This window comes from Paenibacillus sp. 01T442, from assembly GCF_056398345.1.
Map to the genome: position 1 here is coordinate 114,250 of NZ_JBFTPF010000009.1, position 56,173 is coordinate 170,422.

65 protein-coding genes and 1 riboswitch (2 of these 66 running past the window's edge) are annotated in these 56,173 nt (G+C 44.9%); of the genes, 57 read left to right on the top strand and 8 right to left on the bottom strand.

Features of this window, described 5'->3' with window-relative positions; translation table 11 throughout:
* The 7 genes from dxs to spo0A all read left to right on the top strand — a co-directional run.
* Positions 1 to 1,849, top strand: partial view of a 1-deoxy-D-xylulose-5-phosphate synthase gene (dxs, locus tag AC1DLM_RS10825; RefSeq protein WP_441986852.1) — the 3' portion only. Its footprint begins 44 nt before the window's first position; the window shows 1,849 of its 1,893 coding nt (coding positions 45-1,893); its start codon lies beyond the left edge, outside the window; the stop codon is at positions 1,847 to 1,849.
* Positions 1,850 to 1,882: 33 nt separating this feature from the next.
* Positions 1,883 to 2,713, top strand: coding sequence for a TlyA family RNA methyltransferase (locus AC1DLM_RS10830; RefSeq protein WP_441986851.1), 831 nt, complete (start codon positions 1,883 to 1,885; stop codon positions 2,711 to 2,713).
* A gap of 127 nt (positions 2,714 to 2,840) precedes the next feature.
* On the top strand, positions 2,841 to 3,293 hold the full coding sequence (locus AC1DLM_RS10835) for a hypothetical protein (protein WP_441986850.1): 453 nt from the start codon (positions 2,841 to 2,843) through the stop codon (positions 3,291 to 3,293).
* 2 nt (positions 3,294 to 3,295) lie between these two features.
* A complete protein-coding gene (gene ahrC, locus AC1DLM_RS10840) occupies positions 3,296 to 3,745 on the top strand; it encodes a transcriptional regulator AhrC/ArgR (protein ID WP_477569926.1) in 450 nt (149 codons plus the stop codon).
* A 15-nt stretch (positions 3,746 to 3,760) separates the two neighbouring features.
* Positions 3,761 to 5,488 carry a DNA repair protein RecN gene (recN, locus tag AC1DLM_RS10845; RefSeq protein WP_477569927.1) on the top strand — a complete coding sequence of 576 codons (1,728 nt, stop codon included), beginning with the start codon at positions 3,761 to 3,763 and terminating at the stop codon, positions 5,486 to 5,488.
* Positions 5,489 to 5,606: 118 nt separating this feature from the next.
* Positions 5,607 to 6,947, top strand: coding sequence for a SpoIVB peptidase (spoIVB, locus tag AC1DLM_RS10850; RefSeq protein WP_441986847.1), 1,341 nt, complete (start codon positions 5,607 to 5,609; stop codon positions 6,945 to 6,947).
* A 234-nt stretch (positions 6,948 to 7,181) separates the two neighbouring features.
* Positions 7,182 to 7,979 carry a sporulation transcription factor Spo0A gene (gene spo0A, locus AC1DLM_RS10855; protein ID WP_056614643.1) on the top strand — a complete coding sequence of 266 codons (798 nt, stop codon included), beginning with the start codon at positions 7,182 to 7,184 and terminating at the stop codon, positions 7,977 to 7,979.
* A 135-nt stretch (positions 7,980 to 8,114) separates the two neighbouring features.
* Here spo0A and AC1DLM_RS10860 read toward each other — a convergent pair whose 3' ends face one another.
* Positions 8,115 to 8,207, bottom strand: coding sequence for a YjcZ family sporulation protein (locus tag AC1DLM_RS10860; RefSeq protein ID WP_082595420.1), 93 nt, complete (start codon positions 8,205 to 8,207; stop codon positions 8,115 to 8,117).
* A gap of 240 nt (positions 8,208 to 8,447) precedes the next feature.
* Between AC1DLM_RS10860 and AC1DLM_RS10865 the strand changes: the two genes are divergently transcribed.
* The 3 genes from AC1DLM_RS10865 to AC1DLM_RS10875 all read left to right on the top strand — a co-directional run bounded on the left by AC1DLM_RS10865 (position 8,448) and on the right by AC1DLM_RS10875 (position 10,362).
* Positions 8,448 to 9,548, top strand: a complete 1,101-nt coding sequence (locus AC1DLM_RS10865) for an MBL fold metallo-hydrolase (RefSeq protein ID WP_441986845.1) — start codon at positions 8,448 to 8,450, stop codon at positions 9,546 to 9,548.
* 85 nt (positions 9,549 to 9,633) lie between these two features.
* The gene (locus AC1DLM_RS10870) at positions 9,634 to 10,059 is read left to right on the top strand and encodes a hypothetical protein (RefSeq protein WP_441986844.1); all 426 of its coding nucleotides are present in this window, start codon (positions 9,634 to 9,636) and stop codon (positions 10,057 to 10,059) included.
* 72 nt (positions 10,060 to 10,131) lie between these two features.
* The gene (locus AC1DLM_RS10875; protein ID WP_056614631.1) at positions 10,132 to 10,362 is read left to right on the top strand and encodes a hypothetical protein; all 231 of its coding nucleotides are present in this window, start codon (positions 10,132 to 10,134) and stop codon (positions 10,360 to 10,362) included.
* 54 nt (positions 10,363 to 10,416) lie between these two features.
* Here AC1DLM_RS10875 and AC1DLM_RS10880 read toward each other — a convergent pair whose 3' ends face one another.
* Complete coding sequence (locus tag AC1DLM_RS10880) at positions 10,417 to 10,683, bottom strand: hypothetical protein (protein WP_028554204.1); 267 nt, start codon at positions 10,681 to 10,683, stop codon at positions 10,417 to 10,419.
* A 144-nt stretch (positions 10,684 to 10,827) separates the two neighbouring features.
* Between AC1DLM_RS10880 and AC1DLM_RS10885 the strand changes: the two genes are divergently transcribed.
* Together AC1DLM_RS10885 and AC1DLM_RS10890 are read left to right on the top strand one after the other, a co-directional pair.
* Positions 10,828 to 11,085 carry a hypothetical protein gene (locus tag AC1DLM_RS10885; RefSeq protein WP_441986843.1) on the top strand — a complete coding sequence of 86 codons (258 nt, stop codon included), beginning with the start codon at positions 10,828 to 10,830 and terminating at the stop codon, positions 11,083 to 11,085.
* Between the two features lie 309 nt (positions 11,086 to 11,394).
* Entirely contained in the window at positions 11,395 to 11,574 is a 180-nt protein-coding gene (locus tag AC1DLM_RS10890) for a hypothetical protein (protein ID WP_441986842.1), read from the top strand.
* Positions 11,575 to 11,634: 60 nt separating this feature from the next.
* Here AC1DLM_RS10890 and AC1DLM_RS10895 read toward each other — a convergent pair whose 3' ends face one another.
* Positions 11,635 to 11,820, bottom strand: a complete 186-nt coding sequence (locus tag AC1DLM_RS10895) for a hypothetical protein (RefSeq protein WP_145655418.1) — start codon at positions 11,818 to 11,820, stop codon at positions 11,635 to 11,637.
* A 133-nt stretch (positions 11,821 to 11,953) separates the two neighbouring features.
* Here AC1DLM_RS10895 and steA point away from each other — a divergent pair, with 133 nt between their 5' ends.
* On the top strand, positions 11,954 to 13,111 hold the full coding sequence (steA, locus tag AC1DLM_RS10900) for a putative cytokinetic ring protein SteA (RefSeq protein WP_441986841.1): 1,158 nt from the start codon (positions 11,954 to 11,956) through the stop codon (positions 13,109 to 13,111).
* A gap of 39 nt (positions 13,112 to 13,150) precedes the next feature.
* Here steA and AC1DLM_RS10905 read toward each other — a convergent pair whose 3' ends face one another.
* Positions 13,151 to 13,414: a DUF2627 domain-containing protein gene (locus tag AC1DLM_RS10905; RefSeq protein ID WP_056614619.1), complete on the bottom strand. Its 264-nt coding sequence runs from the start codon at positions 13,412 to 13,414 to the stop codon at positions 13,151 to 13,153.
* 286 nt (positions 13,415 to 13,700) lie between these two features.
* Between AC1DLM_RS10905 and lpdA the strand changes: the two genes are divergently transcribed.
* The 4 genes from lpdA to AC1DLM_RS10925 all read left to right on the top strand — a co-directional run bounded on the left by lpdA (position 13,701) and on the right by AC1DLM_RS10925 (position 18,610).
* Positions 13,701 to 15,125: a dihydrolipoyl dehydrogenase gene (lpdA, locus tag AC1DLM_RS10910; protein WP_441986840.1), complete on the top strand. Its 1,425-nt coding sequence runs from the start codon at positions 13,701 to 13,703 to the stop codon at positions 15,123 to 15,125.
* Between the two features lie 108 nt (positions 15,126 to 15,233).
* Entirely contained in the window at positions 15,234 to 16,244 is a 1,011-nt protein-coding gene (locus AC1DLM_RS10915; RefSeq protein WP_441986839.1) for a thiamine pyrophosphate-dependent dehydrogenase E1 component subunit alpha, read from the top strand.
* Positions 16,245 to 16,246: 2 nt separating this feature from the next.
* Entirely contained in the window at positions 16,247 to 17,227 is a 981-nt protein-coding gene (locus AC1DLM_RS10920; protein ID WP_441986838.1) for an alpha-ketoacid dehydrogenase subunit beta, read from the top strand.
* A gap of 48 nt (positions 17,228 to 17,275) precedes the next feature.
* On the top strand, positions 17,276 to 18,610 hold the full coding sequence (locus AC1DLM_RS10925; RefSeq protein WP_441986837.1) for a dihydrolipoamide acetyltransferase family protein: 1,335 nt from the start codon (positions 17,276 to 17,278) through the stop codon (positions 18,608 to 18,610).
* Positions 18,611 to 18,614: 4 nt separating this feature from the next.
* Here AC1DLM_RS10925 and prli42 read toward each other — a convergent pair whose 3' ends face one another.
* A complete protein-coding gene (gene prli42 / locus AC1DLM_RS10930; protein ID WP_157276701.1) occupies positions 18,615 to 18,719 on the bottom strand; it encodes a stressosome-associated protein Prli42 in 105 nt (34 codons plus the stop codon).
* A gap of 72 nt (positions 18,720 to 18,791) precedes the next feature.
* Between prli42 and AC1DLM_RS10935 the strand changes: the two genes are divergently transcribed.
* Positions 18,792 to 19,922: a M20/M25/M40 family metallo-hydrolase gene (locus tag AC1DLM_RS10935; RefSeq protein WP_441986836.1), complete on the top strand. Its 1,131-nt coding sequence runs from the start codon at positions 18,792 to 18,794 to the stop codon at positions 19,920 to 19,922.
* 66 nt (positions 19,923 to 19,988) lie between these two features.
* Here the strand turns inward: AC1DLM_RS10935 and mciZ are convergent, their stop codons facing one another.
* Positions 19,989 to 20,180, bottom strand: a complete 192-nt coding sequence (gene mciZ, locus AC1DLM_RS10940; protein ID WP_477569928.1) for a Z-ring formation inhibitor MciZ — start codon at positions 20,178 to 20,180, stop codon at positions 19,989 to 19,991.
* A 94-nt stretch (positions 20,181 to 20,274) separates the two neighbouring features.
* On the opposite strand from mciZ, the gene AC1DLM_RS10945 reads away from it, so the two are divergent.
* The 17 genes from AC1DLM_RS10945 to sigF all read left to right on the top strand — a co-directional run bounded on the left by AC1DLM_RS10945 (position 20,275) and on the right by sigF (position 34,665).
* Entirely contained in the window at positions 20,275 to 20,829 is a 555-nt protein-coding gene (locus tag AC1DLM_RS10945) for an NUDIX hydrolase (protein ID WP_441986834.1), read from the top strand.
* On the top strand, positions 20,830 to 22,011 hold the full coding sequence (locus AC1DLM_RS10950) for an endonuclease Q family protein (RefSeq protein ID WP_441986833.1): 1,182 nt from the start codon (positions 20,830 to 20,832) through the stop codon (positions 22,009 to 22,011). It begins immediately after the preceding gene.
* 61 nt (positions 22,012 to 22,072) lie between these two features.
* Positions 22,073 to 22,714 carry a stage II sporulation protein M gene (gene spoIIM / locus AC1DLM_RS10955; protein WP_312886239.1) on the top strand — a complete coding sequence of 214 codons (642 nt, stop codon included), beginning with the start codon at positions 22,073 to 22,075 and terminating at the stop codon, positions 22,712 to 22,714.
* A gap of 105 nt (positions 22,715 to 22,819) precedes the next feature.
* Positions 22,820 to 23,290 (top strand): ferric iron uptake transcriptional regulator, encoded by a 471-nt coding sequence (fur, locus tag AC1DLM_RS10960; RefSeq protein WP_441986832.1) that lies wholly within the window; start codon positions 22,820 to 22,822, stop codon positions 23,288 to 23,290.
* A 276-nt stretch (positions 23,291 to 23,566) separates the two neighbouring features.
* Entirely contained in the window at positions 23,567 to 24,697 is a 1,131-nt protein-coding gene (gene ald, locus AC1DLM_RS10965) for an alanine dehydrogenase (RefSeq protein ID WP_441986831.1), read from the top strand.
* Between the two features lie 59 nt (positions 24,698 to 24,756).
* Positions 24,757 to 24,993 carry a DUF4227 family protein gene (locus tag AC1DLM_RS10970; protein ID WP_441986830.1) on the top strand — a complete coding sequence of 79 codons (237 nt, stop codon included), beginning with the start codon at positions 24,757 to 24,759 and terminating at the stop codon, positions 24,991 to 24,993.
* 88 nt (positions 24,994 to 25,081) lie between these two features.
* The gene (gene xerD, locus AC1DLM_RS10975) at positions 25,082 to 25,978 is read left to right on the top strand and encodes a site-specific tyrosine recombinase XerD (protein WP_441986829.1); all 897 of its coding nucleotides are present in this window, start codon (positions 25,082 to 25,084) and stop codon (positions 25,976 to 25,978) included.
* A 123-nt stretch (positions 25,979 to 26,101) separates the two neighbouring features.
* Positions 26,102 to 27,277, top strand: coding sequence for a phosphopentomutase (gene deoB / locus AC1DLM_RS10980; protein ID WP_441986828.1), 1,176 nt, complete (start codon positions 26,102 to 26,104; stop codon positions 27,275 to 27,277).
* Positions 27,278 to 27,318: 41 nt separating this feature from the next.
* Positions 27,319 to 28,146, top strand: coding sequence for a purine-nucleoside phosphorylase (locus AC1DLM_RS10985; RefSeq protein WP_441986827.1), 828 nt, complete (start codon positions 27,319 to 27,321; stop codon positions 28,144 to 28,146).
* Positions 28,147 to 28,189: 43 nt separating this feature from the next.
* Entirely contained in the window at positions 28,190 to 29,044 is an 855-nt protein-coding gene (locus AC1DLM_RS10990; protein ID WP_477569929.1) for a purine-nucleoside phosphorylase, read from the top strand.
* Between the two features lie 156 nt (positions 29,045 to 29,200).
* The gene (locus AC1DLM_RS10995) at positions 29,201 to 29,647 is read left to right on the top strand and encodes a flagellar protein (protein WP_441986825.1); all 447 of its coding nucleotides are present in this window, start codon (positions 29,201 to 29,203) and stop codon (positions 29,645 to 29,647) included.
* A gap of 147 nt (positions 29,648 to 29,794) precedes the next feature.
* The gene (locus AC1DLM_RS11000; RefSeq protein WP_441986824.1) at positions 29,795 to 30,178 is read left to right on the top strand and encodes a cupredoxin domain-containing protein; all 384 of its coding nucleotides are present in this window, start codon (positions 29,795 to 29,797) and stop codon (positions 30,176 to 30,178) included.
* Between the two features lie 134 nt (positions 30,179 to 30,312).
* Positions 30,313 to 31,614, top strand: coding sequence for a pyrimidine-nucleoside phosphorylase (locus tag AC1DLM_RS11005; RefSeq protein WP_441986823.1), 1,302 nt, complete (start codon positions 30,313 to 30,315; stop codon positions 31,612 to 31,614).
* Between the two features lie 171 nt (positions 31,615 to 31,785).
* Complete coding sequence (locus tag AC1DLM_RS11010) at positions 31,786 to 32,961, top strand: D-alanyl-D-alanine carboxypeptidase family protein (RefSeq protein ID WP_441986822.1); 1,176 nt, start codon at positions 31,786 to 31,788, stop codon at positions 32,959 to 32,961.
* A gap of 140 nt (positions 32,962 to 33,101) precedes the next feature.
* Complete coding sequence (gene spoIIAA, locus AC1DLM_RS11015) at positions 33,102 to 33,455, top strand: anti-sigma F factor antagonist (RefSeq protein ID WP_082595419.1); 354 nt, start codon at positions 33,102 to 33,104, stop codon at positions 33,453 to 33,455.
* Positions 33,452 to 33,898 carry an anti-sigma F factor gene (gene spoIIAB, locus AC1DLM_RS11020; protein WP_057312135.1) on the top strand — a complete coding sequence of 149 codons (447 nt, stop codon included), beginning with the start codon at positions 33,452 to 33,454 and terminating at the stop codon, positions 33,896 to 33,898. Before spoIIAA ends, spoIIAB begins: the two co-directional genes overlap by 4 nt.
* Positions 33,899 to 33,909: 11 nt before the next feature.
* Positions 33,910 to 34,665 carry an RNA polymerase sporulation sigma factor SigF gene (sigF, locus tag AC1DLM_RS11025; RefSeq protein WP_028554229.1) on the top strand — a complete coding sequence of 252 codons (756 nt, stop codon included), beginning with the start codon at positions 33,910 to 33,912 and terminating at the stop codon, positions 34,663 to 34,665.
* Between the two features lie 154 nt (positions 34,666 to 34,819).
* Here sigF and AC1DLM_RS11030 read toward each other — a convergent pair whose 3' ends face one another.
* Positions 34,820 to 35,029, bottom strand: coding sequence for a DUF378 domain-containing protein (locus AC1DLM_RS11030; protein WP_441986820.1), 210 nt, complete (start codon positions 35,027 to 35,029; stop codon positions 34,820 to 34,822).
* Positions 35,030 to 35,220: 191 nt separating this feature from the next.
* Between AC1DLM_RS11030 and AC1DLM_RS11035 the strand changes: the two genes are divergently transcribed.
* From AC1DLM_RS11035 to ytfJ, 15 genes are all read left to right on the top strand, one after another.
* On the top strand, positions 35,221 to 35,853 hold the full coding sequence (locus tag AC1DLM_RS11035) for a stage V sporulation protein AA (protein WP_441986819.1): 633 nt from the start codon (positions 35,221 to 35,223) through the stop codon (positions 35,851 to 35,853).
* Positions 35,854 to 35,858: 5 nt separating this feature from the next.
* The gene (locus AC1DLM_RS11040) at positions 35,859 to 36,272 is read left to right on the top strand and encodes a stage V sporulation protein AB (RefSeq protein ID WP_441987049.1); all 414 of its coding nucleotides are present in this window, start codon (positions 35,859 to 35,861) and stop codon (positions 36,270 to 36,272) included.
* A 24-nt stretch (positions 36,273 to 36,296) separates the two neighbouring features.
* Complete coding sequence (locus tag AC1DLM_RS11045; RefSeq protein ID WP_477569930.1) at positions 36,297 to 37,946, top strand: spore germination protein; 1,650 nt, start codon at positions 36,297 to 36,299, stop codon at positions 37,944 to 37,946.
* A gap of 159 nt (positions 37,947 to 38,105) precedes the next feature.
* A complete protein-coding gene (lysA, locus tag AC1DLM_RS11050) occupies positions 38,106 to 39,437 on the top strand; it encodes a diaminopimelate decarboxylase (RefSeq protein WP_477569931.1) in 1,332 nt (443 codons plus the stop codon).
* A 116-nt stretch (positions 39,438 to 39,553) separates the two neighbouring features.
* The gene (locus AC1DLM_RS11055) at positions 39,554 to 39,985 is read left to right on the top strand and encodes a peptidylprolyl isomerase (protein WP_056614545.1); all 432 of its coding nucleotides are present in this window, start codon (positions 39,554 to 39,556) and stop codon (positions 39,983 to 39,985) included.
* Between the two features lie 675 nt (positions 39,986 to 40,660).
* Positions 40,661 to 41,845 (top strand): hypothetical protein, encoded by a 1,185-nt coding sequence (locus AC1DLM_RS11060; RefSeq protein WP_441986816.1) that lies wholly within the window; start codon positions 40,661 to 40,663, stop codon positions 41,843 to 41,845.
* Positions 41,846 to 42,011: 166 nt separating this feature from the next.
* Positions 42,012 to 42,192, top strand: a riboswitch (FMN riboswitch).
* Between the two features lie 232 nt (positions 42,193 to 42,424).
* Positions 42,425 to 43,534, top strand: coding sequence for a bifunctional diaminohydroxyphosphoribosylaminopyrimidine deaminase/5-amino-6-(5-phosphoribosylamino)uracil reductase RibD (gene ribD, locus AC1DLM_RS11065; RefSeq protein ID WP_441986815.1), 1,110 nt, complete (start codon positions 42,425 to 42,427; stop codon positions 43,532 to 43,534).
* 16 nt (positions 43,535 to 43,550) lie between these two features.
* Positions 43,551 to 44,228 (top strand): riboflavin synthase, encoded by a 678-nt coding sequence (gene ribE / locus AC1DLM_RS11070; RefSeq protein ID WP_441986814.1) that lies wholly within the window; start codon positions 43,551 to 43,553, stop codon positions 44,226 to 44,228.
* 16 nt (positions 44,229 to 44,244) lie between these two features.
* Entirely contained in the window at positions 44,245 to 45,474 is a 1,230-nt protein-coding gene (locus tag AC1DLM_RS11075; protein WP_441986813.1) for a bifunctional 3,4-dihydroxy-2-butanone-4-phosphate synthase/GTP cyclohydrolase II, read from the top strand.
* A 61-nt stretch (positions 45,475 to 45,535) separates the two neighbouring features.
* The gene (ribH, locus tag AC1DLM_RS11080) at positions 45,536 to 46,006 is read left to right on the top strand and encodes a 6,7-dimethyl-8-ribityllumazine synthase (protein ID WP_057312121.1); all 471 of its coding nucleotides are present in this window, start codon (positions 45,536 to 45,538) and stop codon (positions 46,004 to 46,006) included.
* Positions 46,006 to 46,647 carry a site-2 protease family protein gene (locus tag AC1DLM_RS11085; protein WP_441986812.1) on the top strand — a complete coding sequence of 214 codons (642 nt, stop codon included), beginning with the start codon at positions 46,006 to 46,008 and terminating at the stop codon, positions 46,645 to 46,647. The genes ribH and AC1DLM_RS11085 overlap by 1 nt, the downstream gene beginning before the upstream one ends.
* A 16-nt stretch (positions 46,648 to 46,663) precedes the next feature.
* Entirely contained in the window at positions 46,664 to 47,455 is a 792-nt protein-coding gene (locus AC1DLM_RS11090) for a segregation and condensation protein A (protein WP_441986811.1), read from the top strand.
* Positions 47,439 to 48,044: an SMC-Scp complex subunit ScpB gene (gene scpB, locus AC1DLM_RS11095; protein WP_056614519.1), complete on the top strand. Its 606-nt coding sequence runs from the start codon at positions 47,439 to 47,441 to the stop codon at positions 48,042 to 48,044. Before AC1DLM_RS11090 ends, scpB begins: the two co-directional genes overlap by 17 nt.
* Before the next feature lie 126 nt (positions 48,045 to 48,170).
* Positions 48,171 to 48,875 carry a DUF2953 domain-containing protein gene (locus tag AC1DLM_RS11100; protein WP_441986810.1) on the top strand — a complete coding sequence of 235 codons (705 nt, stop codon included), beginning with the start codon at positions 48,171 to 48,173 and terminating at the stop codon, positions 48,873 to 48,875.
* Positions 48,876 to 49,003: 128 nt separating this feature from the next.
* Positions 49,004 to 49,489 carry a GerW family sporulation protein gene (gene ytfJ / locus AC1DLM_RS11105; RefSeq protein WP_441986809.1) on the top strand — a complete coding sequence of 162 codons (486 nt, stop codon included), beginning with the start codon at positions 49,004 to 49,006 and terminating at the stop codon, positions 49,487 to 49,489.
* 52 nt (positions 49,490 to 49,541) lie between these two features.
* On the opposite strand, the gene AC1DLM_RS11110 is transcribed toward ytfJ, so the two are convergent.
* Complete coding sequence (locus AC1DLM_RS11110) at positions 49,542 to 50,153, bottom strand: TetR/AcrR family transcriptional regulator (RefSeq protein WP_441986808.1); 612 nt, start codon at positions 50,151 to 50,153, stop codon at positions 49,542 to 49,544.
* A gap of 187 nt (positions 50,154 to 50,340) precedes the next feature.
* Between AC1DLM_RS11110 and AC1DLM_RS11115 the strand changes: the two genes are divergently transcribed.
* The 7 genes from AC1DLM_RS11115 to resB all read left to right on the top strand — a co-directional run.
* Positions 50,341 to 51,099, top strand: a complete 759-nt coding sequence (locus AC1DLM_RS11115) for an SDR family oxidoreductase (protein ID WP_477569932.1) — start codon at positions 50,341 to 50,343, stop codon at positions 51,097 to 51,099.
* Between the two features lie 212 nt (positions 51,100 to 51,311).
* Positions 51,312 to 52,505, top strand: coding sequence for a D-alanyl-D-alanine carboxypeptidase family protein (locus tag AC1DLM_RS11120; RefSeq protein ID WP_441986806.1), 1,194 nt, complete (start codon positions 51,312 to 51,314; stop codon positions 52,503 to 52,505).
* 39 nt (positions 52,506 to 52,544) lie between these two features.
* Complete coding sequence (locus AC1DLM_RS11125; protein ID WP_477569933.1) at positions 52,545 to 53,144, top strand: nucleoside recognition domain-containing protein; 600 nt, start codon at positions 52,545 to 52,547, stop codon at positions 53,142 to 53,144.
* A gap of 6 nt (positions 53,145 to 53,150) precedes the next feature.
* Positions 53,151 to 53,684 carry a spore maturation protein gene (locus tag AC1DLM_RS11130; RefSeq protein WP_171628854.1) on the top strand — a complete coding sequence of 178 codons (534 nt, stop codon included), beginning with the start codon at positions 53,151 to 53,153 and terminating at the stop codon, positions 53,682 to 53,684.
* Positions 53,685 to 53,806: 122 nt separating this feature from the next.
* Positions 53,807 to 54,553: a pseudouridine synthase gene (locus AC1DLM_RS11135; protein WP_056614495.1), complete on the top strand. Its 747-nt coding sequence runs from the start codon at positions 53,807 to 53,809 to the stop codon at positions 54,551 to 54,553.
* Between the two features lie 83 nt (positions 54,554 to 54,636).
* Entirely contained in the window at positions 54,637 to 55,170 is a 534-nt protein-coding gene (locus AC1DLM_RS11140) for a redoxin domain-containing protein (protein WP_171628853.1), read from the top strand.
* Between the two features lie 42 nt (positions 55,171 to 55,212).
* Positions 55,213 to 56,173 carry the 5' portion of a cytochrome c biogenesis protein ResB gene (resB, locus tag AC1DLM_RS11145; RefSeq protein WP_441986804.1) on the top strand. The gene runs 701 nt beyond the window's last position, so only the first 961 of its 1,662 coding nucleotides appear in the window; its start codon is at positions 55,213 to 55,215; the stop codon falls past the right edge of the window.

Genomic DNA, 56,173 nt, shown 5'->3' on the forward strand with positions numbered 1-56,173 from the left:
ATCCTTGACGGAGCTCGAAGAATTGGCAGGAGAAATCCGTCAATTTCTTATTGAGAAGCTTTCCGTTACTGGTGGACATCTAGCCCCGAACTTAGGCGTGGTTGAACTCACGATAGCTTTACACACCATGTTTCACAGCCCGTATGATAAACTGATTTTTGATGTTGGTCACCAGGCGTATGTACACAAAATTTTGACTGGTCGTAAAGACAAGTTCGATACGTTACGCAAATATAAAGGGCTCTGCGGGTTTATTAAACGTTCCGAGAGCGAGCATGATGTCTGGGAAGCCGGACATAGCAGTACTTCCCTGTCAGCTGCCATGGGTATGGCAATGGCACGTGATCTCAAGGGCGAACATAATAAGGTTGTTGCCATTATTGGTGATGGTGCGCTTACAGGCGGCATGGCATTAGAAGCCATGAATCATATTGGTCACGAGAAGAAGAATATTACGGTCATTCTGAATGACAATGAAATGTCGATTGCGCCCAACGTAGGGGCTCTTCATAATTATTTAAGCAAAATTCGTTCGGACCGTCATTATTTGAAAGCTAAAGAGGAAGTCGAATATTTACTGAAGAAAATTCCTGCCATCGGCGGAACGCTAGCTAAAACAGCGGAGAAGCTGAAGGATAGTCTTAAATATTTTGTTTTAAATGGCGTGTGGTTTGAAGAACTAGGCTTTACTTATATTGGTCCTGTAGATGGACATAACCTCCAAGTACTCATGGATACGTTGAAACAGGCAGAGAAAGTTGCAGGTCCTGTGCTCATTCATATCGTTACGACGAAAGGAAAAGGGTATAAACCTGCAGAGAACGATTCCCATACTTGGCACGGCTTAGGGCCTTACAAAATGGAGTCTGGTCAAGTTCTTAAGTCTTCCGGACCGCCAATGTATACGCAAGTTTTCGGAGACACATTAATTGAGCTTGGCGAGAAGGACTCTCGTGTGGTTGCAGTTACACCTGCGATGCCAGGTGGATCCGGATTATTGAAGTTTGCAAAGCAATTTCCAAATCGGATGATTGATGTTGGTATTGCGGAGCAGCATGCGGCTACGTTATGTGCAGGACTCGCGAGTGAAGGCTTGAAGCCGGTATTCGCTGTATATTCTACGTTCTTGCAGCGTGCGTATGATCAAGTTGTTCACGATATTTGTCGTCCTAAATTAAATGTAACCTTCGCCATTGACCGTTCCGGCTTCGTTGGTCCGGATGGTGAAACGCATCAAGGGGTTTATGATATTTCATTTTTGCGAACAATTCCTAACATGGTCTTAATGATGCCGAAGGATGAGAAGGAATTGCGTGATATGATGCAAACGGCGCTTGAATATAATGATGGTCCGATTGCATATCGTTATCCGCGTATTAATGGCACTGGCGCTCCTATTGATGAAGCTCCAAAGGCAATTCCGCTCGGTACTTGGGAAACTGTACGTGAGGGTGATTATGCAGCAGTTCTCGCAGTTGGACCTATGGTTCAAGTAGCAGAGGAAGCAGCGGCTCAGCTAGCGCAAGAAGGTATTGAACTTCGTGTCGTCAATGCAAGATTTATTAAACCATTGGATGAAGCTTATTTGCTACAGTTAGCTAAGGAATCGATGCCGATGATCACGATGGAAGAAGGTTCAATCCAAGGTGGTTTCGGAAGTGCGGTATTGGAGTTCTATGCAGAGAAGCGAATTGTTGGTTTGCAGGTTGAATTGATGGGGATTCAAGATTACTTCGTAGAGCATGGCAGCGTGCCAGAACAACGCGAAGAGGTTGGGTTAACTGCCCACCACTTGATTTCCGAAGTGAAGAAGCTAGTCCCGCGCAAGGTCTTAAGGGCGAAGGTCTAGTAACCGATTTTGAATAGGAGCAACACATTATATATGTCCTCGGATAAAGAACGATTAGACTTATTGCTACTTGAGCAAGGATATTTTGAAAGCAGAGAAAAGGCAAAGGCCGCCATTATGGCAGGCCTTGTTTTTGCAGATGAAGAACCAGCTGACAAAGCGGGGATGAAGATCAGTCGCAAAGCCGTACTGAAAGTAAAAGGTGCGCTGCATCCTTACGTGAGTCGTGGCGGATTAAAGCTGGAGAAAGCGTTAAAGCATTTCGCAATCGACTTACATGATGCGGTCATGCTCGACATTGGAGCTTCTACGGGCGGATTCACAGATTGTGCGCTGCAAAATGGTGCGGCCTCCGTCTACGCTGTGGATGTTGGCTACAATCAATTGGATTGGTCGCTGCGCAATGATGAGCGTGTTCATGTCATGGAGAGAACGAATTTCCGTTACACGAAATTGGAGGATTTGAACGGTCCAAGACCTAGTTTTGCCAGTATTGACGTTTCGTTCATTTCGCTTCGTATTATCCTGCCACCACTGAAGGAAATCTTAGGGGATCAGGGTCATGTTGTTGCTTTAATTAAGCCGCAATTCGAAGCTGGTCGAGAGAAGGTTGGGAAGTCGGGCGTTGTTCGCGACACGGATGTACATATTGATGTTTTGACAACGGTGCTTTCATTTGCTGAGGAGCTCGGCTTTCGCTTGAAGGGACTCACATACTCGCCAATAACGGGTGGTGAAGGGAACATTGAATTCCTTGCGTACTGGTCGAGCAACGAGACGGAAGCGTCACTTGCAGCGCCAACTTCGATCAAAGCTCTTATTGCCGAGACGGTTAAAGAGTCTCAGAAATTACACGGAAAATAAACTCATCTTTGAGAACGCCTTTTGCGGCCCTGAGATGGGTTTTTTCAAATTATAAGCTTGTATATGTTTCACTTCACTTAAAGGATTTCCCTTCTGGTTTCGCGAATACTATGGCGAGGTGAAGGACATGGAACAAGGCGATGTAAGAGTCATTTTGTTAATCCTGATCGTTGTTGTTTGTATCGTCTTTTGGCGATTTCAGAAGTGGTCAGCGGGTTCAAGTCGAAGAAGAGGACGTATTCCAAGGCAGGCGAATATCCCCGAGGACGATGTTGTTGATCTGCTTGAGGCTGCTGGATTCGAAGTGCTTGCTGGTAAAACCAAAATTCCAATTACCATGACCGTTGGAGAGAGAGAGCAGCTGGAAAGCCGCTTATTTATCGATTATTTTGTGCAAAAGGAAGATGATGTTTATCTCGTGAAAGTGGCAAGAGAACGCAAGCCACTTGAGATGACTGGGAGCGCTGTGCGTGACATGCTGCTACCCTACAACCTCATTTATCCGGAGGCACAGGGTATCCTTTACGTTGATATGACCGTTAGCAAAATCAAAAAAATCACTTTTCACATAGAGGTGTAAGGATGAAGGGTCAAAGGCATGTAAAAATCAGAGAAATTATAACTAATCATGAGATTGAAACGCAGGATGAATTGGTCGAGGCGCTGCGCGCGGCAGGATTTCATGTCACACAGGCGACAGTTTCGAGGGACATCAAGGAACTCCATCTCATTAAAGTTCCGCTAGATGATGGCAGATATAAGTATTCCATGCCGGCTGATCAACGATTTAATCCTATGCAGCGACTTCGTCGGGCATTAAGTGACCATTTTGTCAGCATCGACTATACGGATAATTTGGTCGTTATGAAATGCTTGCCAGGCACGGCGAATACGATTTGTGCTTTAATTGATAATTTGGAGTGGAATGGCGTTATGGGAACTATCTGTGGAGATGATACGATTCTTGTTATTTGCCGCGGGAAAGAGAATAGTGCAACTTTTGTAAATGAAGTCATGTCCTTATTATCTTAAAATCAGGAGGCATTCATGCTTACAGAGCTTTCAATTCGTAATTTAGCTGTCATTGAACATGTACATATTCGGTTTAAAGCAGGTTTTCACGTCCTGACAGGGGAAACTGGCGCTGGGAAATCGATCATCATAGATGCATTAACACTAATTGTCGGCGGTAGAGGTTCATCGGAATTAGTTCGTTATGGAGCTGATAAAGCAGAAATTGAAGCCATGTTTGACTTACCTGCTTCTCATCCGGTTTGGCATACGCTTACAGAGTTCGGGATAGAATCCGATGCTTCCGAGCATCTCATTATCCGTCGTGAAATTACGGCGACTGGCAAAAGCTCAAGTCGAATAAATGGTCAGCTTGTGAATATGACGATGTTGCGCAAGACGGGAGAGTGGCTCGTTAATATTCATGGTCAACATGAGCATCAATCCCTGCTTCATGTGGACGAGCATATTCATTCCCTGGATTTGTTCGGAGATGCTGAGATTGCGTCAGCGAAGAAGACGTACCAAGCTAGCTTTGATCAGTATATGAAGCTTCAAAAAGAGCTGAACGATCTTCAAGAAACGAGCAAGCAGGCGCTGCAAATGTTAGACTTGTATCGATTCCAGATTGAAGAGATATCATCAGCCAAGCTGAAATTAGGCGAAGATGAGACTTTAGCTGAGGAGAAGCGCAAGTTGGCTAATGCAGAGAAGCTTTATCAAAGCTCCTCCGAAGCTTATGATTTTCTCTATGCCACGAATCGAGGTCTCGATGCTGCAGGCAAAGCAGTCTCACGCCTGCAGGATATCGTGCAGCTAGATCCAACGAATTTAAGCCCAATACTTGAACAGGCGCAATCCGCCTTTTACCAGCTGGAAGATGCAGCTTATCAAATCAGAGATTATCGCGACAGCATTGAGTTCAATTCGTCTCGATTAGATTATATCGAACAAAGATTAGATACCATCACGTCTCTTCGCCGAAAATATGGAGAGAATATTAAAGAGATTCTGAGCTATTTAGAGAAGATCAAAAACGAAGTCGATACGATTGAAAATAAAGATGAAATTATTCGTAAATTAGAAGACAAGCTTGTGCTTGCTGAGAAACAGGTTGGCGTGCATGCACTAGACCTGTCTAACCTGCGTAAAGGTATTGCAAGTGATCTCTCTGCTCAGATTGAACATGAATTGCGTGATCTTCAAATGGAACGAACACAGTTTCGAGTGCAGATCGCTCATATTATCGATGACCGCGGCGTTGAGGTTGACGGCAATAAGGTTCGGTTCTCCAGACAAGGCATTGATCAGGTTGAGTTCCTAATGGCTCCTAACCCAGGGGAACCGTTGCGCGGATTAAGTAAAATTGCCTCAGGTGGCGAGCTCTCCCGTATTATGCTCGCAATGAAGGCAATTTTTGCACGGATTGACCAAATCCCAGTGCTTGTATTCGATGAGGTTGATACGGGGGTTAGCGGACGAGCGGCACAAGCAATTGCTGAGAAAATGTCCGTTCTATCACAAAGCTGTCAAGTCTTCTCCATTACTCATTTGCCGCAGGTTGCAAGCTTTGCAGATGTTCATTTCTATATTCGGAAAGAAGTGGATCATGAGCGAACATTCACGCGTGTTCAAGATATGCCAGATGCTGGCCGAATTGAAGAGCTTGCGAGGATGCTTGGCGGTGTAGAAGTGACAGAAACAACGCTTCATCATGCGGGAGAAATGCTTACCATGGCAAAAAATAAGAAAGCAAAGGTATGAAAGTATAGATAGTCATCATTTACAGTTATAAAAGAAGGGGACTGGGGTTAACTTATAGGTACGCAATTGACGAGGTTATTCGTCAGGGCTCAAGGAATTTTGAAGGAGCGTGTTGATAGTGCAATCCAACAAAAGAAAAAGATTGTTCGGACTCTTGCTCGTCTTCTTCGTTTGCTTGGTCAGTATGTCCCCGCCTTTTCAGAGCTTTGCCTCCTTTCCACAAGAACTCCGCTTGTTTAGCGGCCAAGGGAAGCAGCTTCAGTTAACGATGCCGGTCAGTGCCCAGGTCACGGTCAAGGATACGGATATTGTAAAGGTAAACGGCAACGCCGAGCACTCATTTCAAGTTAATTTGAACGAACCTATCTCTTTGCAATCCGACCATTCTGGGCAAACAGAAATGAAGCTCAAGCTGTTCGGAGCCATTCCAATCAAGACTGTCAAAGTGAATGTCGTACCTGATTTAAAAGTAATCCCAGGGGGCCAGACGATCGGTGTGAAAATTAAGTCTGCCGGTATCTTGGTAGTAGGTCACCATCTAGTGACTGTTGCCTCTGAACAAAAAGTTTCACCTGGGGAAGAAGCAAAAATTCAAGTTGGAGATTTAATTACCAAAATTAACGGCAAGGATTCTAAGGATGTTAGTAAGGTCGCAGAGTTAGTGGCCAAATCAGGCGAAAGCAAGAATCCTCTTGTTCTGCAAATTTTAAGAAACAATCAAGAACTTGTTGTGAAGCTGCAGCCCGTTTATGATGTCGTAGATAAGTCTTATCGCTTGGGTCTGTACATTCGAGACTCCGCGGCAGGGGTAGGGACGCTAACCTTCTACGCACCAGATCAAGGCGTCTATGGGGCTCTTGGACATGTCATCACGGATATGGATACTCAGACACCCATTATTGTAGGCGATGGTGACATTGTCTATTCGAATGTGACGTCGATTTCCAAAAGCCATAATGGGGATCCTGGTGAAAAGCATGCAACGCTTTACAAGGACAGCAAGGTGATTGGTAATATTGAACGGAATACGGCTTTCGGGATTTTTGGGAAAATGTATGGACCTCCTGATCACAGCTTAGATAAAGAGGCGATTCCCGTTGCCTTCGCAGAAGAAGTTAAAGAAGGACCAGCACAGATCTATACGGTGTTAGAAGGTCAAAAGGTTGAAAAATTCGATATCCAAGTGGTTCATGTTTCCAAACAAGATGTTCCTGGTACGAAAGGCATGGTTATCAAAATTACGGACCCACGCTTATTGGATAAAACAGGTGGCATTGTGCAGGGTATGAGCGGTTCTCCCATTATTCAAAATGGAAAATTGATTGGAGCAGTCACGCATGTTTTCGTGAATGATCCGACTAGCGGCTATGGCTGCTTCATCGAATGGATGCTTCAGGACTCTGGAATCATTCTTAGGCCGACCTCGGGGAACACAGACAAAGAACTAAAGGTGAGTTAGTAGCCTTTAGTTCTTTATTTCTTTTTAACCTCATTTTACGAGAGAATAGCGAGTTTAGTGACTTCATGTCGAATAATGTTGGAATTAGAAGTTAAATATTATAGTATATAAGAAACTCTAACAAAAGAAAAGAAAAATAATATTCGACAGAAGGATTTTAAAAAGAGCTGTCGAATAGTTTACATAAGAGAGATAAATACCAACTTGTTTCAGTAGCTAAAGGAGGAAATTCAGTTGCAAAAAATTCAGGTATTACTTGCAGACGATAACCGAGAATTCACCCATCTATTGTCAGAGTTCATTGGTGAACAAGAGGATATGGAAATTATGGGCGTTGCGTACAATGGTAACGAGGTTCTTCGGTTTTTGGAGCAACAGCGTGAGCTGCCCGATGTTCTCATTTTAGATATTATTATGCCTCATCTGGATGGACTAGGTGTTCTGGAAAAAATGCGAGAGATGAATCTTCCTTCTCAGCCCAAAATCATTATGCTTACGGCATTTGGTCAAGAAAATATTACACAAAAAGCCGTGCAGCTTGGAGCTTCCTATTACATATTAAAGCCATTTGATATGGAAACTCTTACGAATCGTATTCGTCAGCTTGCAGGCAATTCATCAACAACGACTACGACTTCGTCAACGCCTCGTGCGAATGTCGTACATATGCCTAAAGGCAAAAATTTGGATGCTAATATTACGAGCATTATTCATGAAATCGGCGTGCCTGCGCATATTAAAGGCTATCAATATTTACGTGAAGCCATTACGATGGTTTACAACAATATTGAAATTCTTGGTGCCATCACCAAAACACTTTACCCGGCTATTGCTGAAAAATACAAAACGACGCCGAGCCGCGTCGAACGTGCCATCCGTCACGCGATTGAAGTCGCTTGGACGCGCGGCAACATCGACAGCATCTCCTTTATTTTCGGATACACAATTAATATCTCGAAATCTAAACCGACCAATAGCGAATTCATCGCGATGGTGGCGGATAAGCTCAGAATTGAGCATAAAGTTTCTTGAGACAGTTAGGAGCTTTATAATATATGTCAAGTTAAGGACGCTCAATTTGAGCGTTCTTTTTCATTTGCATGAATGAGAGGGGAAGCAGAAAAACTACCTAGACAGTCTAGGTAGTCCTTCTGTATTAGTTTTGAATTACCAAACAAATGCGCTAGTGATAATAACCAATAAGATGAAAAGTACCAAGACAGCTGCAGCGGAAGTACCATACCCAGTTCCACAACTCATTCGAATCAACCTCCAATTGGATATTTGGTGTTTCGAGATAGCTTATGACTATTTCTGAGGAATGTTTGGGCAAAACGACTGATTGTGCTAATGTCCCTGTCCTCTGATATAAATTTGGGTAGGGAAGGGGCAACATGAAAAATTGGAACCAAGGGATAAGTTGTTACGTTATTACATCGTAGCTTATTCTTTTCAACAAGAGATCGTGTAAGCGGAACTAGAAGCATGGAGGAAACGAGAATGTTATTGACGATAGTGATCATTGTGATTTTGATTGGTGTGTATGTCCTCTTTATGAAACTGTATCCGGTATTCGGTCGCAGACCTTCTGAAGGTGATATTCGAAGGTTCGCTCAGTCTCCGCAATATGCGCAAAACAAGTTCGAAAATCCAGTCCCAGCGATGATGAATATGAGCTTTCGAACAACGCTCGGGATTTTGCGTGATATGATCAAAGGAAGCCCACACCGACGTCCCAAGTCCCCATTACCAATGGAGAAGCCACAGTTTAGCGTGAATGGTGATACTAGCGTCACTTGGTTCGGACACTCGGCTACCTTGCTTACTATCGATGGGAAAGCCTTGCTGCTTGATCCGATGTTTGGTAGAACGCCTTCACCATTTCCGTGGGTAGGCAAAAATAGATACAGCGGCGGAATCCCATTTGAGATTGCAGAGCTCCCGCAGATTGATGCTGTCCTTCTATCACATGATCATTATGATCATTTGGATTATGGTTCGATTATGAAAATAAAACATAAAGTGAAACGGTTTTTTGTCCCACTAGGTGTAGGTGCTCATTTAATCCGCTGGGGAGTTCCAGCAGACAAGATTGAGGAGCATGATTGGTGGGAGGAAATGTCGTTTGAAGGGCTGGAGCTGGCTTGTACGCCTGCCAATCACTTCTCAGGACGCAGTACGAATGATCGCGGGGCGACCTTATGGTGCTCATGGGTGATCAAAGGCAAGAACACCAGCCTTTTTTTCAGCGGCGACAGCGGGTACACGCCTCATTTTAAGCAAATTGGGGATAAATACGGACCTTTCGATCTAACCTTGATGGAATGTGGGCAATATGATGAGCGTTGGGCGGATATTCACTTAATGCCGGAAGAAACGGTTCAAGCCCATTTGGATGTAAGAGGGAAGGTGATGCTGCCGATTCACTGGGGTGCCTTCACACTAGCGATCCATGATTGGTATGATCCTGTGACCCGCGCCGCGAAGGCTGCTGAGGCCAAAGGGGTTCAGATGGTCACGCCACCTATCGGACAGACCGTTATTATAAAGGGATCCGATGTGCAGTCCTATCCGAAAGCGAATTGGTGGGTACAGTCATAGATCGTACTGAACTAGCTACTAGGGATTTCACATGGTATTATGGATAGGTTAATAGTCAGATGTGAGCAGGAGAGAAGATAAGTCTATGTCGGAACAAAAAAGTGTACGAAAATTTCATTTTCTAGCGGTTGTGCTAGGAATAGCTATTGATAATATCGGGACGATGTTATCGTCAGGAGTGATTGGTAGTCTATATTTTGCTAACCGGCCGTTGGAAGATCAAGATGTAAATGCAATTTATTCAAATGCAGCTCTCTTACTTTTATTTCTGGTCGTTGGCTTGTTCTGGACGTTCCTAGCTAGTTATTTCACAGCGAAGGTTGCCAAACGAGGCGAACTATTCAACGCAGCGATCATTGGGGTCATTGGCGCAGGGATTGGGTTTGATTCGATATTAACACAGGATGTAATCCCACTATGGTACGAACTGATTGGTTTAGTAGCCATCGTACCGGTATCGCTCCTAGGTGGATATTTGGCATTGAAGAGGAAGAAGACATCCCAATCCTAATTACCTGATGGGTAATTAGACAGGGTGATCTGCTGAATCTAGTGAAGTGAATTGTGCTTAGGAGGTGGAAGTATGCCTAAGTTCGCGAATGAGAGTGAAGAAGCGACGGCATTTCTACGCAAACAGACAGGCAGCAGTCAGTTGGTGTGCTACACATATATTGATGCTGAGAATAGCTTAGAAAGTTTTTTTATTGTGAAAACAAGTAATAAGGTCATTCAAGTATCCTTTGCGGAGATTTCATATGATCCAAGAAATTACCAGAGCTTGCTAGAGGGGCTCTATCGTGTTATCTACGAATAAACAAGAACCCCCCCTAGCCAATGCAGCTAAGGGGGTTTCTCATGTTCCTGCCAATTACTTAATGAACGTTAAAGCTTGATCAGCGATGGAGAACTTGTAGCGATCAAGGCAATTGCATAGGTAATCTTTGCGGCAAATTGGGCAAGGTTCTTTCATCAAACGATTCAAGTCCGTTACGCGGCCGATGCCAGTTTCAGCATCTCTTTCAAAGAAAAGACGGCATTTGTTGCGGTCTTTCAAGGAAACGACAACCTCGAAAAGTCCGTTCTTTTTATTATCACTGACTATTGTTGCATCAACTACCTGCGGATCGTAGGCCATATGTATTTCCTCCTAAGAGTTTGCTCAGCTAGACATTCCACATCGCAAATTCATAAATTAACATGCTTTTCGCTTTGTTTGCTCAGTTGCATTAGTATATTATATAAATAAAAAAGATTTTATTCAATAGGAGGTCATCTGGACATGATCATGGACTATTGTGAACAAGAAATTTCAGAAGGTCAGACATTCATTCACATCGGTTTACAGTTCGAGGATGAGCCTGATTCTTTATATGTGGCAGAGCTTGAGGTCGACAATCAAGGGGTTGTTAGGCATTGGCAGTTATTCTTCAATGGGTTTGATTGCAAATATCATTTCCGCCCAACTGAGAAAGAAGAAATGATTCATTACGCAGCTCAACAAGGGATTTCCATTCGAGAAGTTGAAGACCCAGAATAAGAAAAGGAATTATCGCCATGTTCATGAGTATGGCTCAAATTCCTTGATTTGTGTTTATTCTGTTGTTTGTATTGAAGTTCTGTTCGTGTTGGTGTTGTTCGGGTTACGGGGTTCGTACCGTGCCAATGCAATCGCTGCATCATAGGATCCAGCTTGCCTTCACGCAGATTGCGTTGACGCAATTTTTGAGCTTGAGATCGGGACATCGTGATTCCTCTTTTCTTTTTGTAGTGTGTATACTTCTATTGTAACAGGTGATGTGGAAGAGGCAATGGAAAGTTTAGATGATAATGAAAAAGGGTGAACGACATGCGTATTCAAATCCAATTAGCGATAGATGGCGAAACGAAGAAAACAGATGTGCTCGAAATTGCCGAGTATAAACTTGGTGAAATGACAGACGAAGAGATCGAGCAAGCGATCGAAGTGAAAATTCGAACTTGGGTTGATCGCATGGTTCAAGTGGAGTGGGAAGTTCTTGATGAGTAAGACATAAAACAGCCCCGTAGGGAACTACCCCACGGAGCATTAGTGTACAACCTATGTATGTTAGTGAACGATGGTGCCTACTCCGGTCTTCTGTAAAGCATGTTCCCAGCTTGGGTAGTAATACAGGGCGTTTTTCATAAGATCAGGATGCAGCTTCTTCACATTTTTTTTGGCTAGCGATTCCCCTGTGCTGTGAAGCTGTACAATTTGGCCTAACACTTCGTCTGCGCTCATGTTTAGCTCCATAGATGTCCTCTCCTTTCTTTACGAATATAAACCAATGCTTGCCATTCAAAGCTTAAAATATACATAGAATTTTGTGGAATCGGGTAAATTAGATAGGCCATGAGACGACGTTAGGAAAGCTAGGTGTCTAACCATGAATTGGTCATCTTTATCTTTATTTGCCACAAAGCCAAACCTAATTTGCAAAGGGAAAATAGCTAAGATAACAGGTTCATTTGAAACGTTTGAACAGCTTTCAAGCGGTCGTATACTCGTGCTTTCGCAGAGTGATATGGAGGAAGAACAGGCACAAGAACTGTTAGTTCGAAGAGTGAAAGCCATCGTTCATTGTGGGCAAGCCATGAGTGGTGTATGCCCGACGGAAGGTCCGCTTTTATTGTTGCAGCAGCATATCCCCATTATTGAAGTGGATGCCGTTTATGCTGAAATCTTTTTACACGAAGTAGAAATGATCATTTATCATGATACGATCCATGTGGCCGGTCAATCAGTCCCATGCAAGCAATTTACGAGAGAAGACTGGTTGATAGCACAACGGGCTGCCCATGAGCTGGCGAGTGAACGGTGGGAGCCCTTTATTGAACACACGTTGGCCTTTGCCATGCGAGAAAAGCAAGCTGTCAGAGAGTCTTTACCCCACTTGCCGCTGCGCACACAATTCACGGGTAAACACATTTTAGTAGTGTCCAATGGAAAAGGGAATAAGAGGGATCTGCAAGCCGCTAGTGGATTTATAACGGCGTTTAAGCCGATATTACTTGGTGTGGGTGCAGGTGCAGATGTGCTATTATCTAGCGGCTATCAACCCGATGTCGTTGTTAGTGATGCAGATCAAATTTCGAATCGCGTGTGGAAAAGTGGTGCAGAAATCATTGTCCACACCTACCCAGATCCTCAAGGAATCCTTGACAAGTGTTCGCCTAGTGGTCTAACTAAGCATTATCATGTCTTGCCCTGTATTGGGAACAGTGAGGATGCTGCTCTATTGTTAGCCTATGAAAAAGGTGGAGAATGGCTGGTTACCGTCGGCGTACAATCGTATATGAGTGATTTTGTAGCCAAAGGTTTAGCAAATATGGGGAGTGCGTTGCTTGTTCGAATGAAAATCGGAGCTCGCCTCGTAGATATAAAAAGCTTACAAGCGCTAACACTTCAGCCAACGGGGTGGCGGAGAGAAGTGCTTTCCACTGTTGGTCTATCTTGTGTTTTCATTGGATTGAGTCTATTTCAGCTGCATTGGATACTTAAACGAGCGAGTCATGTCGTGTGGAAGCTTGTTGGCGTAGAATGAGGGCTTGTTCGAAAAAAAGGACCGGACGCATTGTCCGGTCTATTTGTTGCGTTTTGGTTTGAATCGTGGAGCTAAATAGTTTCGCTTGCGATCTCTGAAAAAGGTCCAGCCGCCAATAAAGGCAACACCGATCAGAAACAGTACCAAGCCTAAGAAGAATTTTCCCCATAACATACCGCTATTAGCAACGGTATCAAATTGTGCGAAAAAGGCATCTTTCATTGCGAGAAAGCCATAAGTAGCGGTTATTCCAGGAATAACGAGAAGTAGAATAGCTATAAAACGATAAAAGGGTGCTTTCATAGTAACTCCTTATGGGACATGAAACATGTTTTTTCTAACATCATACCCCGAAACCGCTAGCGTGTCTAATTCCCCGCATAAGATTTTATAAGTTTCCGGTGCTCGGAAAAACAAATTCTTATTGGCGATAAAAACAACATTTAAAACGCGGTCGCTCATCCTCGAATTGCTTCGATAGAAGTTTTTCTCACAAATAAGACTATGACTTCGATCCCAAAAAAGGGTAATATAATAGATACGCACGTATACATATAACAAGTAATTGTTTCATAGGAGGCTTACATACATGAATGAACATAGATATGATGTCGTGGTATTAGGTGGCGGAATCGGCGGGTATACCGCAGCAATTCGTGCAGCACAGCTTGGGAAGACAGTGGCGATCGTTGAGCGCGATAAAATGGGCGGTACGTGCCTGCATCAGGGCTGTATCCCAAGTAAAGCCTTGCTTAGAAGTGCAGAAGTGTTTGCCGCGATGAAACATAGCGAGGATTATGGCATCACAGCTCAATCCATCTCGCTGAATTTTGACCAAGTATTAGGACGCAAGCAACGAATTGTCGATCAGCTGCATCAAGGACTTCAATTTCTGATGAAAAAGAATAAGATTACGATTCACCATGGCAATGGACGCATTATTGGACCTTCGATTTTCTCGCCGCGCAGCGGTGCTGTTTCAGTTGAGAAGGAGGATGGTGATATTGAAACGCTCCTTTCAAGCAATTTAATAATTGCGACGGGCTCTAGACCGCGCAGTTTGCCAGGATTAGAAGTAGACGGTACTTCAATTATCACTAGCGAAGATGCACTGCGGATGGAAAGCCTGCCGAAGTCGATCATCATTGTTGGCGGTGGCGTCATTGGTGTTGAATGGGCTTCGATGTTAAACGATTTTGGCGTGGAAGTAACGATCGTGGAAGTTGATAAGCGTTTAGTCAACTTAGAAGACGCAGATGTGTCCAAAGAGTTAGAACGTTTATTCAAGAAACGTGGGATTAAGGTGGAGACGGGTACGAAGGTGCTCCCGGAGTCTGTGAAAGTGGCAGATGGCATGGTTACGATGCAAGTGGACAAGCAAGGTGAGGTACAGGAACTATCCGCGGAACGAGTTCTCGTTTCGGTTGGTCGTGTGGCGAATGTCGAAGCGATGGGGCTTGAGAATACGGATGTCAAAATTGATAAAGGCGTCATTCGCGTCAATCGCTATATGCAAACGACGGAATCCCACATCTACGCGGTTGGTGATGTCATCGGCGGACTGATGCTGGCTCATATGGCCGGCCATGAGGGAATTCTGGCTGCAGAACATATTTCTGGTCATCAGCCAGATGAAATTCAAACGCATCTTGTATCCAAATGTACCTATACAAGACCTGAGATTGCCAGTGTTGGTTGGACCCAGCAGCAGGCGATGGATCAAGGTCGCCAAGTGAAAGTTGGCAAATTTAGTTTCAAAGGAATAGGGAAAGCTCTAGTTTATGGGGACTCCGATGGCTTTGTGAAAGTTATTGCAGATAAAGACACGAATGATATTCTCGGCGTTCATATGATTGGCCCCCAAGTAACCAACAGCATTACAGAGGCAGCGCTAGCTCAGGTGTTGAACGCAACGCCTTGGGAGGTTGGACAGACCATCCACCCGCATCCAACACTTTCGGAAGCTTTGGGTGAAGCGATGCTAGCTGTGGATGGCATTGCAATTAGCGGATAAAAATTGTAATCATAAACGTTTGCGTTTATAATATGCTTATAGAGTCAAGTACTAGGACCAGGTATTAAGTTTTAGTAGCCATTTAATCTCACTAAGGAGGCAAACTCCATGTCCATTGGTCAGCTATATAAGCACAGAAGTTTAGGATTATCCGATGATGAAGCCGTACGTATGTATACGGTTATGAGCCTTGCAACTAAATTCGACGAGCGTGCCTTCATGCTGCAACGCGCTGGTAAAATTCCATTTCACGTATCCGGTATGGGACAATATGCCGGACAAGTTGGGATGGCCTTTGCGATGCAAGCTCAGAAAGACTATTTCTTGCCTTATTACCGTGATTATGCGTTCGTTTTATCGGTGGGAATGACGGTGAAGGATCTCATGCTCGCCATTTTCTGTAAAGCGGAAGATGTGAATAGCGGCGGCAGACAGATGGCAGGCCATTTCGGTGATCGTAAAAATCATATCGTAACGGCATCTTCACCTGTTACCACCCAAGTTCCGCATGCAGCGGGGATTGCTTTGGCAGCGAAGATGAAAAAACAGGATTTCGTTACTTTCGTTTCATTCGGAGAAGGTTCCAGCAATCAAGGAGATTTCCATGAGGGCTGTAATTTTGCAGGTGTACATAAGCTGCCGGTTATCTTTGTTTGTGAAAATAATCAGTATGCGATCTCTGTCCCACTTCATAAACAGGTGGCAGGCAAAATCGCGGATCGTGCGGTTGGATATGGCTTCCCAGGTGTTCAAGTCGATGGTACCGATGTTTTGGAAATGTACCGCGTAACGAAAGAAGCAAGAGAAAGAGCCCTTCGCGGAGAAGGTCCAACTCTGATCGAGATGCTGTGCTATCGCATTATGCCGCACTCCACCTCGGATGACGATATGTTGTACCGTACGAAGGAAGAAGTCGAAGAGAACCGCAAGAAGGATGGCATCTTGAAATTCAAGGAATATCTCATCGCTTGTGAGCTTTGGAGTGAAGAGCAAGACCTAGCGCTTCAAGAACGTCAAAAGCAAGAAGTCAATGATGCAACGAAGTATGCTGATCTTGCCCCTTATCCGAAGCCGGAAGATACGCTTCTTCATGTTTACGCGGAAGGAGATGGCAAATAGAGATGGCTGTTATAACATATTTGGAAGCAATCCGTTCTGCGATGCAGGAGGAAATGCAACAGGACGACAACGTATTCGTCTTAGGTGAGGACATAGGGAAAGGCGGCGTTCTTAACACGACCAAGGGACTTCGCGATCTATTTGGCGAAGAACGCGTGATGGATACGCCGCTTGCAGAGTCCGCAATCGTTGGTGTTGCCATCGGCGCAGCCATGTATGGCATGAAGCCGATTGCCGAAATCCAATTTGCCGATTTTATTTTCCCGGCAACGAATCAAATCCTGAGCGAAGCGGCGAAAATTCGCTATCGTTCGAACAATGACTGGAGCTGCCCGATTGTCATTCGAGCTCCTTATGGTGCAACAGGCGCTGGTGCTTTGTACCATTCCCAATGTCCAGAATCGGTGTTCTTCGGTACGCCAGGCCTGAAAATTGTAGCACCATCGAATCCGTATGATGCCAAGGGTCTGCTGAAAGCGGCAATTCGCGATGGCGATCCTGTGCTCTATTTTGAACATAAGAAGTGTTACTTGGCATTATCGGCTGAAGTTCCGGAAGAAGACTACATCGTACCTATCGGCAAAGCTGACGTCAAGCGTCAAGGAACGGATATTACTGTTATCGCTTATGGCATGGTAGTCAATTATGTGCTTCAAGCCGCAGAGGAGCTGGCCAAGGAAGGTATTTCGGCACATGTCCTTGATTTGCGTACGTTGCAGCCGCTCGATCGCGATGCGATCCTAGAAGCCGCTAGAAAAACAGGCAAAGTACTCATTACCCATGAGGACAACAAGACCGGTGGTGTCGGCGCAGAAGTATCTGCGATTATCGCGGAAGAAATGCTATTTGAGTTAGATGCGCCGATCGCAAGATTATGCGGCCCTGATGTGCCAGCCGTTGGCAGTAATCCTCCGATGGAGAAGTTTTTCCTTCTGAATGCTGATAAGTTGAAGGATGCCATGCGTCAGCTTGCTTTATTCTAAATAGTTGTTCTTATTCGTTGATCTTTTCCGAAATTAGGAGGTACTTGTATGAACCAAACCGGCCGCCTCACCGAGGTTACTGTTCCGCATTTGGCGGAAAGTCTCGTTTCGGCTACAATCGGCAAATGGCTGAAAAAGCCAGGCGATTATATTGAACAATATGATGTTCTTTGTGAGCTTTTCACAGAGAAAGTAAATACAGAAATGCCTAGCCCCATTGAGGGCAAGCTGATCAAAATTATTGTCGGCGACGGTGAAACGGCTGCCGTTGGTGAAGCGATTTGTGTCATTGAGGAACCTGTCAGCTCCTCAGCGGCGGCTTCAGCAGCGCCAGTTGCTGTCACGGATACAGCTGTTGCGTCCGAAGATGCGGATCAAAGCATGCGTGGACGCTTCTCTCCAGCGGTCCACAGACTTGCCCAAGATAACCGCGTCGATTTGTCACGCGTTGCAGGGACAGGCCTTGGCGGACGCATTACGCGCAAGGATGTAGAGACCTTCATCGCATCAGGTGGGGCTAACGCGGCACCTGCGGCTGTTCAAGTAGTCTCAGCAGCATCGCCTGCAGCAGCATCTGTTGTCCCAGAAGAACCAGTTAACCAGCCTGTTCGCAGCTCGGGTATCCATTTGTCGGCGAGTCCACAAACACCGCTGATCGAAGCAGAAGGCCACAACCTGGATGCTCGAAACGAACATTTCATTGATGTAACACCGATGCGTAATGCGATTGCTACGAAGATGCGTCAAAGCGTCACCGAAATTCCACACGCTTGGACCATGATCGAAGTGGATGTAACCAATCTAGTTGTCCTGCGGAACAAAGTAAAGGATGAGTTCATGCGCCGCGAGGGCATCAACTTGACTTACCTCGCGTTTATGCTGAAAGCTGTCGTTAACGCGATCAAAGATTATCCGATTATTAATTCCGTGTGGGCTGTTGATAAAATAATCGTGAAACGCGACATTAATATTTCCTTGTCTGTGGGAACGGAAGATTCCGTTATGACACCGGTGATCAAGAAAGCAGATCAAAAGAATATCGCAGGACTTGCAAGGGAAATTGATGAGTTGACGAAGAAAACGCGTGCGGGGAAATTAGCTCTTACGGATATGGTTGGCGGTACATTTACCGTTAATAATACAGGCTCCTTCGGTTCGATTTTGTCGTACCCAATCATTAACTATCCGCAAGCGGCGATTGTGACGTTCGAATCGATCGTGAAGAAGCCTGTCGTCATTCAAGATATGATAGCGGTGCGCTCCATGGTTAACCTTTGTTTGTCGCTCGATCACAGGATTCTGGATGGTGTGATCTGTGGAAGGTTCCTACAAAGAGTGAAAGAAAATTTAGAAAGCTACAACGCGGATACTAAAATTTACTAACTTTTTATGACGTGAAAAATAATCCGGCTGTAAACAATAAACTGGATAACAGCATAACGATAAGCATAATGTAAATAACGACTTTAAACCATTTCTTATTCTGTAGCACGGGATTCACTCCTTTTTCATCCAAGCTTGTACCGTTTTATTGTAACTCAAAGTGTGTATCGGAGGAAAGTACATGATTCAACAAGATCGTTTAGTTCAAGAATTCATTTCCCTCGTTCAAGTGGATAGTGAAACTAGATTTGAGCAAGAGATCTGCGTTGTGCTCAAAGAGAAATTCGGCAAGTATGGCCTAAATGTTGTCGAAGATGCATCGATGTCCAAGAGTGGACATGGTGCAGGTAACTTGATTTGCACATTGGAAGCGACAGACAGCAATCCGGCGATTCCTACCATTTTCTTCACATGCCATATGGACACGGTTGCTCCAGGGAATGGCATTAAGCCGCAAATTGGCGAGGATGGTTATATTCGCTCTGATGGCACCACGATTCTTGGCAGTGATGATAAAGCAGGTATTGCTGCTATGCTTGAAGGGATTCAAGTTCTGAAAGAACAGAACATTCCGCATGGCCGTATTCAGTTCGTCATTACCGCAGGTGAAGAGAGCGGCTTGAAAGGTGCTCGTGCCATGGAACGCAGCTCTATGGAAGCTGAATATGGCTTCGCGTTAGATTCCAATGGAAATCTAGGCGCTATTGCTACTGCGGCACCTGGACGTGCAGAGATTGAAATCATTTTCCATGGCAAAACAGCGCATGCTGGTGTAAATCCAGAAGATGGCATCTCGGCCATCCAAGTGGCTAGCAAAGCTGTTTCTCGCATGTCACTAGGTAGAATCGATAATGAAACGACAGCTAATATTGGCAGCTTTTCCGGTGTAGGCCCGCTGAATGTCGTATGCGATAAAGTGAAGATGGAAGCGGAAGCACGCAGTATTGTTCAGCACAAATTGGAAGCGCAGATCGAAGCGATGAAACAGGCTTGCGAATCCGCTGCTGCAGAAGCGGGCACGACCTGTGAATTCCATGCGGATATCGTCTACGCATCCTATATGCATGATGATTCTGCACCGATTGTCCAATTAACTTCACGTGCGATGAGCACGATAGGGTTAACAGCAAGCACGTTCCACTCAGGTGGCGGCAGTGACGCGAATGTTTTCAATGGGATGGGAATTCCTACTGTGAATTTGGCCGTTGGTTATTTAGACATTCATACGGTCAAAGAGCGCATTGCGATCAAGGATCTCGTCAAAACAGCTGAACTCGTCGTGGCGCTTGTGAAAGAAGCTGCTAAGGTTTAGCTCCAGAAACAAAATAAAAACCGATTCGTCCGCCAACTGGCGCGGCTAATCGGTTTTCGTTTTTGTTCATGCATGGATGATTCGAAGTTTATGTGAAGGTCCTTGTGATGAAGTCTTCTGAGATATGTTCATGCCTGCTAAATAATCAACCAATGGTATCTTCGGATCTCCTTGTTGAAGCATTTGCTGAAGCAGATATTTGATCTCCCAGGCTTTACCTACAAGTCGGATTTGTTTGGCACTCACATAGCTCTTCATATCTCAGACCCTCTTTTCAGGAAAATATTTGATATAATGAACGATATGCGGCATGTGGACAAGTTAGACCAATTAATGAGGATGAGGTGCACGAATGACGGACCATAAGAAATTTGAAGAAGTGACGATAAGCAGCGAAATGATTTTCAAGGGTAAAATAATTTCCCTGCAAGTAGATCAAGTGACATTGCCCAATGGAGGAACAGCTTCTCGTGAGATCGTTAAGCATCCAGGCGCAGTAGCGGTGATCCCGCTCCTACGGGATAAGATGATCGTCGTAGAGCAGTACCGTAAGCCGCTTGAGAAGAGTCAGGTGGAAATCCCTGCGGGGAAGCTCGACAGCGGTGAGGAGCCTTTGAGAGCGGCTTTGCGTGAGCTTGAGGAAGAGACCGGATATAAGTCAGATAACATACGATTGGTAAGCTCTTTCTACACGTCGCCTGGGTTTGCAGATGAGATTATCCATTTATACATAGCGGAAGATCTAGTAAAGGGGACAGCGAACCCGGATGAGGACGAATTCCTTGATTGTGAAGCGATCACCTTAGAACAAGCTCAGCAGTATATGCATGAGGGACGTATCAGTGACGCCAAAACGATCATGGCAGTGTATGCTTGGCAGTTATATAAGTTAACGGGTCAGATCTAAATGTTGAAGGATTACTATGTTGATCTGCATATTCATATTGGCCGGACGGAGAAAGGTCAAGCTGTCAAAATTAGCGCAGCGAATAATCTCACATTTTTCAATATTGCCCATGAAGCTGCGAACCGCAAAGGGATGGAGATGATCTCCATCATCGATACGCACTCTCCGTCAGTCCAAGAGGAGATTATGATGTATTTGGATAAGGGAGACATGGCAGAGCTCGAAGGTGGAGGAATTCGGTATCGGGATACGTCCATCATCCTGGGGAGTGAAATTGAAGTCAGAGACCCTGGTATGGGTCCAGCACATGTTTTGGCCTATATGCCGAACCTTCAAGTGATGCAGGAGTTTACGGGATGGATGAGCCGGCATATGAAAAATGTGGAGCTTAGTTCTCAGCGCATCTACGTGCCTGCACGTGACCTTCAGGAAGAGGTACTGGGCCGAGGAGGCATCCTTATCCCTGCGCACATCTTCACGCCGCACAAAAGCGTCTATGGCAGCGCTACAAGCTGCATGAACGAATTGCTTGATGTGAAGCAGATACCTGCCGTTGAACTCGGGCTAAGTGCGGATTCAGAAATGGCTGGGTACATCTCTGAGCTGGATGATTTCACCTATATAACGAATTCAGACGCCCATTCCTTGGCCAAAATAGGTCGTGAATACAACCAGATGAAACTTGCTGCACCAACGTTTGATGAGTTAGTTAAAGCGCTTCGACGTCAGGATGGACGAGGTGTCACAGCCAACTATGGCCTGAACTCGCGATTAGGCAAGTATCATCGAACCTATTGCAGCGTCTGCGAAGCTGTACTAGACGATGGCGAAACGGCTGTGGAACGCTGTGTGAATTGCGGCAGTGCCAAAATTGTGCGCGGCGTCATGGACCGAATCATGGCGATTGCAGATCGGGAGATGTCTTATCAGCCAGCGCATCGACCACCGTATCATTTTCAAGTCCCCTTAGAGTACATCCCAGGATTGGGGCCGAAGAAGCTGGACCAATTGCTAAGTCATTTCGGAACGGAAATGCAGGTCTTGCACCATGCAACGCCGGAGGCGTTAGCTAGTGTCGTTGGGGACGAGATTGCAGCGTACCTTGTGAGTGCTCGAGAAGGGACCTTACATCTCGAAGTTGGCGGCGGCGGAAAGTATGGCAAAGTGAAAAATCATTCATAGTTTTACTTTTTCACTCATAAGCTTGTCTTTGTAGGGGTTGTACAAGGAGGGAGTGGCGAGTGTGAATAGGAACTTAACGATGAAACAATATATGAAGGATAATTTGCCGTTATTTATATTCGTCTCTGTGCTCTTTGTTATTGGCGTTGTTTTCGGTGCCGTCATGGTTAATGCGCTTTCCTTAGAACAGAGGACGGAAATGACCCGCCATTTGGGCAGTTTTTTTCATGAAATTAATGAAGGCATCGAAATCGACAGCCAGCAATCGTTTAGTCAAGCTTTCGGTATGCATATGAAGTGGATATTATTAATTTGGTTATTTGGTTTGTCGATTATAGGTTTACCGTTGATCTTAGTTTTGGATTTTCTAAAAGGTGTGCTGATTGGCTTCACGGTTGGTTACCTCGTGGGTCAGATGTCGTGGAAAGGGATGCTTTTTGCGCTTGTGGCCGTTGTTCCTCAAAATTTGATCGTTATACCAGCGATATTATTCTGCAGCGTGGCTGCGATGTCATTCTCGCTATATATGATAAAGCATAGAATTATGAGTCGGAGTGGTAACATTTACCAACCCTTCATGAGATATACAACGATCACTTTAGTGATGGGAGGCTTCCTTTTAGCAGCTGCCTTATTAGAAGGATACTTCTCCCAATACATGATGAAATGGGTAACCCCAATGCTGGTGGGGGTTTATGGGTAATGAAATGAATTGTGATTGTGTTTGACTTTGTCAGCAAGCTCCCCCTATAATGAAAAGAGTGGCTAAAAATGGGCTAGGATGCCCACCTTTCTGAGGGGGAGGCATATGGAAGCAAGGATCGAGAAAATTAAACAACAACTACAATCCCAGGGGTACAAGCTTACACCTCAACGGGAAGCAACTGTTCGCGTTCTACTGGAGAATGAACAAGATCATCTTAGTGCAGAAGATGTGTTTATGCTTGTGAAAGATAAAGCGCCAGAGATCGGGCTAGCAACAGTGTACCGTACGTTAGAACTTCTGAGCGAACTGCATGTCTTGGAGAAAATGAATTTTGGCGACGGCGTGGCTCGTTACGACTTACGTGACGATAATTCACGACATCATCACCATCACTTAATTTGCGTGCAATGCGGAGCCGTAGATGAAATCATGGAAGACTGGCTCGGACCTTTCGAAGAACGGTTAGAGACTGAGTTTCATTTCCAAGTCTTAGATCATCGTCTTGATTTCCAAGGTATTTGCTATCGATGCAACGAACGAGGGAAACCGGACACATTGGAGAAATCCCACTAAACCAGCTGCCGCAAGGAAGCTATTCAACTTATGAAAATGCCTGTATGCAGACAATTGCATACAGGCATTTTTGTGTTTACTTCATATGCTAAATAGTAGCTAAGAGTTAGCTTAAAGTCACATAATTGGAAAGGGAGTCTGGGTACATTATAGACGAATCGAAATAAACGGATCCGCCGTCCTACTGGGACGGTAGCGTTTATCTAGAAATATAGCCGGTTTATCGTGTGAAACATATAATTTCTATATTTGAACCGAAGGAAGAAGGTGGCGAATATGTCGAAACCAAACCTAGTCGTTGGCGTTCCTAAAGAAATCAAGAACAATGAGAATCGCGTTGCTTTGACACCAGGCGGTGCAGGGATGCTTCAAATGTCCGGTCATCGTGTGTTGGTCGAAGCGGGAGCAGGCATTGGCAGTGGATTTTCAGATGAGGATTATAAGCAAGAAGGCGCTACAATTATCGCATATGCCGCTGAAGTATGGGCGCAAAGTGATATGATCATGAAAGTAAAGGAGCCGTTGCCTGCTGAATATGGCTTCTTCAAAGAAGGCCAGATTCTATTTACTTATTTGCACTTAGCTGCAGCTGGTGATCTTGCAGCTCAGTTATTAGAGAAGAAAGTAACTGGTATTGCCTACGAGACGATTCAACTGCCGAATGGCTCCCTGCCCTTGCTAACACCTATGAGCGAGGTTGCGGGGCGCATGTCTGTACAAATAGGAGCCCACTATCTCGAGAAATTTTATGGCGGCCGCGGCATTCTGCTTGGCGGTGTTCCTGGCGTTCCACCGGCAGACGTCATTATTCTAGGCGGTGGGATCGTAGGCACGAATGCAGCCAAAATGGCACTAGGACTTGGTGCTAATGTCGTTATTATTGAACGAAGTGCTGACCGGATGCGAGCTTTGGATGACATTTTCGGAGGGCATCTCCGTACATTGATGTCCAATCCGTATAATATTGCGAGCGCAGTCCAAAAGGCAGATCTGCTCATTGGGGCAGTGCTCATTCCAGGGGCAAGAGCACCGCGATTAGTGACAGCGGCGATGGTTCAGAGTATGAAGCCAGGTGCCGTCATTGTGGATGTTGCTGTCGATCAAGGGGGTTCCATCGAAACGATTGATCGTGTAACCACCCATAGTGATCCAACCTATGAAAAGTTCGGTGTCTTGCATTATGCGGTCGCCAATATGCCAGGAGCTGTTCCACGTACCTCAACCCTTGCGTTGACGAATGTCACTTTGCCCTACGCATTGGAGTTGGCAAATAAAGGCTTCACACAAGCTTTAGCAGAGAACTACACGTTACAACTAGGTGTGAATACGTACAAAGGCAGTGTCACACATCCAGCGGTTGCTGAAGCGCTTGGAATGCCTTATACCAAATTAATTGACCTGTCATAATCGTGGGCCGAGTCTCATATTCTGTTCCTAAGACATGGAATAGACATGGGGGACGAGCTATGATTTTTTCCTATCGGAAATTAATTGTTCGATTACAGTATATCTTGGTTTTTGTGGCGTTGACGGTCATCTTATATCAAGTTCTGTTAGCCGTATCTCTCTGGATTCAGCCTGTGAACAAGTACAAAGCGCCGACAGGCAAATCCGTTAAGGTATTCGGACAAAGCGAGCATGTATCTTTTGATTCGAGTTCAATGAGTGAGCGATTGCGTTTGTTTTATTGGTACGGTGAGTAAAGCGAAAAATAAAGGAATCTCTCTTGTCACCGTGGAATGCTATATAGAATGATAGATATAGCAGGTAAACGAGGGAGAGACTGACATAATGACGAGTGAGCTACAATCCTTCATCCAATTTCTAACGACTGAACGAGGACTTTCACGGAATACACTCGAATCCTACGAAAGGGATCTCCTTCAATTTGTTGCCTATCTTGAGATGCAAGGTGTTACAAGCTGGCGAGAAACAGGGAAAGTGCATCTTGGAAGTTATCTCTCACAATTAAAAACGCTCGGACGAGCATCAGCGACTTTATCACGAATACGCGTTTCATTACGCTCCTTTTTCCAATACATGGTGAAGGAACGGCTCCTTGATTCCGATCCTTCTATTTTCATCGAGGTTCCTAAGTTGGAAAAAAGGATTCCAAAGGTTCTAACTATTCTCGAAGTTGAAAAGTTGCTGGAGGCGCCTCAATCTGAGCAAGTGAATGGTGCACGGGATAAAGCCATGCTTGAATTGCTCTATGCCACAGGGATTCGTGTATCAGAACTCGTCGCATTGAATGTAGCCGATGTGAACCTAGAGATGGGCTTCATTCGCTGTATCGGCAAAGCAGAGAAAGAGCGGATGATTCCGCTTAGCGGCATTGCCATTCGGGTCATTGATACCTATATTCAGCACTATCGCATCAAGCTGCTCAAAAGATCGGTAGACGAGGAAGCACTCTTCATCGGGCACTTAGGTACTCGAATGACGAGACAAGGTTTTTGGAAAATTATGAAGCGCTATGCGTTGGAGACGGAAATTACGAATGAAATTACGCCGCACACACTGAGACATTCTTTCGCTGCACATTTGATCGAAAACGGTGCGGATTTGCGATCTGTTCAGGAAATGCTGGGTCATTCCGATATTTCATCAACACAGCTCTATGTGCAGGTCACGAAGATCAAAATGAAAGATGTCTATAATCGAGCACACCCTAGGGCTCATTTATGATTGTTGACAGAAGGGCAGCGGCACTTCCAACCGGAATTGCTGCTGTTTTGCATTCACGGGTTGGAAGTGGGATAATGAAGGGTGGATATCATTACAATTAGGAATTGATTTGGAGGGACATCGGTGCGCTTTGAACGAATTAGTTTAATCGTATTAGATAGTGTAGGCATCGGAGAATTGCCGGATGCTGATCAGTTTGGCGACCTTGGCGCTCATACGCTAGGTCATATTGCAGAGAGAGTCAGCGGCTTCGCGCTGCCCCATTTGCAGCAAATGGGATTAGGAAATATTGCAGACATTCAGGGGATTCCTCCGGTATCATCGCCAGAAGGGTATTATGGCAAAATGGCAGAGGTTTCCGTTGGCAAAGATACGATGACAGGTCATTGGGAGTTAATGGGGTTACGTATTTCTACACCATTTAAAGTTTTCCCTGACGGATTTCCAGAAGCCTTGATCTCGCAATTTGAGCAAGAGACAGGTCGGAAAGTAATCGGAAATAAACCGGCTTCGGGGACTGAGATTTTAGATGAGCTTGGCGAAGAACAGATGAAGACTGGCGCATGGATTGTCTACACGTCAGCTGATAGTGTGTTCCAGTTGGCCGCACATGAAGACATCATTCCGTTAGACGAGCTGTATCGCGCTTGCGAGATTGCCCGCAGGCTAACTATGCAAGATGAATTTGCCGTAGGGCGTGTAATTGCAAGACCTTATCTGGGTACGCCAGGGTCATTCAAACGAACGCCTAACCGACATGATTATGCAGTCAAGCCACCTGAGCCTACCGTTATGAATCAACTGAAGGATGCCGGATGGGATGTCATTGCCATTGGCAAGATTAATGATATTTTTGACGGAGAAGGGGTCACGAAAGCGATCTCAACGAAAAGTAATTTGGATGGCATTCAGCAAACAATTGACGTGCTCGGAACCTCATTTAAGGGCCTAGCTTTTACCAATCTAGTCGATTTCGATTCCTTGTATGGTCATCGACGTGATCCTGAAGGCTATGGAAAGGCGTTAGAGGAATTTGACGTCTATGTACCACAGCTGAAGGCGGGACTTGGGCCGAACGATCTGCTGATCTTGACCGCGGATCATGGGAATGATCCTGTGCATGCGGGGACGGACCATACCCGTGAGTATGTACCCGTTTTACTGTATAGCCCTAGCTTCCAATCGCCAGTTTCCTTGGGAATCCGAGGAACATTTGCAGATTTGGGCGCGACGATCGCTGACAACTTTGGCGTAGAACCAACAAAGAATGGTGAGAGTTTTCTTCATCTTTTGAAATAAATAAAGTCGAGTTTTACATTAATTTGAGGAGGCATGATGACATGTCAGGTACATCCATGATTCAAGAAATTCAAGAAGCAGCAGCATTTATTAAAAAAGAAACCAATATTACACCACAAATTGGTCTTATTCTCGGTTCCGGTCTTGGCGTTCTTGCTGATTTGATAGAAGAGCCAATTGTAATCGACTATTCTCGTATCCCGCATTTCCCAGTCTCTACTGTTGAGGGACATGCTGGAGAGCTGGTTGTAGGCTCGATTAAAGGTAAGCAGGTCCTCATAATGAAAGGGCGCTTCCATGCTTATGAAGGTTACGGCGCTGAGACGGTTTCTTTCCCAGTACGTGTAATGAAAGAGCTTGGTGTACAAACGTTGATCGTTACTAATGCTGCTGGCGGAATCAATGAAACCTATCAAGTGGGTGATCTCATGGTCATCAGCGACCATTTGAATATGACGTTCCGCAACCCGTTAATTGGACCGAATGATTCTGCATTAGGCGTTCGCTTCCCGGATATGTCAGAGGCTTACAGTAAGCGTCTGCGTAAGTTAGCGCACGATGTCGCGGCTACACAAGATTTTAAATTACAAGAAGGTGTGTATGTAGGGCTGCTTGGTCCTAACTATGAAACACCTGCTGAAATTCGCATGTTCCGCACACTGGGTGGAGACTCGGTTGGGATGTCAACTGTTCCTGAGGTTATTGTCGCTCGTCATGCGGGCATCGAAGTATTGGGCTTTTCTTGTATTTCCAACATGGCATCGGGTATATTAGATCAACCGTTATCCCATGCAGAAGTGATGGAGACGACGGAGAAAGTTAAACCTAAATTTTTGAAGCTAGTCCTAGGTATTATTGAGGCACTATAAGTGCGTGTTCAAACAACCTTTATAAGCAGATAAGGAGATCTACATGACATTGACTTACATTCAACAAATTAATGAGGCTGCAAGCTTCATTAAATCGCGTTTAGATGGCGTGTCGCCTACTATTGGGCTCGTTCTAGGCTCAGGACTTGGCGATATGGCGAATCAGGTAGAGCAGCCAATAGCGATCGAATACAGTGACGTTCCACATTTCCCTGTATCAACAGTTGAGGGCCATGAAGGCCGCTTTGTAATTGGTACTTTGGAAGGCAAGCAAGTTATCGTGATGCAAGGCCGTTTTCATTATTATGAAGGCTATGATATGAAAAAAGTGGTGTTCCCTGTTTACGTGATGAAAGCCATCGGTGTACAGACTGTTGTGATGACGAACGCGGCGGGAGGAATGAACCGGTCTTTCCAAGCTGGCGATTTGATGCTGATCAGTGATCATATCAATATGACGGGGGATAACCCACTGATTGGGCCGAACCATGGTGAGCTTGGTGTTCGTTTCCCAGATATGTCAGAAGCTTATAATCGTGATTATCGCCGCCTTGCTCGTGAGTTGGCATCGTCTGTGGTGGGAGAAGATGGCATGCCACTCCAGTTACAGGAAGGTGTATATGCGGGCATTACGGGTCCTACCTATTGTACGCCTGCAGAGTTGACGATGCTTGCGCGTATCGGCGGCGATGCGATCGGTATGTCGACAGTAGGTGAAGTGATTGCTGCGCGCCATGCAGGCCTTAAAGTGCTGGGCATTTCATGCATTACAGATATGGCCATTGGTGAGGAGCTTGAACCCTTAACACATGAGCAGGTTGTGGCTGTGGCGAATCGAACGAAGCCCAAATTTATCGCTTTGGTGAAAGCATTTGTTCGTGAAGTACAATTGGGATAAATTGGATCAGGAAAGATCGTGAAATTTTGTGAATTCGGCCGCCTAAAGACCTATCCTTCCTATGGGACTCATGGTAGAATATAGTTAATTAGAACTATATTCGATGGTAATTTCTCTGAGAGAGATTACCTATTCCATAGAAGGATGTGTTGGAGGATGGCAGTTCCTCAAGAACTCATGGTGGCCAATTGCCCGCGCTGCGGGAAAGTGTTTCAAAGAAATTTACGCAACCAATGCATGGATTGCAGCACGAGTATGAACGATCAATTGAAGGATTGTGTGGATTATCTCCGTAGAAATTACCGTTCTACCAATGAGCACGTTTGTGCTGTTACAGGTGTTTCCAATATTCAATTACAAGTTTGGATGAAGGAAGGGAAGTTACATCTCGCTGATTATCCTAATTTGAGTTATCAATGTGCTTCCTGTGCGGAACCAATTCGTGAACATAAACTGTGTGTAAGTTGCAGCACGCGTATCACTCGTGATATTCGAAAGCTTTCAGAGAGTGGATCCGTACAGCAGCAAATGAAGCAACCTGAATCGAAACCTCGGGGTTACACGGGTAGTTTCAAAATTAGTGATCGTTGGAATCGCGTGTAATTTGCTGTGGAATGGGCAATAGTAAGATGGAGTTCAGTTCACAATTCTGTCACGAAATAGTCAAATTTTTGCCACGGACTAGATATGGGATTATTCTCTGATGTTAGGTAGAATAGATGAAGTGAACACACGATGAGGGGGATATGCATGCAAAAGTGGATTTTCTTTGTACTATTTATACTTGCGGGCGCATTGGGGCTGGGAGTCCTCTTTCAAGATATTTCTGATCGCCAAGAGGCACAGGAAGCTGAGGCTGCCGCTGGTAAAATGCAACAACTAAAATTAGTTGCATCAAACTGGCAGTTTGATGCGCCAGAGTACACGATCAAAAAAGGTGAGCCTACGAAAGTATCTTTATCTTTAAAAGAAGGCGTACATGCGGTTGAAATTGTTGGGTTGGATATTAAACTTGATAAAGAAAACCCTTCGAAAGAAATTACGTTTGACAAACCAGGTACATATGAAATTGATTGTGTTCTTCCTTGCGGAGAAGGACATGCCAAAATGAAATCCAAACTAATTGTACAATAATCTTCATAGATAACAGATTAGAGGGGGCTGATTAGCTCCCTCTTTTCCATTTTTCTAATTCTGATGTAAGATGGAAGCAAACGTGGATGCTTACGATGTCAGTTTTCTGGCGAAAACTTTAAGGAGGTAATATCATGAGAATGGTTGATTTAATACATAAGAAACGTGTTGGTGAAGCGTTAAGTGAACAGGAAATTACGTTTATCATCAATGAATATACCGCGGGGAGTATTCCTGATTATCAAATGTCCGCCTTCTTGATGGCGACCTTTCTAAACGGAATGACAGATGAAGAAACGTCATTCCTTACACTCGCGATGGCAGGATCCGGTGAAATGATTGATTTATCTGCGATTGCTGGTGTGAAAGTGGATAAACATTCGACGGGGGGCGTAGGAGATAAAGTTAGCCTCATCGTAGGTCCAGTTGTGGCTTCGCTCGGAATACCTGTTGCCAAGATGTCAGGTAGAGGGCTAGGGCATACAGGTGGTACGTTAGATAAATTGGAGTCCATTCCAGGTTTTCAAATCGAGTTGTCGAAGGAAGCCTTTATTGAAGCGGTTAACACGAATAAAATTGCCATTGTTGGACAGAGTGGCAATCTGGCTCCAGCAGATAAGAAAATCTATGCCTTACGTGATGTAACGGCAACGGTGGATTCGATCCCATTGATCGCTAGCTCTATCATGAGTAAGAAAATAGCTTCTGGCGCTGAAGCGATTGTATTGGATGTGAAAATTGGCTCTGGTGCTTTTATGAAAACGGTCGAGGATGCAAGAGTACTTGCTCGTACAATGGTCGATATCGGAACTCGTCTGAATCGGAAAACAATTGCGATGATTACCGATATGGATCAGCCGCTTGGCCGCGAAATCGGAAATGCGAATGAAATTCGGGAATCTATCGATGTACTGCGCGGAGCAGGAGACAAGGAGCTAACGGAGGTTGCGATTTCTGTTGCGGCATATATGGCAGTCCTCGGTAAGGTATTTACCTCCTTTGAGGAGGCACAGGAAGCTGTTCGTGACATCATCTCCAAGGGGAAAGCATTGGATACGTTCAAGCGCTTTATTGCCAGCCAAGGCGGCGACTCGCGTATTGTTGATCAGCCAGAGTTATTGCCAACGGCAGCTTATCATATCGAGGTTACTGCCCAACTAGATGGTTTCATTAACGAGATTCAAGCGGAAAATATCGGTATCGCAGCGATGGTTCTTGGCGCGGGCCGTGCGAAGAAGGAAGACTTGATTGATTACGCGGTAGGACTGACGTTGAATAAGAAAATAGGGGATGCCATTCAAATAGGGGAATCCATTTGTACCATCCATGCGAATCGTCTCGATGTAGCTGAGGTTGAAGTGATGATTCTAGATGCCTATAAGATCACGTCAACTCAGCCTGCACCGAAGCAATTAATTTATGATGTAATCGAATAGCAGACGTAGAGAACGAGCACTTTCCTAACGGAAGGTGTTTTTTTTCGTTCTGGGTTATTTTCACCGTCATGGAATAATTTAGAGGAATTTCGTCAACACTGATTAGCAGTCATTCATGCTGCAAAATGCCAAAACTTTCACTTCATACATCACAGGAGGGGTACAATTGCTATGCGAAAAAAAGGGCTAATCAGTTTCATTTGTTTACAATTAAGTGTGATGCTGGTTCTGCCAGCGATTTATGCGGCGGAAACCAAGGTACAACCCGTGGATCTAACACCGAATGCGCTATCAGCTGTTCTCATGGATGCGGACACCGGCACGGTGATTGCGGAGAAAAATAAGGATGCCAAACTTCCTCCAGCAAGTATTACGAAAATCATGACCATGCTTTTGATCATGGAAGCAGTCGACAAGGGCACCATCAAAATGGATGAAAAAGTCAGCGTTAGTGATTATGCGGCTTCCATGGGAGGCTCACAGATCTTCTTAGAGCCTGGTGAACAAATGTCAGTTCAAGAGATGCTGAAGGGCATCGCAATGGCTTCTGGAAATGATGCTTCTGTCGCGATGGCTGAGAAAATTGCCGGTTCTGAAGAGAATTTTGTTGCCATGATGAATGAACGAGCAGGTCAACTCGGGATGAAGAATACCCATTTCTCTAATTGTAATGGACTTCCTGTGGCTAATCACTACACAACGGCGAATGATATCGCGATTATGTCACGCGAACTTCTGAAGCACGAAGGGATTACGAATTTTACAGGTGCTTACCAAGATTATTTACGTAAAGACTCACCTAAGCCATTCTGGCTTGTAAATACAAATAAATTAGTGCGTTTTTATAGCGGAGCCGATGGATTGAAAACTGGCTATACGAGTGAAGCCAAATTCTGTTTGTCAGCTACAGCTAAGCGAGATAATTTACGTGTTGTTGCTGTTGTACTTGGTGAACCTAATACCAAAACGCGAAACGCGGAAGTAACGAAGTTGTTTGATTATGCTTTTGCGCAATATACGAATTATCCATTGTTCAAAACAGGTGATAGTTTGGGCAGCTTCACGATAAATAAGGGCCAAGTATCGACAGTGCCGTTAGTTGCAAGACAGAATTATAGCATATTGATGAAAAAAGGGACGGACACGGCAAATATCCGACATGAATTGCAGTTGGATCCAAGCTTGAGAGCACCTGTAAGCGAAGGGCAACCGATTGGTAAAATCATGGTCTACAATGGGGATAATGTCTTAGCGGAATACCCTTTAGAGTCTCCGCAAACTGTTGATAAAGCTACTTGGTGGAAGCTGTTTAAGCGGACAACGTCGGAGTTATTTACGACGAATTAATGCGGAAAACAGCGAATAGAAGTTGATGTGATCGTATATTTTGCCTTCTTTTAGCGGTTTTCTTCTAGTTTTGTCGGGTGGCAGGAATTGCTAACTCAGTTGTAGAAACTAGTGTTCATGACCTGAAGGGAGTGAACATATTGGGCATGCAAATTGAGTTTGAGCAAGGCAGAAGAGCGCTGATTGTTAGATTGAAGGGTGAACTTGACCATCATGCAGCAGATAGTGTAAAGGCGAGAATGGAGGATGCCATTGCGAAGGAGCAAACGCATCACCTCATTCTTAGTTTGAAGGACCTCTCCTTCATGGATAGCTCAGGTCTAGGCGTCATTCTTGGCCGTTATAAGCAAATCACAAGCAAAGGCGGCAAAATGGTCGTCTGTGATGTCTCACCAGCTGTTTATCGCTTGTTCGAGCTTTCGGGGATGTTTAAGATCGTTTCGATTCAAGATAACGAACGTAATGCAATGTCCAGTTTGGAGGTTGCTTTATGAGTGAACGAAACTTTATGACCTTGCAGTTTGCCAGCCGATCTGAGAATGAAGCTTTTGCACGGGTAGCAGTGGCTGCATTCGTTTCGCAGTTAGATCCAACTTTAGATGAATTGACGGATATCAAAACGGTTGTTTCAGAAGCCGTAACGAATTCGATTATACATGGCTATAACAATAATAAGGATGGTGTCATTACCATTTCAGCTGAAATTGATGATGACACGATTCGTTTAACGATTGAGGACAAGGGCGAAGGTATTGCTGATTTAGAGCAAGCGAAAGAGCCCTTGTACACGTCAAAACCAGAGCTCGAACGTTCTGGGATGGGCTTTACAATTATGGAAAATTTCATGGACGAAGTGGAAGTTGTGACGGCCGTCGGAATCGGAACGAAAATAAACATGTTGAAGCGAATTGAATCTAAAAAAGCTTTATACAATTAGGGGTAGGATCTATGGATGTTGATCTGAAGCATGCTTCTCATAGTTATTTAGACGATTCGGAAGTCAAACGGTTAATCGCCCTCAGCCAATCCGGAGATGGACTCGCTAGAGAAACACTTGTCAGCTGCAATATCCGTTTGGTGTGGTCCGTGGTTCAGCGCTTTTTGAACCGTGGTTACGAAGCCGAAGACTTGTTCCAGATCGGGTGCATTGGACTACTCAAGTCCGTCGACAAATTCGATCTATCGTATGATGTCAAATTCTCAACCTATGCTGTCCCGATGATTATCGGGGAAATCCAGCGGTTTCTGCGGGATGATGGCACATTAAAGGTAAGCCGCTCACTGAAGGAGCTTGCGAACAAAATTCGCAAGACGAAGGATGAGCTTTCGAAGCGCTTGGGAAGGCTTCCTACGATCAAAGAGGTTGCCGAGGAGCTTATGATTACGCCGGAGGAGGTCGTGTTCGCTCAAGAGGCGAATAAACCACTCTCGTCGATTCATGAGACCGTGTTTGAGAACGATGGAGACCCCATCACGCTTATGGACCAAATTTCGGATGAATCCGGGGAGAAATGGTTTGAGAAGCTAGCCTTGAATGAGGCGATTGGGACGCTCTCAGAGCGTGAAAGACTTATTGTTTATCTCCGCTATTTCCGTGATCAGACGCAGTCGGAGGTTGCAAGCAGACTAGGCATATCTCAGGTGCAGGTATCGCGTTTGGAGAAAAAGATTCTGCAATCAATTAAAGATCAGATTGCACAATAATTAATTGTTGTATACGTAACAACGCGCTGGTATAAACCGTGCTCCTTATGGGAGGACGGTTTTTCAGTGCATATACATATAGCCGCTAATTTCCCATGAGTAAGAATCAATCAGGGGGATGAGCGGCTTGTTCCTTATACCACCGAACTCTTTTCTAACGTACCGAATGACGGTCAACCGCATAAAATCTGACGCAGTATATCCCGCATAAACCAACGAGGGAATATACGATACGACTTAACCCTGAAGATTCACGGTGTGAATCTCCCCCAAGTAGAGCAGAAACTAAATCCCATTCGAAAAGCCCAACTAGAAGCCAATTCAGCGCACCAATGATGACGAGTGTTAACGCGAATTTTGCCATGTTATCACCTTCTTTATATGGAATAAGTAATCGTATTCCCTATTTAACATGCCTTGCCATATCCATCTTTATGCATGGAGAATTTACCAAATCTCGAATGGATTACACGAAGGAAAGATTTTGCATACTATTCCTATACATGGATGACTGCAGACAGAATTGACATTGTTAAGCTCTGAGAGGGGTGAACCATGGACCGGGTAATTAATAAATATTTATACATCCGTCTGCGCCGCAAAGCGCGCGTTCGCAAGGGGCAGATCGTGAGACTGCACCATATTGCACAGCTATTTGTGGAGCCTGAATATGAACAAGCTCTGAACGAATTGATTATTCATCAACCCCAGCAAGAGGATGGAAATCGCGTGCTCATCGATATGCTATTAATCATTCGTAAAGTAAAGAAATGTTTTCCTGAGCTGCAAGTTGAACATTTTGGTGAACCGCACGTACTGCTTGAAATATACACCGATAATAAGAAATCAAATCCGCTTCTCATCGTAATCGTATGGTTGCTTTTATTTATTGGATCAGGGCTGGCGATCATGAATTTCCATGCTGACGTGTCCATGCTAGTCGTCCATCAGCGTATTTATGAATTGATGACGGGTAAAAAGGTCGATCATCCGCTCATTTTACAAATTCCCTATTCAATTGGCATCGGAGCAGGGATGGTACTTTTCTTTAACCATCTGTTTAAAAAGAAATTCAACGAAGAGCCGAGCCCATTAGAAGTTGAGATGTTTATGTATCAAGAAAACATTAATCATTATGTAATCACAGAAGAATACTCGAAAATCAATGAAGAAGGAGACGCGAAGTGATTACGTTGCTCGGGGAAGCTTTACTAACCGCTTTTATCGGATTAGCTGGAGGTATTGCAGTTGGGAGCGGCATGGTTGCCTTCCTAGTCGTTCTGGATATCATTCCTAGGTTAGCCCAAATCACACGATCATTCTCCAAAATCCACGCTTATGAAGCAGCGGTTGTACTAGGTTCACTCGTGTTTACTTGGGTTGATTTCAGTGATATGCATATGCATTTATTTCCAATGGGCGCAGCGTTATTTGGTCTATTTGCAGGTTGCTTCGTTGGATTACTAGCTGCAGCGCTGACTGAAATCGTCAATGTGCTGCCGATTTTGGCTAAACGAGTAGGAATGGATTCCTATCGAATTGTGTTATTAATGGCCATGATTTTCGGGAAAGTTATTGGTTCCTTGTTTGAATGGTTAATTTACTAAAGGGCGGAGGAAGGTGGCGCACCAATGAAGTTTATCGTTAGAAATGGTCAACAAAGCGATGAGGAGCAAGAACAAGAGTCACAAGATGAGTTCACACAAGAAAAGCAAAGTAGTCAAGATAGTCAAGATGAGAAGCTTGCCGTTGATGAGGAAGGTAATCTCTCAGTCTACAATCCGCTTACGAATATGACACCAGAAGAAAAGGCACTGAAGATTCAAGAAGATATTCCGAAAAGCCTTCGAGAAGTACAGCGGGTATTGGAAGAACGAGTCGGTTTGAATCGGAGTTTCGATCTAGTGATGAGAGAGATGGTGTTTGGCGCTAAACGCGTTGGCATCTTCTACTGTAATGGGTTCGTGAAAGATACCGTGTTGACGGATATTATCACTCGACTGACCTATGCAGATAGTGATGCGGTAGCCCACCATACGTTGGAAACATTTATTGAAAAATTAATTCCACATATTCAAGTGAAGCATTATACGAAAATGTCTGAGATTGTTGGACAGGTGTTAATGGGTGGGACCGCCTTTTTTATCGAAGGCGTAACAACGGCCATTACGGTTGATGCAAAAAGTTTTCCAATCCGATCTATTGCTGAACCAGATCTAGAGCGTGTCGTCAGAGGTTCGCGCGACGGTTTTGTAGAAACGCTGTTGACGAATGTTACCTTGGTTAGACGCCGCATTCGTGATGAGCGATTTAAACTAGAAATCATGCAGATTGGCAAGCGTACGAAGACAGATGTTTGTATCGGATATATTAACGATATTGCGGATGCGACACTCGTCCAAGAAATTAAAGATAAGATGAAACAAGTGGAGATTGATGGATTGCCTTTAGGAGAGAAACAATTAGAGGAGATGATTGTGAATAAGGGTTGGAATCCGTATCCCATGGTGCGTTATTCAGAAAGGCCGGATGTTGTCTCTGCCCATCTACTAGAGGGTCATGTCTGTGTGTTTGTGGATACTTCTCCAAGTGTCATGATCTTGCCGACGACTTTTTTTCATCATGTACAGCATGCAGAAGAATATCGAAATACACCTTTTATAGGTACGTATTTGAGGTGGGTACGTTTTGCAGGCATTATGATGTCGATCTTTTTGCTGCCTCTCTGGTATCTGATGGTAATGGAGCCTTCATTAAAGCCAGCGGGTCTTGAATTCCTTGGCCCGCAGAAGGATGGTACGCTGCCGCTCCTCATTCAGTTCCTGATTGCAGATATCGGAATAGATCTCATGCGGATGGCGGCCGTACATACTCCTTCACCGCTAGCAACCGCGATGGGCTTGGTGGCCGCGATTTTAGTCGGAGACATTGCAGTAAAGACAGGGCTCTTTATCAACGAAGTGATCCTCTACCTTGCACTTGCTTCAATCGGTATGTTCGCTACACCAAGCTATGAGTTAGGTTTAGCTAATCGAATCGTGAGGCTAGCGCTGTTAATAATTGTGTCTATTTTTGGAGTTCCTGGGTTTGTGATTGGTTCCACATTATGGCTTATTATGTTGGCTTCAAAGAAATCCTACAATGCCCCCTATATGTGGCCGTTTATTCCATTTAATGCCAAAAGCTTTTTCTCCATCCTGCTGCGTCGTCCAGTATTGGCAAGCAAAACAAGGCTTAGCATAACGAAGCCAATTGATGGTACCCGTCAATCTAAAACATAGCGTATGGAAAGGGCTGAAATTATTCAGCCCTTTTTTGTTGTTCTAGGCGCATGTATTGTCAAATAGATGTGCGCTATGGTACTTTTATAAGTATGTATGCGACCTCTTTAGCGGAATTTGGCATAGGGAAGGTTCAAGTAGAGAGGGGAAAATATAGCTATGTATTTACATGGTACCAGTAAATTAAATGATCTAGGCCACCTCGAAATTGGCGGTGTCGATACGACGAAGTTGGTAGCCGAATTCGGCACACCTCTCTATGTTTTCGATGAGACACTTGTTCGTCAGCGTTGTCGAGAGTTCGTTGAAGCTTTTGAAGCTTCTGAGCTGAAATTTCAAGTAGCCTATGCAAGTAAAGCGTTTTGCGTGATGGCCATGTGCCGAATTGTAGAAGAAGAAGGTATGTCCTTGGATGTTGTATCCGATGGCGAGCTGTATACAGCGCTTCAAGCGGGCTTCCCAGCAGAACGTATTCACTTCCACGGGAATAACAAAACCATTTCCGAGATGGAAATGGCCATTGATGCCAAAATTGGATGTTTCGTCGTAGATAACTTTATCGAGCTACAAATGCTAAATGCAATTGCAACTGAGAAACGCCAAAAGGTGAAAATTTTATTGCGGATTACGCCAGGTGTAGAGGCGCACACGCATGAATATATTTCAACAGGCCAGACGGATTCCAAATTCGGCTTCGATTTGGGGAATGGATCTGCATTCCGCGCGATTGAGGAGGCTTCACAGCTTTCCAATTTAGAACTTTTGGGCATCCATTCACATATTGGTTCACAGATATTTGAAGTCGAAGGGTTCCGAATTGCGGCTGAGAAAATGGCCGAATTTGCGATTCATGTCCGCACTGAATTAGATGTTACGTTCAAAGTAATTAACCTGGGCGGTGGCTTCGGAATTCGTTACGTGAGTGAAGATACACCTCTGCCTGTAGCTGTGTATGTGAAGGCTATTACAGATGCTATTAAAACGAATTTCGGCAGCAACGGCTATCCGCTACCGGAAATTTGGGTTGAACCGGGTCGTAGCATCGTAGGCGATGCAGGGACAACGCTTTACACGGTCGGCACAACGAAGGATATTCCCGGTGTTCGTAAGTATGTGGCTGTAGATGGCGGTATGACTGACAATCCACGTCCTGCCCTATACGAAGCTGTATACGAAGCGGGTCTCGCGAACCGCGCTGCAGAGCAGCCAGCTGAAGTTGTTTCGATTGCCGGCAAATGCTGTGAAAGCGGCGATATGTTGATCTGGGATGTGAATCTGCCGAAGGTAGCTGCAGGTGATATTCTGGCGGTATCGAGCACAGGAGCTTACAATTACTCGATGGCTAGCAACTATAACCGTATTCGCAGACCGGGTGTTGTTTTTGTCAAAGACGGCCAAAGCGACCTTGTCGTGAAACGTGAATCCTTTGATCAAATCGTAGGGAATGACGTAATTCCAGCTAGAATGAAACAAGTCAGCAAGACGGTTTAATCGTAGTATGAAATCAGCAGGAGGCCCCTAGTTATGCAGGGTTCCTCCTGCTGTTTGTGTAATGCAGCCATTCATAGTAGAATAAGATATTATTTCCTAAAGGAGTGAACCACATAATGGCAAAACAAGCAAAAATTCAACTAGCAGGTGGCGGAGAGGTTGTTATCGATCTTTTTGAGAAAGATGCACCGAACACTGTCGCTAACTTTGAAAAACTAGCAAACTCCGGTTTCTACAACGGACTTGTTTTTCACCGCGTAATCCCAGGATTCGTAGCACAAGGTGGTTGCCCAACTGGAACAGGAACTGGTGGCCCTGGTTACCAAATCAACTGTGAAATCAACCCGAACAAACATGAGCGCGGCTCCCTAGCGATGGCGCATGCTGGTCGTAACACAGGCGGAAGTCAATTCTACATCGCATACCAACCGCAACCACATTTGGATGGCGGACACACGGTGTTCGGTAAAGTATCCAAAGGTATGGAGCTTGTTGATGCATTCAAAGGCAAAGACAAAATGGAAAAAGTAGAAGTTGTAGAAGTATAATTTCTGTCATATGAACTGCTCAGACTTAGGTCTGGGCAGTTTTTGTATTTGTGCGTGACGCGAGGGTCTGGAGCGTTGGCAAAAGCATGGATTTACTGTGCCGAGTGGTGCTATGTATTTAGAGCCTAAGCGCAAATAGATGGATTTTCTGTAGTTAATTATTTAGTTTTCTTGAGAATAAGCCAATTAGATGGATTTCCTGAAGTTATTTTCGAGCATATTTAAGGAAATGAGTGTTTTGAGGAGATTTAGCTGGATATTTTCCATCTAATTGGAATATTTGATGGAATTCATCTGGATTAGCTGTATATTTTACAGGTAAGTTGTGATGTGTAGAGTGAAGTAAGCAAGTAGAGTACCCGAACCAGACTGTCAGCAGCCAACCTTCAAGAGCCCCAAAGAGCGAACCGCAACCGCAACCCCAAGAGCGAACCCCAACCCCAACCATACAAATTAGCTACTCAACAAATCAACTCATCAGTAGTTCGTAAGCACCTCAACAATCCAGCTCACAAGTAACTTAACAATGCTATTGCCTAACTACCCAGCAACTTCTCCAACGCAGATAAACCCTTTCCAACTCATCAAAGGTTGTTATATCAAGTCAAGCAGAACCTATCTGAACGCGGATACGTCAAACTTAAAAAGGGAATACGTATGAAAGGTGATGTCGGTTTGAAAAAGAAATGGTTACTTTATGTAGGAACAGGTATAGGGTTGGCTATACTCTGTCTATTCACTCTGACAGGAAGAGAGAAGCCGACAGTCAATGTTCAAAGCCCGCAACATGTCTCCTTGATATCTGATGTAGTTGTAGCTAAAACGCCCTCAGAAACGGTGAGGCGGCCTTTGATGGAACAGCTTAGAATAGAGCTAAGCCATGTAGCTGAACCTATTCCTGATCTGACGGAATGGCTTCAAATACGAGTATCGCCATATGATTCTCAGAAAGTGGCCTTAGATGTCATCCAGACTGATTTGGATCAAGATGGGGTTTCGAATGAATGGGTAGCTGTGTTAATTGAGGATATTCGGGATGAGCAAACAGGCTTGGAACAGGAACGAAAGTCTTATGGGGTAATCATTGATTATGAGGATAGCCGGTACACCCTTCAATATTTGAATTTCACATCTGCGAATAACGGCCGAGCAAACGTCATGACCATTGCTGATCTTACAGGTGATAGCAAGCCAGAGATTGTTTGGGTATCCATAAATAGCGGCGCACACACTACTTTTTCCGAATATGCTGTGTCATCATGGGTAGGTAGAAAACTTGAAACATACACGGGAACGGCTCTGATAGCCAGTGTATCCAAAGCGGATATTCGAGATAGGAAGCTTCAACTGACAGGTGGGTTAATCGGTTCAGTTGGAGCGGGACCGTGGCAGCAGGAATTCACGGAGACGTATGCGATTGTTGAAAATACTCTCAAACGTACTGAGCGAGTCTATGTGCAAACACCTACACCGTATCATCGACTGATAAGTGGCATGTGGGCTGAGTCGTACGGATACAGGGAGCAGGCGTTACGTGATTATTCAGAAGCCATCGAGATGCAAGCCGTGTCTAATCATGACTATGCTTTTATTTTTGAAGGCGAGTGGGTACAAGGTGGGATAAATCCCGATAAGGAAGCAGAGTTTAGCAGTACAATCAAACGTTTTTCACTGCTGCGGAAGGAACTTTTAACAGAGATGTCCAGAGGAGTTGACCCTCGAAACGCTTGCGTATCGGCCAAGAAGAAAGCTGGCTTCGACATGGCTTGGTTGACGTATCTGAATGCACCCGCAGGCTATGCAAATCCTCATTGGGAAGAAGGAACGATTTGCTCAGATATTGCTTTATTAGAACAATGAATTCATAGTAAATTCAACAAGGATGAGTTCCAAATCCATTAATTCCGACAAGTTTTATCAGAAAAAATGAAAAAAGACCTTGCAATTTTCATGCGTGAGTGATAAATTTTTGTGTAATAAAGAAATTAGTAGCTAAGGTTTAGTTATTAATCTCTTTTATAGTATGCAAAACCTTCGGGGCGTGGTGAAATTCCACACCGGCGGTGATTCGTACTCATGTACGTGTACATGGTTGCGATCAGTCCGTGACCCGTTGTGAAGCTAGCGGTACCTGACAACAGCTTCGCTACGGTTGACCTGGTGGAACTCCGGGACCGACAGTATAGTCTGGATGGGAGAAGGAAAATGCGAATGTCATTTCGCTAGCATGCTTGTTCATTTTTTCACATTAATCTAAATTCGGCAGGTCTGTCCAAAAGGGCTACCTCGTCGGTATTGTTTGATTTGATCAAAAATGTGACAAGCGTAACAGCAGGAGTTTATTCGTGTTATCTAAACAATCTCTGGCCCCCATCCGTAAGCGGAAGGGGCTTTTTTGCATTAGAATCAAGGATTGAGTTAAGAAGGCGGTGATCATCCATGGAGCTGTTGAATGACGAAACCTATATGAGACTTGCGCTTCAGATGGCAGAGCGCGCACTTGGACAAACGGGAATCAATCCTGTAGTTGGCTGTGTTCTTGTCAAAGAGGGCCGCATTGTTGGCATGGGTGCACATTTGAAGCGCGGAGAGGGGCATGCAGAGGTCTTGGCCTTGCGTATGGCGGGCGAGGAAGCTAAGGGGAGTACAGCTTATGTGACCTTGGAGCCCTGCAGTCATCATGGCAAAACACCGCCATGCTGCGACCGCCTCATCGAAGCTGGTGTGACTCGTGTTGTCGTGGCTACCACGGATCCGAATCCGGTAGTTGCTGGGACGGGAATCGCCAAGCTGCGCGCGTATGGATTGGAAGTGAGCGTAGGCTTGCTAGGTGAAGAATCCGCGAAGCTGAACGAGGTTTTCAACAAATTCATCGTCTCGCGTATGCCTTTTGTGACGATGAAGACCGCGAGCACCCTGGACGGCCGCATCGCTTCCAAAACCGGCGACAGCAAGTGGATTACATCCGCGGAGTCGCGAGCTTTTGTTCATACCCTGCGCCATCGGCACCAGGGTATCCTCGTCGGCGTGCAGACCGTCATCGCCGACGACCCGCAGCTGAGCACGCGCGGCGACGTACCGGCTGTGCAGCCGGTACGCATCATCGCGGACTCGCAGCTGCGAGTCCCGCTCGGCGCCCGCGTGCTCACCGAACAGGATCGTCAGCCGACGATCCTGCTCGCGAGCGCACAGGCGCCCGCAGAGCGCCGTGCCGCGCTGGAAGCGCGCGGCATTACGGTCCTCACCTGCGGGGACGGCCCGCAGGTGGATCTGATGCTCGCCATGCAGCAGCTCGGCGAGCGCGAGATCGGCTCCATCCTCCTCGAGGGTGGAGGCCGCTTGAACGGCGCCATGCTGGAGCGGCGCCTGATTGATAAGCTGGTGCTGATGTTTGCGCCGAAAATTATCGGCGGGGGCCAGGCAGCACCTGCGAACATCCACTTCGACGGCTACGCGAAGATGGATGATGCTATAACGCTCGACCGACTGCGTGTCGAGCAATTCGGACCGGATATTTGTATAACCGGTTATCCGTTGTATAAGAGCTAGAGAACGGAGGAGTGGCATGTTTACCGGCATTGTTGAAGAAATCGGCCACATGCGCCGCATTCATAGTGGAGGGCAAGCCATGGTGCTGACCATTGGCGCCAAAAAAATACTGGAAGACGTCCATTTAGGGGACAGTATTGCCGTTAATGGTGTGTGTCTCACCGTCATTTCGTATGACAGTGATTCCTTCTCCGTTGATGTGATGCCTGAAACGTATCGGAAGACGAATCTACGGAAGCTACAATCGGGCACGCGAGTTAATTTGGAGCGGGCGATGGCGGCGAACGGTCGATTTGGCGGACATATTGTCCAAGGTCATGTGGATGCCACAGCAACGATCCTATCCCGCATACCGGAAGAGAATGCCGTTGTGTACCGGTTCGCACCGGAGAATCCGCATATATTCCGCTACATCATTCCAGGTGGTTCCATCACGATCGACGGGATTAGTTTGACGGTTGTAGATGTCACAGAAAGCGATGTTTCCGTTTCGATTATCCCGCATACACTTGCGCAAACGGTTCTCCATGACAAAAAAGCCGGAGATACAGTCAACATTGAATGTGATGTTCTTGGCAAATATATGGAACGACTGCTCAAATTCGGTCCTTCTGATACTTCTGCTCACGGAAACGGAGAGCCTAAGAAAAGTAAGCTGACCGCAAGCTTTTTAGCAGATAATGGCTTTATGTAAGTTAGGAGAGGTGTATATGACACAACCCATTCGGTTCAATACGATTGAAGAGGCTATTACGGATCTAAAATTAGGTAAAGTAATTATTGTCGTAGATGATGAAGATCGGGAAAATGAAGGTGACTTTATCGCCCTTGCTGATAAAACGACACCAGAAGTGATCAACTTCATGATTAAAGAAGGTCGTGGGCTCGTCTGCACACCGATTACCGAAGACAGAGCCAAAGAACTTGATCTGCCTCCAATGGTAGCGCGCAACACCGATTATCACGGTACAGCTTTCACGGTTTCTGTTGATCATACAGATACAAGCACAGGGATTTCAGCTCATGAGCGTTCCAGAACGATTCAAGGGTTAATCGATCCGTCCACGAAACCACAGGATTTCCGCAGACCAGGTCACATTTTCCCTTTGATTGCCAAAAAAGGCGGTGTACTTCGCAGAGCAGGCCATACAGAAGCAACGATCGACTTGGCTATTCTTTGTGATTCGTATCCGGCAGGCGTTATTTGTGAAGTTATTAAAGAAGATGGTACCATGGCAAGAGTGCCGGATCTGATGGAAATTGCAGCGAAGCATGAGCTTAGCATCATTACGATCCAAGACCTTATTCAGTATCGCAATCAACAAGAAAAGTTGGTGAAGCGCGAGGTTGAAGTGGATCTGCCAACGGATTTTGGAACATTCAAAGCGATTGCTTATACGAATCAATTGGATGATAAGGAACATGTAGCTTTAGTTAAAGGGACCATTGACCCTTCCAAACCAACTTTGGTGCGCGTCCATTCGGAGTGTTTGACAGGTGATGTGTTCCACTCTCATCGTTGTGATTGTGGTCCGCAGCTCGATGCAGCACTAAAACAGATTGATGAAGAGGGCAATGGTGTATTATTATATATGCGACAGGAAGGTCGCGGTATTGGCTTAATCAATAAATTGAAGGCCTATGTCCTCCAAGAGCAGGGATTAGACACCGTAGAAGCGAATATTAAGCTTGGATTTGCTCCAGATCTTCGTGATTATGGCATTGGTGCACAAATTCTCAAAGATCTAGGCATCACGAAACTTCGTTTGTTGACGAATAATCCGCGTAAAATCAAAGGCTTAGAAGGCTATGGCCTTGAAGTAGATGAGCGCGTTCCGATTCAGATGGAGAGCAAGAAAGATAACCTTAGTTATTTGCAAACCAAGCAACAGAAGCTTGGCCACATGCTTACTTTTATCGATGTAGGCAAGGGCATTTAATTTTTGTATAGTAATCTAAATCACATACAAATACGTTTCAACAGAAAAGGAGATTCTTACCATGGCTACGATTTATGAAGGACATTTAATTTCGCAAAATTTAAAATACGGGATCGTTGTTGGACGTTTCAATGAATTTATTACTTCCAAACTGCTAGGCGGTGCACAAGACGCGCTAAAGCGTCACGGTGTGGATGAAAGTGAAATTGATATCGCGTGGGTTCCAGGTGCATTTGAACTGCCTCTTATCGCGCAAAAAATGGCCGAAAGCGGCAAGTATGATGCTGTCATTACCTTAGGTGCCGTTATTCGTGGTTCAACGCCGCATTTTGATTATGTGTGCAGCGAAGTGGCCAAAGGTGTTTCGGCGATTAACTTGAAAACAGGTATTCCTACAATCTTCGGTGTATTAACAACAGATTCCATTGAGCAAGCAGTTGAACGCGCAGGTACGAAAGCAGGCAATAAAGGCTGGGAAGCTGCCGTAACTGCGATTGAAATGGCGAACTTGACGAAGCAATTCTCTTCCTAATGCTGGCTTATTACCACTTGGAAACACTGCTGCCGCGGCTGTTTGCTTTCCTAATTGCTATGACCCTACATGATACAGCGCATGCAGGAGTCGCTTGGCTGCTAGGAGATCGAACAGCTCGTGATGGCAAACGATTTTCGCTTAACCCCTTGGCGCATCTTGACGTCTTGGGGTTGGCGATGATCGTCTTCGGGCCATATGGCTGGTCGAAGAAAATGCCGGTCGATTCGGACCGTTTTCCCAAGAATCGCAAACTATCGCATACCATTGTTTATCTTGCTGGGCCTCTCGCGAATCTTGTACTCGTTTTATTTTTTTGGTGGTTATATTTTTACTTGCCTGCCCTTCTTGGGGCAGCTTCGGAATCGCTCGTCGTGGAACAATGGCGTGTGTATTTACAATATTGTGTTATCGTTAACTTAATGATAGGACTCATTCATTTGTTGCCGCTCTATCCGCTTGATGGATGGTATATAATGAGAGGGCTTGTTTCGACTCGGAAACAGCGATGGCTGGACAGACAACAGATCAAAGCACTTATTCTTGTAATCGTTTTAATGGTGACCCCGATTGGACAATGGGCGCTCAGCGGAATTTATCCATACGCCGTACAGGTAATCATGCATCTTTATTCACTATGACAAGGGGAAGAACGACATGAAGGTTACATATAAGTTGGAAGCATTTGAAGGCCCCCTTGATCTATTGCTTCATCTGATTGATAAAAATGAACTCGACATTTACAATATTCCGATCAAAGAAATTACAGATCAATACCTTGGGTATGTGCAAGCGATGCAGGAACTGGAGTTAGATATAACGAGTGAATTTCTCGTTATGGCTGCTACTCTGCTCTCCATCAAAAGCAAAATGCTTCTACCTAAGCCGCCTGTCATTGAATTTGACGAATATTTTGATGATATGGATGATTCGTTAGACCCACGCGCTGAGCTCGTTGCTAAGCTAATTGAATATCGGAAATATAAATCGATTGCAGATATGCTTCGTGACAAAGAAGTGGAGCGCAGCCTCGTTTACACACGTGAACCTGAGGATTTAACACCATATCTGCCGGATCTTCATGAGAACCCGGTGGAAGGGTTAGATGTTGCTGATTTACTGATTGCTTTTCAGCGTACCTTGCGTAAGTTAGCGAACCGAAACGTAGTTGCACGGATCAGACGAGATGAGATTTCGGTAAAGGATCGGATTCGTGAAGTTGTTGATTTGCTTAAAATAAAAGGTGGCAAGCTGTTATTTTCCAAGCTGTTCGATTATGAGATGACGCGGGAAGAAATCGTCGTTACCTTTCTCGCTATCCTTGAGTTGATGAAAATGAAGAAAATCACATGCTACCAAAATCAGCTTTTTGAAGATATCGTCATTCAAGCCAAAGAGGAGGGAACTGACCTTGACACTCAACTTCCAACAGATGAAATCGATTATTGAAGGACTTCTCTTCGCCTCTGGCGACGAAGGACTAGATCTCAAGCAACTTGCTGAAGTGATGGAACTTGATGCTTATGTAATTAAAGATCTGCTGAAAGATATGCGAACAGATTTCAAACGTAAAGGGCGCGGCGTCCAAATTGTAGAGGTTGCTGGCGCCTACCAGCTCACTACTTTGGCGGAGCATGCTCCGTATTTTGAAAGGCTTGCTTATACGCCATCACGTTCCTCGCTCTCGCAAGCTGCTCTTGAAACGTTATCCATCGTTGCCTATAAACAACCTATTACACGTGTTGAGATCGAAGAGATCCGCGGCGTGAAGTGTGATCGAGCACTTGCTACATTAACGGGTAAGGATTTGATTACGGAGGTCGGGCGTGCAGATGCAGTGGGTAGACCGATTTTATATGGTACGTCCAAACAATTCTTGGAGTATTTCGGTTTAAATTCGATCCAAGAATTACCTGACTCTGCTAATTTCCAAGGTAGTTTTGATTTGGAAGAAGAAACTCGGATGCTATTCGATCGCTTAAGCGGGGATCAGAAACAATTGACCCTGGACGATGTGAGTGACGAGCACTCCGAATAAGGTCATGTTAGGTTAAAGCTTATCCATACATGCATTTCATTTCCTTTTAGAGGTCATACTAACTCCACCTGCGAGAATTCATCTTGCGTGTGGAGTTTTTCGTTCATTTTGACTAAGGAGGCGTAAGTGTTGCTGTGGGTAGGGTTGGCCGTCTTGGTTGTCATCATTGCCATTATCGTTGTGCTATGCAGCTATATGCGCGGTGAATTTTATTTCTCCCGGGTAAAAGATAATGATACGCTTACCGTGGAGATGCGAGGGTTGTTCGGGCTCGTACGATACCGTTATGTCATTCCGATCATTCAGTTCAAAGGATTCACCCAAGGGATATTAATTAAGTCAGAAAAAGTGACCCAACAAAGCGCCAAGCTGAAGGATGAAACGAGAGAACATATTACCAAGGATAAAGTCATCGCCTTTTACAAGGAAACGAAAGATGTCCTCGTGCATACGCTGAATTTATATGGTTGGATGAAGATGACCTTAGCTAAAGTAGAGTGCACAGAGCTGAAGTGGATTACTCGCGTAGGACTTGGTGATGCCCCGGAAACGGCGATAACGACGGGAGCCGTATGGGGAATCAAGTCATCGTTACTTGGCTTTACAGTCCGTTATGTGAAGTTAATTGCGAAGCCGCGCATAGATGTGATACCACAATATAATGAAAAGCAGTTTGCAACGGAGTTTCGTTTTGCTGGTCGAATCCGGGTATGGTTTGCTGTCACAGCTGGCATACGGTTGTTATACCGTGCAGCTAGAATCAAAGGAGGCATTCGAACTTGGATCCAGTTCGCATTGAAGGCGAGAGCTAGATTCAAACCTGCTTCGTGAGTTTTACATAACCCCTTGCTAGGAGGGGCATTCTAGAACTGAACCATGATAGTTCTTATGAGCTCTGAATGCTTGAGCTTTGGATGCCAGAAACGTATGGTGAAAAAACGCTAAGGAGGAATATGAAGATGTCCGAACACCCGATTCAAGGCCTCATGAAAGTCGCCATGGAAAATATAAAAGAGATGGTCGACGTAAACACAATTGTCGGTGACCCGGTTGAAACGCCAGACGGTAGTGTCATTATGCCGATCTCCAAAGTGGGATTTGGTTTCGCAGCTGGCGGTAGCGAGTTTGTGACAGACTCCGAAATTGAAATCGAAGGCGGGTCAATGGGCAGAGGCGACGCGCTCAATGCCAAAGTTGCTCTCCCCTTCGGTGGTGGTAGCGGCGGCGGGGTATCCATTACACCAATTGCTTTCCTGGTTGTTGGTAAGAATGGCGTGAAGGTCGTACCGTTAGATAATCAAACGCATATTCTGGAGCGTCTTATCGATTCTGCGCCGCAGGTCGTGGACAAGATTCAGAGTATGATCAAAGGTATGTCAGCGAAGCCACCAGTAGCTGCTTCAACCAATGTCACTAACGTCGAGAATCAGAATTTTATTGTGTAGCCTCTTGTCATTATGAGCTGTCCTTTGAGGACAGCTTTTTTTATGGAGTTCCTCAGTCGTGAGAGTTTCTTACGACCGTTTTAGCAGAAGTGGGACGCCAGTTAATCATTTTGATTAGTTGATCCTGCATGTAAGAAGGTGAATATTTGAATTCACTTTCAATCCAATGAAAAATAAGGCCAAGCAAGGCATGAATAGAGTAAATGCTCAGCAGTTCTTGATCTATTTCGTTGTCTTGATCAGGGTAGAATAATTCTTCTTGTGTGATTTTTTTTAAAGCATTAAACATCTTTTCTTTCAGTTTGGGAAGTACTTCACTTTTCATTAGCGTGGTATAAATGGAGGAATTTTGATGGAAATGATCAAATATCATAACTGATTTTGCAGGCAGTTCTTGAATGCGAAATACCTCAACATGTTCATATGGTGCACGGAAAGATTGAAGTAATTGATCAGTTAATTGGGAAATGATATCGTCAAGCAAATCTTCTTTACTTTCGTAGTTGGCATAGAATGTCCCTCGATTATAGTTAGCGAATTCTACAATTTCAGTAATCGAAATGGAAGCAAAGGGCTTTTGTGACATTAGTGCCAGCAGGGATTCTCGTAGAGCGATTTTACTTCGAACGATTCTGCGATCCGTTTTTTTAGTGATTTCTGACATTCATGTTCATTCCTTTTTTGGCGTTAGTGAACAAAATCAATCCATATGTACGTTAGTTAACAAACAAGCGTTTTTTACTGATTGTAACACTTCTGATACTCTATTATACTCCAAGTGAAGGAAGTTCTATAGGCACAATTCAGTGAGGGATTTGCACGAAAATACATGACATTTGGAGGAATTACACATGAAGCTTTCTGGAAAAGTGGCTATCGTTACAGGAGCAGCGTCAGGTATGGGTAAAGCAATTGCAGAATTGTTCGCAGCAGAAGGAGCAAAGGTAATCGTTTCAGATCTTCAGGTTGAGGCGGCGCAAACGGTTGTTGCTGGCATTGAAGCAAAAGGTGGTACAGCAATTGCTGTTGCGGCGAATGTTGCGAAAGAAGAAGATGTTGCACAAATGATTGATACGGCTGTTGAAGAATACGGTACCGTTGATATTCTCATAAATAATGCTGGTATTATGGATAACTTTGTCCCTGCAGGAGACCTTACGGACGAGCTGTGGGAACGAGTTTTCGCAATCAACACAACAGGTGTCATGCGGACAACTCGGAAAGTTCTTCCGATTTTTACAGAGAGAAAAAGCGGAGTCATCGTAAACATTGCGTCCGCAGGCGGACTAAATGGATCCAGAGCAGGTGCAGCGTATACGGCATCTAAACATGCGGTAGTTGGATTCACGAAAAACGTTGGGTTTCAATACGCGAATCTTGGTATTCGTTGTAATGCAATCGCTCCTGGCGGTGTAAGCACAAACATCGGAACAACGATTACGGCACCAAATCCTTTTGGTATGGAAAGAGCAATGGTTGGCATGGGGTTAAATCCACGAGCAGGTGAGCCGGAGGAAATTGCGAAGGTTGCTTTATTCTTGGCTTCCGACGATGCGAGCTTTGTTAACGGGACAGTAGTTACAGCGGATGCGGGCTGGACGGCCTACTAATCGCTAATTAAATAGAATAGGTAAGACTAGACGCCAAGTTGCGTTATTGAAGGCTGATCCTTAAGTAGATTTTCTACTTCTGGACGGCCTTTTTGTTTTGGGTAGTTTTCAGGACATATCCCTCGTCCACTCGCATATACTTGTACAAAGTTTCATCAGTGGATTCGATCAAAAGTGTACAAGTTCGCTCGTGTAGGAGGATAACCCAACCAATGAAAACCAAAAGCCAGTTCATCATCATTTGCTGTGCCTTGATTGGATTGTTAATTGCGCCATGGACCTATGTAGAAGCCGCGCCGCCAAGCATTCATACGAATGCGGTCGGTGCTTCGCTTGTTGATGTGGAGTCAGGACGTGTGCTTTATAGCGAAAAAGGGGACACGCCTATGCGTATAGCTAGCTTGACCAAAATTATGACAGCGATCATTGCAATTGAACAAGGCAACCTCACCAGCATGGTCAAAGTCAGCAAGAATGCTTTTGGCAAAGAAGGGTCTTCCATCTACTTGAAGCTTGGAGAAGAAATGCGACTCCACGACATGCTGTATGGTCTCATGATGCGCTCCGGTAATGACGCCGCGACAGCGATCGCTGAGCATATCGGAGGAAGCGTGGAAGGGTTCGTCTATCTGATGAACGAGAAAGCGAAAATGCTGGGAATGGATCATTCTCATTTCACGAATCCATCAGGGCTGGATGAAGGTGAAGGTCATCGCTCAAGTCCGAATGATATGGCTAAGCTCACCGCGTATGCGCTCAAGAATAGTGTATTTGCTGACATTGTATCTACAAAGCTCAAAAAAGTACCCAATCCAAATGAAGCATGGGATTATTCTTGGCTCAACAAAAATAAAATGCTTTCCATGTTCGAAGGTGCAGATGGGGTCAAAACAGGTTATACCAAGCTCGCTAAGCGCTGCTTAGTATCTTCGGCTACACGGAACGGCCAGCAACTGGTCGTTGTGACTTTGAATGATGGTGATGATTGGGCGGATCACGCGAAGCTGCTCCAATATGGCTTCAATAATTTCCCACTGCAGACACTGGTGAAGAAAGGCGATGCAATCGAAGGTACCCCTTGGGTAGCAAGCCGAACGTTCAAGTACCCACTCGCAGAAGGTGAATACGCCAGTATAACACACCAAGTTAGCTTGGTAGATCCTATGACAACGGAGTATCGGTTGGCTGAACGCGGTGCACTGCGAATATCATTGAACAATAATCTGATACAAACGATACCTATCTATGATCCAGCAAACCCGTTGATGCAAGTGCCGGAGAAAGCTACATTCTCCTATCAATCGAGCAGTCCATATAAAGAGACTTTGCTGACAAAGTATAGCTATATCTGCAGAATGCTAGTACAGGGGCTATTTAATATATCCGGCTCCATATGGGCGGATTAATGTCAAAGACGTAAGCCAAGTTGTAAGGAGTGCTGACCTATGGTGAATTGGATATGGCTATTTTTTATCGTTGTTGGTTTCCTCGTCGCAGCTATCAATGGCGATGTAGAATCCGTTACACAAGCGGCATTTGATGGGGCGAAGAATGGTGTTACCGTATGCTTCGGATTAATTAGTGTACTGGTATTCTGGATGGGCATGATGCGTATTGCGGAAGATGCAGGTATTTTGCACAAGTTGGCAAGACTTCTTCAGCCTGTCGTACGTTTCCTTTTTCCAAGTGTTCCAAAGAATCATCCCGCGCTTGGTTATATCATGTCGAACATGAGTGCTAATATCCTTGGTTTAGGTAATGCAGCCACCCCGATGGGGATTAAAGCCATGCAGGAGCTTCAAAAGCTAAATCCTAACAAAGATGAAGCAAGTACAGCCATGTCCACACTGCTTGCGCTCAATACATCAAGTATCACTTTAATCCCGACAACACTTATCGCAATAAGAATGAATTTTAATTCGATGAATCCGGCAGAAATCGTAGGTACTACACTCATTGCGACGATCATCTCCACAACAGTGGCCATATTCGTTGATAGATGGTATCGCAGATCGCGCTCACCTATCCCTCCGCTGAAAGGATGAACAGGCATGTACGCACTCGTTTCACTTATTTCGGCATGGGCCATCCCAATCATGATTGTGTTCATTCCCCTTTACGCTGCTTATCGCAAGGTTCCTGTCTATGAGTCATTTGTAGAGGGTGCCAAAGATGGCTTCGACACGGCGATCAAAATTATTCCCCACCTTGTCGGGATGATGGTCGCGATTTCCGTATTTCGTGCATCTGGTGCGATGGACTTGATGATAGGGTGGATGCGGCCATTTTTCGAAAGTATTGGTGTGCCTACAGAAGTGCTCCCTTTAGCCATTCTAAGGCCTATCACAGGAGCGGGTTCCTTAGCTTTTACCACGGATTTGATCGAGCAGTTTGGTCCGGATTCCATGATTGGGCGGATTGCTTCAACGGTACAAGGGAGCACGGATACAACTTTATATGTGATAACCGTTTATTTTGGCGCGATAGGGATTCGAAAGGCTGGATATGCGCTCAAAGTGGGATTAATTTCAGATGCTGTTGGCTTTATCGCTTCTCTTGTTATTTGTTATGTCGTATTTTCATAAATGCCAGGCACGCATTGGCACCTGAATAGCCATCATTCTGTCACCTTCTGTCAGTTATTGTGGGTTGCCGCTTGAGATTTGTGGTTAAGTCCGTTATCATTAGCTTGAGGTGAAAGCGGATAATGGAAAGACTGCAAAAGGTATTAGCCGAAGCTGGGATCGCATCCCGCCGGAAATGTGAAGAAATCATTACAGCGGGACGCGTGCAAGTGAACGGTGAAGTCGTCACGACGCTGGGTGTGAAAGTGAATACAGCTGAAGATGAAATTAGGGTTGATGGACGTGCGATAGGTCAACAGAAGAAGATCTATGTCATTTTAAATAAGCCCAAAGGTGTTATAACGAGTGCAACGGATCCCGAAGGACGTAAGGTTGTCACTGATTTCTTGCCAGGGATCAGAGAGCGTGTATATCCGGTCGGTCGACTGGATTACGATACGGAAGGCCTGCTCATTCTAACGAATGACGGAGAGTTTGCACATCTGCTTACACATCCGAAGCATCATGTACCGAAGACATACCAAGCAACTGTCAAAGGTGTGCCACACGGCACGTTATTAGATAAGCTCAAAATGGGCATACAGTTAGAAGATGGTATGACTGCGCCTGCTGAAGTCGAGTACGCAGATGTGAATATGGAGAAGAATGAGTCTGTCATTCAGATCACGATCTATGAAGGAAGAAACCGCCAAGTTAGACGGATGTTTGAGGCGATTTCGTTCCCCGTAATCAAATTAAAGCGGATTAAATTCGGTCCCATATTCTTAACAGGCCTGGCAAGAGCGAAGTATCGCCACTTGACGCCCAAAGAGGTTGAAGAGCTTAGGAACGAAGCGCTAAGGACACATAACGTTCAAAAAGGCCAATAAGAATTGGCCTTCTTTTCGTTATAATAAGGGTATAAATCGATATGCCAAAACTAACATTATCGACAAAGCGAAGGTGATTAACATTGGGTCGTAATAAGAAGTGGGTACAGATTGGGATCTTTGCAATCGTGCTCATTATTGGTGTGTTTACGATTATTACAAATTTGTCTGCTTCAGCTAGCAAGAAGTACCCGCAGCAAGGGGAGAAAGCGACTAACTTCTCCTTGGTTGGATTAGATGGTCAAACGCACGAGCTCTCTGATTACAAAGGGAAGGTTGTGCTCGTGAATTTCTGGGGTACATTTTGTCCACCATGTAAAGAAGAAATGCCTGATCTTCAGAAGCAATACGATAAGTGGAAGAGCCAAGGTGTTGTTTTCTTAGAAGTGAATGTGGACAAGAATAAAGTAACGGTCCAGGGCTTCATGGAGCAATACAAATTAAATATGCCAGTACTGCTGGATGCCAATGAAGTTGTTCGTAAATTATATGGCGTTATGGACTATCCAACAACCTTTTTCATCGGGGCAGATGGCAAAATTGCTGTGAAAAAAATTGGCCAAATGGAAGAGTCATTTATTGATGAGACGATTTCTAGCTTGGTCACTAAATCGTAATTTATAAGTCGTACGCATGTTCAACGTTTTTAGGAGGTCATCATGTTCTACAATACCAAATGCGATTGCGGACATCAGAACCCCACAGGGACTACGCTGTGTGAATCCTGTGGGAATCCGCTGATCGATATCGATGGCAGAGACATACTGGAAATGCGCTATGATGGGATGGCCAGACGTTCTCAGAAATCAAATCCTTCTCTGCTCGATAAAGTCTGGAATTTCTTCTCCTCAGTGAAAATAGCCGTATGGATCATTTTCATTACATTGCTGGCTTCAGCTGTTGGAACGATATTTCCACAAGAGAATACCTTTCTAGACATGGATCCATCTCAATATTACAGCGAAAACTATGGGCAACTAGGGAATATTTATCATGCACTTGGCTTTTCTCATACCTTCAGCTCATGGTGGTTCATCACGTTGCTTTTCATGATTGGCACTTCGCTTGTCATTTGCAGTTTGGATCGTGTTCTTCCCCTTTATAGGGCGTTGTCCAAGCAGCAAATTCGCAAACATATCAATTTTCTGACTAGGCAAAATGTCACATTTGTGACAGATTTGCCTGCGGGAACGGATGAAATCGCTTGGACGAACAAGCTGGGCACACTTTTGCGTAAAAAGAATTACCGTATACATACCGATGGCTCTGCACTGCTTGCTGAGAAATATCGCTTTAGCCGCTGGGGGCCCTATATCAATCATATTGGACTCATTATCTTCTTAATCGGTGTGCTTATGCGCGGGATACCCGGCTGGCATATGGATCAATACATGAGCATCCTTGAAGGTGAAACCAAGCCCATACCGCATACGTCGTATTACATCAAGAATGAGAAATTTACTCTCACGTTGTATGATGAACAAGAGCTTCCTGAAAGCATCAAAGCCAAAGGTCAGATTGTTCCGAAGACGTATGAAACGCAAGCTGTCTTGTATCATTGTACCGCGAATTGCGGGGATGGGGCAGAAGCGCCCGTTCTGGAGGAAGTTCACAAGGCCA

Bases quoted from the DNA above. Each gene is read 5' to 3' on its own strand.
- AC1DLM_RS11115 (WP_477569932.1), top strand. From the start codon at position 50,341: ATGAAGCTTTCTGGAAAAGTGGCTATCGTTACAGGAGCAGCGTCAGGT.
- AC1DLM_RS11045 (WP_477569930.1), top strand. From the start codon at position 36,297: ATGAAGTTTATCGTTAGAAATGGTCAACAAAGCGATGAGGAGCAAGAA.
- scpB (WP_056614519.1), top strand. From the start codon at position 47,439: ATGAAATCGATTATTGAAGGACTTCTCTTCGCCTCTGGCGACGAAGGA.
- AC1DLM_RS11120 (WP_441986806.1), top strand. From the start codon at position 51,312: ATGAAAACCAAAAGCCAGTTCATCATCATTTGCTGTGCCTTGATTGGA.
- AC1DLM_RS10875 (WP_056614631.1), top strand. From the start codon at position 10,132: ATGCCTAAGTTCGCGAATGAGAGTGAAGAAGCGACGGCATTTCTACGC.
- sigF (WP_028554229.1), top strand. From the start codon at position 33,910: ATGGATGTTGATCTGAAGCATGCTTCTCATAGTTATTTAGACGATTCG.
- mciZ (WP_477569928.1), bottom strand. From the start codon at position 20,180: ATGAAGAGCTATGTGAGTGCCAAACAAATCCGACTTGTAGGTAAAGCC.
- AC1DLM_RS11090 (WP_441986811.1), top strand. From the start codon at position 46,664: ATGAAGGTTACATATAAGTTGGAAGCATTTGAAGGCCCCCTTGATCTA.
- AC1DLM_RS10860 (WP_082595420.1), bottom strand. From the start codon at position 8,207: ATGAGTTGTGGAACTGGGTATGGTACTTCCGCTGCAGCTGTCTTGGTA.
- AC1DLM_RS10970 (WP_441986830.1), top strand. From the start codon at position 24,757: ATGATTTTTTCCTATCGGAAATTAATTGTTCGATTACAGTATATCTTG.
- AC1DLM_RS10905 (WP_056614619.1), bottom strand. From the start codon at position 13,414: ATGAAAGCACCCTTTTATCGTTTTATAGCTATTCTACTTCTCGTTATT.
- ald (WP_441986831.1), top strand. From the start codon at position 23,567: ATGTCGAAACCAAACCTAGTCGTTGGCGTTCCTAAAGAAATCAAGAAC.
- xerD (WP_441986829.1), top strand. From the start codon at position 25,082: ATGACGAGTGAGCTACAATCCTTCATCCAATTTCTAACGACTGAACGA.
- AC1DLM_RS11110 (WP_441986808.1), bottom strand. From the start codon at position 50,153: ATGTCAGAAATCACTAAAAAAACGGATCGCAGAATCGTTCGAAGTAAA.
- AC1DLM_RS11010 (WP_441986822.1), top strand. From the start codon at position 31,786: ATGCGAAAAAAAGGGCTAATCAGTTTCATTTGTTTACAATTAAGTGTG.
- AC1DLM_RS11035 (WP_441986819.1), top strand. From the start codon at position 35,221: ATGGACCGGGTAATTAATAAATATTTATACATCCGTCTGCGCCGCAAA.
- recN (WP_477569927.1), top strand. From the start codon at position 3,761: ATGCTTACAGAGCTTTCAATTCGTAATTTAGCTGTCATTGAACATGTA.
- AC1DLM_RS10935 (WP_441986836.1), top strand. From the start codon at position 18,792: ATGATTCAACAAGATCGTTTAGTTCAAGAATTCATTTCCCTCGTTCAA.
- fur (WP_441986832.1), top strand. From the start codon at position 22,820: ATGGAAGCAAGGATCGAGAAAATTAAACAACAACTACAATCCCAGGGG.
- spoIIAB (WP_057312135.1), top strand. From the start codon at position 33,452: ATGAGTGAACGAAACTTTATGACCTTGCAGTTTGCCAGCCGATCTGAG.
- AC1DLM_RS11075 (WP_441986813.1), top strand. From the start codon at position 44,245: ATGACACAACCCATTCGGTTCAATACGATTGAAGAGGCTATTACGGAT.
- AC1DLM_RS11085 (WP_441986812.1), top strand. From the start codon at position 46,006: ATGCTGGCTTATTACCACTTGGAAACACTGCTGCCGCGGCTGTTTGCT.
- lpdA (WP_441986840.1), top strand. From the start codon at position 13,701: ATGAATGAACATAGATATGATGTCGTGGTATTAGGTGGCGGAATCGGC.
- steA (WP_441986841.1), top strand. From the start codon at position 11,954: ATGAATTGGTCATCTTTATCTTTATTTGCCACAAAGCCAAACCTAATT.
- AC1DLM_RS11125 (WP_477569933.1), top strand. From the start codon at position 52,545: ATGGTGAATTGGATATGGCTATTTTTTATCGTTGTTGGTTTCCTCGTC.
- AC1DLM_RS10925 (WP_441986837.1), top strand. From the start codon at position 17,276: ATGAACCAAACCGGCCGCCTCACCGAGGTTACTGTTCCGCATTTGGCG.
- ribE (WP_441986814.1), top strand. From the start codon at position 43,551: ATGTTTACCGGCATTGTTGAAGAAATCGGCCACATGCGCCGCATTCAT.
- AC1DLM_RS10890 (WP_441986842.1), top strand. From the start codon at position 11,395: ATGCGTATTCAAATCCAATTAGCGATAGATGGCGAAACGAAGAAAACA.
- AC1DLM_RS10995 (WP_441986825.1), top strand. From the start codon at position 29,201: ATGGCAGTTCCTCAAGAACTCATGGTGGCCAATTGCCCGCGCTGCGGG.
- AC1DLM_RS10990 (WP_477569929.1), top strand. From the start codon at position 28,190: ATGACATTGACTTACATTCAACAAATTAATGAGGCTGCAAGCTTCATT.
- AC1DLM_RS11000 (WP_441986824.1), top strand. From the start codon at position 29,795: ATGCAAAAGTGGATTTTCTTTGTACTATTTATACTTGCGGGCGCATTG.
- AC1DLM_RS10985 (WP_441986827.1), top strand. From the start codon at position 27,319: ATGTCAGGTACATCCATGATTCAAGAAATTCAAGAAGCAGCAGCATTT.
- AC1DLM_RS10885 (WP_441986843.1), top strand. From the start codon at position 10,828: ATGATCATGGACTATTGTGAACAAGAAATTTCAGAAGGTCAGACATTC.
- AC1DLM_RS10865 (WP_441986845.1), top strand. From the start codon at position 8,448: ATGTTATTGACGATAGTGATCATTGTGATTTTGATTGGTGTGTATGTC.
- AC1DLM_RS10880 (WP_028554204.1), bottom strand. From the start codon at position 10,683: ATGGCCTACGATCCGCAGGTAGTTGATGCAACAATAGTCAGTGATAAT.
- AC1DLM_RS10895 (WP_145655418.1), bottom strand. From the start codon at position 11,820: ATGGAGCTAAACATGAGCGCAGACGAAGTGTTAGGCCAAATTGTACAG.
- lysA (WP_477569931.1), top strand. From the start codon at position 38,106: ATGTATTTACATGGTACCAGTAAATTAAATGATCTAGGCCACCTCGAA.
- AC1DLM_RS11135 (WP_056614495.1), top strand. From the start codon at position 53,807: ATGGAAAGACTGCAAAAGGTATTAGCCGAAGCTGGGATCGCATCCCGC.
- ribD (WP_441986815.1), top strand. From the start codon at position 42,425: ATGGAGCTGTTGAATGACGAAACCTATATGAGACTTGCGCTTCAGATG.
- ribH (WP_057312121.1), top strand. From the start codon at position 45,536: ATGGCTACGATTTATGAAGGACATTTAATTTCGCAAAATTTAAAATAC.
- AC1DLM_RS10830 (WP_441986851.1), top strand. From the start codon at position 1,883: ATGTCCTCGGATAAAGAACGATTAGACTTATTGCTACTTGAGCAAGGA.
- AC1DLM_RS11005 (WP_441986823.1), top strand. From the start codon at position 30,313: ATGAGAATGGTTGATTTAATACATAAGAAACGTGTTGGTGAAGCGTTA.
- AC1DLM_RS11030 (WP_441986820.1), bottom strand. From the start codon at position 35,029: ATGGCAAAATTCGCGTTAACACTCGTCATCATTGGTGCGCTGAATTGG.
- AC1DLM_RS10945 (WP_441986834.1), top strand. From the start codon at position 20,275: ATGACGGACCATAAGAAATTTGAAGAAGTGACGATAAGCAGCGAAATG.
- ahrC (WP_477569926.1), top strand. From the start codon at position 3,296: ATGAAGGGTCAAAGGCATGTAAAAATCAGAGAAATTATAACTAATCAT.
- ytfJ (WP_441986809.1), top strand. From the start codon at position 49,004: ATGTCCGAACACCCGATTCAAGGCCTCATGAAAGTCGCCATGGAAAAT.
- AC1DLM_RS10920 (WP_441986838.1), top strand. From the start codon at position 16,247: ATGGCTGTTATAACATATTTGGAAGCAATCCGTTCTGCGATGCAGGAG.
- AC1DLM_RS10915 (WP_441986839.1), top strand. From the start codon at position 15,234: ATGTCCATTGGTCAGCTATATAAGCACAGAAGTTTAGGATTATCCGAT.
- AC1DLM_RS11055 (WP_056614545.1), top strand. From the start codon at position 39,554: ATGGCAAAACAAGCAAAAATTCAACTAGCAGGTGGCGGAGAGGTTGTT.
- AC1DLM_RS11130 (WP_171628854.1), top strand. From the start codon at position 53,151: ATGTACGCACTCGTTTCACTTATTTCGGCATGGGCCATCCCAATCATG.
- AC1DLM_RS10950 (WP_441986833.1), top strand. From the start codon at position 20,830: ATGTTGAAGGATTACTATGTTGATCTGCATATTCATATTGGCCGGACG.
- AC1DLM_RS10870 (WP_441986844.1), top strand. From the start codon at position 9,634: ATGTCGGAACAAAAAAGTGTACGAAAATTTCATTTTCTAGCGGTTGTG.
- AC1DLM_RS10835 (WP_441986850.1), top strand. From the start codon at position 2,841: ATGGAACAAGGCGATGTAAGAGTCATTTTGTTAATCCTGATCGTTGTT.